The following is a 57,671-nucleotide window of genomic DNA, read 5'->3' on the forward strand; positions in this document are numbered from 1 at the left end:
AGCCTTACCCGATTCGGTTTTAAACTGGCCTTTGCCATGTAAGTTGTCGAGCAGTGCTTCAAATTCATCGTCGGAAATGTCGCCGCTTGCGCTGCTGGCCGATTTTTGTTCAGGCTCAGACGCAGGCGCTTGCTCTGCCGCCGGTGCTGGAGTAGCGGGTTTGCCACCGCCATGCAGCTGGTCGAGTAGAGCTTCGAATTCGTCGTCGGTCATTTCGTCTGACGAAGAAGCGGCTGCGGGCCCTGCAGGAGCAGTGGGTTCCGGAGCTGGAGCCGCTGGCTTTCTCGCACCTTGCAGTTCGTCGAGCAAGGCTTCAAATTCGTCTTCGGTAATGTCGTCGACACCGCCGTCACCGGAAATATGAGTAGGCGCCGAAGCTTCCGGTTCTGGCGCCTGTTCTGGTGCTGCTGACGTTGCCGCCGCACCACCCGGCATATGGTCGCCCGGTTCGCTTAAAATCGTGAGTGCTTGTAACAGTTCAGGCGAAGCAGGCTCTGGCTCTTCACGCGCCTGAACAGCAGCAAACTGAGCATTAATGGTGTCGAGCGACTGTAGAATAACGTCCATCAGTTCGGGCGAGAGTTGGCGACCACCATTGCGCATGGTGTCGAACACGTTCTCTGCACCGTGGCAGGTGTCGACCAACGCGTGCAATGACAAAAAGCCGGCACCGCCTTTCACTGTATGGAAGCCACGGAAAATTGCATTCAGTAAATCACGATTGTTCGGATCATTCTCAAGCTCTACTAACTGCTCGGAAAGCAGTTCGAGAATTTCACCCGCTTCAATCAGGAAGTCCTGAAGAATATCCTCGTCGACATCAAAACTCATCGGCAGCTACTCCTAAAATCCTAAGCTAGATAGCAAATCGTCTACGTCGTCTTGCCCTTTAACAACGTCGTCACGAGCGTCTGGATCAATAACCGGCCCTTCTGGCCCTGTTTTGTCCTGTTCTTTGCTATCGGCGTGTTTTTTGGCCGCTTTATGGTAATCGTCGCCAAACAAGGTTAATAATGAAATAAGTTGGTCTTCTACTTCTTGCACCAGATCAATAACACGACGAATAACCTGCCCCGTTAAATCTTGAAAATCTTGTGCCATCAATACTTCGGTAAGTAGCGTATGTAAGTGATTACTACGCTCCGCTGAGCGACGGATAAACCCGTCAACTTCATGGCATAAGGTTTTAAATTCAGCGAGTTCTATATCGCGGTTCATTAAGCGTTCCCACACCGGCAGAATACTACTTACCTCGGCACCCATTTCTTCTGCCATGGGTAACGAGGCTTCAACCGCGTCCATTGTACGGTTTGCTGCGTCTTCAGTGCGTTGCATTACGTACTGCAAACGATTCTGCGCGTCGGGGAGATCGTCTTCGGTTAAGCGAGACAAACGCGGATCTTGTAAGAAGTCTTGCAGCGAGTCGTGCAATTGCCGAGTGAGCTTACCAATTGAGTCGAATAACTCTTCTTGGCCGGCGTCGGCCATTTCACGCACGAGCTTGTCGGCGCTTGCTTGTTCATTTGCTTCTAACAGCCGAACGAGCTCGCGTGCTTGTTCGAGGGTTACCTTCCCCACAGGTGGCACCATGTGTGTTCTCCTGAGTGGATTAACCGAGCCGCTCGAATACTTTGTCGAGTTTCTCTTTTAGCGTTGCAGCGGTAAATGGTTTCACAATGTAGCCGTTTACACCCGCTTGTGCGGCTTCAATAATTTGTTCGCGTTTGGCTTCGGCCGTTACCATGAGTACCGGAATATGCGCTAAGCGCCCGTCGGCACGAATGGCGCGCAACAAGTCAATACCTTGCATACCCGGCATGTTCCAGTCGGTGACCACAAAATCGTATTCCCCATTTTGCAGCATCGGCAACGCGGTGTTCCCGTCATCCGCTTCAGACACGTTTTGAAAGCCTAAATCCCGCAACAAGTTTTTGATGATGCGTCTCATGGTTGAAAAGTCGTCAACCACAAGAATTTTCATGTTTTTATCCAAAGTACCCTCCACTGAGGCATGTCAGATCGAATTCCGCTTGAGTATATCACTCTGTCCAAGTGCGCATGCGAGATTTTAATCGCACCATGGCTTGGCTATGAATTTGGCTCACCCGAGATTCACTCACATCGAGGACTTGCCCAATTTCCTTAAGATTTAATTCTTCGTCATAATACAACGAAAGTACCAAAGCTTCACGCTCTGGTAAGGTTTGTATTGCATCGGCAAGCGAGCGCTGAAAAGCGTCTTGCTCAATGTCGCCATAGGGTTCGTTATAATCGGTATCTTGCATACCCGAAACCAGAACGTCATCGGATACGCCCAAGTCTTCAATTCCGATCATACGCCCCGACATAACATCATTCAAAATATGATGATATTCCGTAAGCGACATGCCTAACTTGGCTGCAACTTCTTGGTCGCGCGCGTCGCGGCCGGTTTCATTTTCAACTTGGCGCACCGCGTCGGCGATCATCCGGCTATTCTTGTGCACCGAACGTGGCGCCCAGTCGCCGCGGCGAATTTCGTCGAGCATGGCGCCGCGAATACGAATTCCGGCAAAGGTTTCAAAACTTGCGCCTTTACCCTGCTCGAAATTTTTCGACGCCTCAAGTAGCCCAATCATACCGGCTTGAATTAAATCGTCGACCTGCACGCTTGCGGGCAATCGCGCCACCATATGATGCGCAATGCGCTTCACGAGGTTGGTGTGTTGCTCAACAATATGCTGTTGTTGGCGCGCTTGCGACACATAAGCTGCAACTTTATTCATTCGCGGCATTCCTCACGGTGTCTTGTTGAGAAACCAATTGCTCAATGAAAAATTCTAAGTGGCCACCGGCTTGTGTAGGTATCGGCCAATTCCCCGCCCGCGCTCCGAGCGCTTTAAATGCCAGCGACGCTGGCGAGCGTGGCGCGGCTTCCACTAAAAGCTGCTGCTTGCGCACGGCTTTTCGTAGATTTTCGTCGAACGGTATAATCGCCGCTAATTCTAACGCAACATCGAGGAAACGATCCGTTACCTTTGTTAACTTGTTGTATAGTATCTGACCTTCGCGCATGGTGCGAACCATATTCGCGACCACTTTAAAACGAAATACGCCGTGTTCACGGCTTAAAACTTTTATCAGGGCGTAGGCGTCGGTAATAGACGTAGGTTCGTCGCACACCACCACCACCACGTCTTGCGCGGCGCGGGCAAAGCTTAATACCATATTGCCAATACCGGCCGCGGTGTCCACGATCAACACGTCGAACTCGGTACGCATAGTACTGAAGGCACGAATTAAGCCGGCGTGTTCCTGCGGCGACAATTCCACCATAGAACGCGTACCCGAAGTTGCCGGAACAATTTGAATGCCGCCTGGGCCTTTCACCAGAATGTCGTCGAGATCACATTCACCCGCCAACACGTGCGAGAGGTTTTTCTCAACCCGCAAACCGAGCACTACGTCTACGTTGGCTAAGCCTAAATCGGCGTCGAGCACCAACACGCGTTTACCTTGGTTAGCCATGGCCACAGCCATGTTCAGCGACACGTTGGTTTTACCCACGCCGCCTTTGCCTCCCGTTACCGCGATTACTTTGACTTGGTTGCGTTTCATCATTCGCCTTAAACCGCTCGCTTGATCGTTCACTCTGAAACTTCTCTTCTACTGTTACAAAAACCACTACATGTAGTCAGTTTACTTCAGTTTTACTTGCCGTGCAGCGTTCAGGCTAATAAACCTCCGCTGCGGCGTGGGTGGTGAAACGATGATCGTTACGCGCCCGAGCTTTCGCCATTTTTTCTGCGCGCGCAATGAGCTTACTTGATTCCGCCACTTTAATATCTTCCGGCACTCGCTGTCCATCGGTAAGATAACTTATTGGCAAGGAGTTTTGAATGCTCACACTCAACGATTCGCCAATACTTAGACATTCGTCAATTTTTGTTAAAATACAACCGCTCAAAGGTAACTTTTTAAAGCGCTGTACAATTTCTTCTTGTACTGCCGCCTGCGCCGTTGCCGACAACACTAAATACGGGCGAATACGTAAGCGGCTATTGCGCATTAAGGTTTGTAATTGCTCACTTAGGCGCATGTCGCGTTGGCTCATGCCGGCAGTGTCGATCAACACCAATTTACGCTGGCGAAACTGCGCCAGTACCGCATTCAATTCGTCGGCGTCTTTTGCCACTTTTACCGGGCAACCAATAATGCGACCAAAGGTTTGCAGCTGTTCTGCCGCAGCAATTCGGTATGAGTCGGTGGTGATCATGGCTACGCTGTCGGGGCCGTGACGGCGCGCAAACTGGGCCGCTAGCTTGGCCACCGTGGTGGTTTTACCCACACCCGTAGGGCCCACTAAGGCAACCACACCGCCTTTGCTCAAAATATCGTTACTGGTGGTTTGTACCTGACCTTCCATGAGCTGCAAGGTTTGTTGCCACGCTTCTTTTTCCGACAACGACTCGGGAATAAAGCACGAAATTTGGTCGGCTACTTCTGCGGTAAAACCTAAATTTTGCAGTTTACGAATTAACAGCGCGCGCATAGGCTCGCGGCGCTCGACTTCTTGCCACATTAAGCCCGACACTTGGTGTTCAAGCAATGCACGAATAGAAGCCATTTCTGCACGCATTTGTTCAATACTGGGGTCGTTCGCACTTGTTTGCGCATGGCCTTGGCTTGCGAGTCGTTGAGCAACTTGCTCTTCGTTTAGAATGTGCGATTCGGCGACCGCTTGGCCTGCAACCTGCACTACGGGTTCAATAAAGGCTTCGCGTTGCTGCTCTTCCAGTGTGGGGATAGCTTGGGCTTGGGCTTGGGGTTCGGCCATTTGCGCCGCGTCGTTCTCTGCCATCTGCGCAGCCGCGCTTTCCGCCATTTGCGCTGCAGCGCTTTGGCGCGCCAGCAAATCTTGTAACGAGCTGGCAATGGCCTGTTGTTTTTCTTCGCCGCCACGTAAATCTGCTACTGGGGTGACAGAATTCTGACGTTTTTCTGCAGGCGCACTCGGCTGTGCGAAAGCGGGCACCGTTTCGGGGTCGTAACCGGCCACCAACTCAATGCCGCCAGCCACGGTTTTATTCGACATAATCACCGCTTCTGGCCCTAATGTGCGCTTTACTTCTGCCAGCGCCGAACGCATATCTTTAGCAAAAAAACGTTTAATTTTCATAGTATCTATCTCCGCCAAGCGAGCTCAGCTGCCCCTTACTGACCGATTGAGCTAACAATTCTAATTTGTTTGTCGTCTGGTATTTCTTGGTAGCTCAACACATGTAAACCTTGCAAGCTGTTGCGCGTGAAGCGCGAAAGCGTGTTGCGTAACATACCGGACGTCAGCAGAACTGAAGGTTGGCCATTCATTTCCTGGTGTTGGTGCGCCTCGCGCAAGCTCTGTTGTAGCCGCTCTGCAAGTCCAGGTTCAATACCAGCACCTTCGTTTCCTGCCATCTGCAGCGATTGATGCAACATCTGTTCCAACTCTGGCGCCAAGGTTATGACAGGCAGTTCTTCCATACCGCCGGCAGCCTCTTGCACAATCAACCGACGCAGCGCAATACGCACAGCGGCCGTGAGTACATCGGCGTCTTGGCTCTTGCCGCCATATTCCGCAAGGGTTTGAATAATCGAGCGGAAGTCGCGCACAGGCACGCCCTCCTCCAACAAGTTTTGCAGAACCTTGGTAATAGTCGACAACGACAACACGTCGGGCACTAGGTTCTCCACTAACTTCGGTTGCGCCTTGGCTAATAAGTCGAGCAATTGCTGTGTTTCGTCGTGGCCCACCAGTTGCGCGGCGTTGTTTGTTAGAATTTGGCTCACGTGCGTGGCTACTACTGTGGCTGCGTCTACCACGGTATAGCCCAGAGTTTGTGCATGCTCGCGATCTTCCGGTTTAATCCACACGGCGTCTAAACCAAAGGCAGGGTCTTTGGTCGCTTCGCCTTTTAGCTGACCAAACACTTGGCCGGGGTTAATCGCCAGTTCCCAGTCGGGCCGAATTTCCGCTTCGCCAAAGGTTACCCCAAGCAAGGTAATACGGTATTGGTTCGGGCCAAGGTCGAGGTTGTCGCGAATATGCACCGGCGGCACCAAGAAACCCAGTTCTTGCGACAGCTTCTTCCGTACACCTTTGATGCGCGCCAGCAATTCACCGCTTTGGTTTTTATCCACCAAGGGAATCAGCCGGTAGCCCACTTCCAAGCCAATGGTGTCGACTTGGTGTACGTCGTCCCAACCAATTTCTTTGGTTTCGCGGGGCCGCCCTGTTTCTGTAAGCTCGCCACCTTTTTGCACCAACTCGCCTTCTTTCTCTTTCTTCTGTGCTTTTAAGCGCAAGTACGCTGCCCCTAAGGTGAGTAAAGACATCGACAAAAACGCAACGTGCGGCATACCGGGCACAATGCCCATGATAAACAGAATGGCACCCACAATAATGAGAACCCGCGGATTGCCGGCAAGTTGGAAGCTAATGTTCTCGCCCATGTCTTTGTCGGCGTTTTCACGGGTAATAATAATTGCGGTTGCAGTTGACAGTAAAAGCGACGGAATTTGTGCCACTAAACCGTCACCGATGGTAAGTAGCGCGTAGGTTTCAATGGCGGTTCCGAAAGTGAGATCGTGCTGCAGCGTGCCAATGAGCACACCACCCACTAAGTTAATACCCAAAATAAGCAAACCGGCGATAGCGTCGCCTTTTACGAATTTACTGGCACCGTCCATAGAGCCGTAGAAATCGGCTTCTTTGGTGACGTCTTCACGCCTTGCCCGGGCCTGCTCTTGATCAATAAGGCCGGAGTTTAAGTCGGCGTCGATAGACATTTGTTTACCCGGCATGGCGTCGAGGGTAAAGCGCGCGGTTACTTCTGAAATACGCCCCGCACCTTTGGTAATAACCATAAAGTTAATGATGATAAGGATGAGGAACACCACCAAGCCCACGGTGTAGTTACCGCCAATAACCACGGAGCCAAAGGCCTCGATAACTTGACCGGCGGCGTCTGGGCCTTCCTGCCCGTAAAGTAAAACGACCCGCGTAGAGGCAATATTTAGGGCCAACCGGAGCAAGGTAGACACCAGTAGAACCGTAGGGAATGCTGCGAATTCGAGAGGCCTGCGTGTATACATGGCCACCAACAACACCATCATCGACAAGGTAATGTTAAACGAAAAGAGAATGTCGAGCAGCAGCGGCGGCAACGGCAAAATTACCATGGCCAAAATAGCCAAAACCGCGATAGGCGTGCCGATACCAATTAAATGGCGCTTATTATTTTGGTAGAAATCTTGCGCGAGTGCGAATTGTTGCATAAACCCCTAATCCTTTGTGAACACCGTTTTCACTGCCTCTCACGGGCGCCAGAAGTTCGACACCACGCGGGTTCAGTAGGGTTTATTCAAGAATCGCGCCATATCAAGAGTCGCGCCACATTAAATTTTTTCCTCATTCGCCAGCAGGCATAGTGCACGAGGCGGGCGCATGCTCTAACCGCTCCAACTGCGGCCAAGCAGCTGCAAATTCACGCCAATTCAGTGCCTGCTGTGCAAGCTGCTGTTGCTCAGTGCTCAGTTGCCGGTCCAGCATGCGCACTTGGTTACGCACAAGATCAACTGCAACCCATGCCGACACCCCGATAACTCCCGCAAGCATGACTTCCACTAAGGTAAAGCCACGGCTATTTCGGTAGATTTGCATAGCCATACGCGCCACACCCCTCCGCTGCCCAAAAGTTTCGCGCGCCAGAAAGCGCGGTATTGGCTCGCCCCTGTAGCGCTACTGTTACCTGATAGCAGTCACCGCTGTACCCCTCGGGGCACGGTGTGAGCGTGCGTTCCACTTGGTACGACACATTCTGCGCGATGTCGGCGGGGAGTTGCCAATGCGGCGGCCAGGCTTGGGCTTCCGTGTTGTCGATGGCATGCCCTGCTTGGCGCAATAACACATCTAAACCCCAATGCAGTTCTGCCAGTGCGCTGCGCTCTTGTTGCTGCAAAAGTGCTTGCTGACGCAGCGCGCTATGGCTTACTACCGCCACGCTAACCACCGCAACAAGCCCTAAGACCACTAATAAAACGCTGCCCTGATTGCGCGGCGATGCCGCGCCTACGGCCGGTGGTGGTGTGTAGGCGAGGCACTGCCTCGCGTGGAACCCATAATTTAAAACGGAGGCCATGGCATACATTCCTTGTATAAGCGCGCAGGCCCGCTCACACTGCGCGAGGTTAAACAGAGCGCCTCGGGTGACCATTCGAGCGCGCGAAAACGAACTTGCGCGGGATCGTGCAAGGCTTGCCAACCATTGCTGTCGCATGCGGCTCCCGCGGGGCGCCACTGCAAATGGGTGTTACGAATACGAACGCCAGCCTCGCCATAAAGCAAACATTGCTGATCTGCATGGTAGCTTGGCCGTTGATCAACCAGCGCTTGCCGGTGCATGTCGCGCCAAAGCCAATGTAACCAATACTGCGTTTGCTGCTGGCGTACAAAGGCTTGGTTGCTCTGTTCAAGCTCGCTGTAATAGCGGGTAAACACCGCAACCAGTGCTGTTGCGAGCAATGCTGCCAAACTACTGGCAAGTACGAATTCCACTAAGGTAAAGCCGAGCGCGTCTTTACGCTGCGGTCTGGCTAGGAAACGCAAAGCTGTTGGCAGCAAACGCCGCGCTGTTACTAATGGGCGCAAGGTTGTTGCTCGTGCGCGTAGGGCGGACGTGAAAGTTAACGCTAACACGGGGGCACGCCATTGAGCAGTGGCTGGGTTTCGCATAGCCGAATACGACCGAGTGCGCTCATGATAAGGCGTACCTCATGCCCCGCAAACTGCCGATGCTGAATACGCAACCGGCCTGAACTGAAGCCCGACATGCCACGCCCTGCGGTAAACTTAACTTGGTTTCCGCTGGCAAACTCCGCTTGCCAATTAAGGCTCTGCGGGCGCTCATAGGCGGCACTTTCATTACAGTTGGAATGCTCGGTGGGCGCGAGCCAAAGGCACTGCGCTTGAATTCCAAGCCAGTAGTCGCGGTTGTGTTTTTGCGCCTGAGTTTTTGCCAGCTCAAAGCTCGCCAACACCTGTTGAATTTCTGCGCTAAATTGGCTGCGCCAATGCCACTGGGTAAATTGCACGCCGCCGAAGCCCAACAACAGCGCCATAAGCGCACATACCAGCATAAGCTCGAGCAACGAAAAACCTTGCGGCCGTTCTTGAAACCGTTCTTGAAACCTTCCTTGAAACATAGAAAAAAGCTCCGTTTCCAACCGAGGGGTTCGGTTTGTGAATACAGAGCTTAGTGTGTGAAGCGTTTTCGCCAAATGCCATCAAAAACAGCAATGGCTTACAACATATACAGGAGCTTAAGACACCTGCACGACGCGCAATTCCGGCGGAATCGAAAAGGTTACGTTTTCTTCTCGGCCCGAGCGTTCGTCAACCTGAACTTCCGCGCCGCCGAACTGCTTAATGAAGTTTATCACCTCTTGCACCAGCACTTCCGGTGCTGAGGCTCCAGCCGTAACCCCCACCGACTGAGCGCCTTCCAGCCAGCTTGTGTCGATACAGCTTGCGTCGTCTATAAGGTAAGCGGTGGTCCCCATTTTTTCCGCCAGCTCGCGCAATCTGTTACTGTTCGAGCTATTGCGTGCGCCGACCACTAACAACACATCTACGTCGGCGGCAAGTTCACGCACCGCGTCTTGGCGGTTTTGTGTGGCATAGCAAATGTCGTCTTTGCGCGGCCCTTGAATAGCAGGAAAACGCTCACGAAGCGCGTCGATAATGTCGGCGGTGTCGTCTACCGACAAGGTGGTTTGGCTCATATAGTGCAGCTGGGTTGGGTCTTTTACCTGCAGATTAGCTACGTCGGCAACCGACTCCACCAAATAAATACCGCCTTCTTGGCTAAAATACTGCCCCATGGTGCCTTCCACTTCGGGGTGTCCGGAATGGCCAATCAGTACACATTCTTGGTCGCGACGCGAGGCTCGGGTCACTTCCATATGTACTTTGGTGACCAGTGGGCAGGTGGCATCAAATACCTTTAATCCACGCTCTGTTGCGGCGTCGCGCACTGCACGTGAAACACCATGTGCACTAAAAATCACAATACTGTGGTCGGGCACTTGGTGTAATTCTTCCACAAATACCGCGCCACGCGCCCGCAACCCTTCCACCACGTGCTTGTTATGTACCACTTCATGGCGTACATAAATGGGTGGCTCAAACAAGGCTAACGCCTGTTCGACAATGGTAATGGCACGGTCTACACCGGCACAGAAACCGCGAGGGTTCGCGAGCACAATTTTCATGACGCCTCCACACTTAAAATTTCAACCGCAAAGGTAACCCGTTGGCCAGCAAGCGGATGGTTAAAGTCTACGGTAACCATCGGTCCTTCAATGGCACGCACAATACCCGGCAGATCACGACCGTCGGGTTGCGTAAAGGCAATAATAGCACCCACTTCTGGCGGCGTGTCTGCAGAAAAGCGAACCCGCTCTACCTGGTAAATATTTTGCGGATTCGGCTCGCCAAAAGCGTCGGCCGGCTCCAGTGCAAACTCACGCTTATCTCCGGCTTGCAAACCCAACAAACACTGCTCAAAGTTCGGCGTTAAATTGCCGTCGCCAATGGTAAGCCGAGCAGGCTTGCCATGTACACGCGTGCTGTCGGCGGCAGAGCCGTCGTCGAGCTTAATGTCGAAGTGAAACACTACTTTACTACCTGCCTGTATCGGCACGAGTTCACTCATGGTTGTTGTCCTTTACTGCAGCAGCTTTACGCTCTTCTAAATAACTCAGCACTCCGTCGAGGATCATCAACAAGGCGCCACACACGATAGCGCTGTCGGCAATGTTGAACGCAGGCCAGTGCCAGCCTTGGTAGTGGATATCGAGAAAATCGACCACCGCCCCAATACGAATGCGGTCGACGACATTGCCGATCGCACCACCAATAATAAGCGCAAAGGCAACATTTACTCGCCACAGACTTTGCGGTTGCTTACGTAGCATCACCGCGAGCACAGCCGAAATTACAATGGCCAAAAGTGCAAAAAACCAACGCTGCCAACCACTTTGGTCACTTAAAAAGCTAAATGCAGCGCCGGGGTTCAGCACATAAATAATGTCGAAAAACGGCAGTACTTCGATGCGGTCTACCATGTACACCAAGTTGTGGGTTATCCAAAACTTAGTGGCTTGGTCGAGCACCACAATAAGCGCACTTAACCAGAGCAGCTTGAGCCCACTTTGCCGCCAATGTTGGGGCTTTTCCATACTCATTAGGCGAACGCTCGCGTTTCGCCGTTGCCTGCCACGTTGGTGACACAGCGGCCACAAAGCTCTGGGTGTTCGCTATGTTGGCCCACGTCTTCACGGTGATGCCAGCAGCGTGCACACTTGGCATGGGCAATGCGCGTAACCACAACTTTCAAGCCGTCGAGCTCGGTGGCAAACGCGTGCTCCGGCGCGTCGGCCAACGGCGCGAGTTGCACGTCGGAGGTCAACAAAATAAAGCGCAGTTCGTCGCCCGCTTTACTCAGTGCGGTGTGCACAGTGTCGTTACTGTAAAGGGTAACCTTGGCTTGCAGCGAGCCGCCAATTTCGTTGTTTTTCCGCGCCATTTCTAACGCTCGGTTCACTTCGCCGCGCACTTCCAACAAGGTTTGCCACGCCGCATTACCCACGCGATCTTCAGCTTCAACCCCTTGCGGCCAGCCTTGGTACCATTCGGCGGTAAAAACATAGGGGCTGCGTTCGCCCGCTACCGGCGCTGGCATTTGCTCCCAAATTTCTTGCGCGGTAAAGCTCATAATTGGCGTCATCCAGCGCACCAACGCTTCGGCAATGTGCCAAAGCGCAGTTTGGCACGAGCGTTGTGCATCGCTGTCGCGTTTTGCCGTGTACTGACGGTCTTTGATAATGTCGAGATAAAAACTACCCAATTCAATGGAGCAAAAATGCATTAATTTTTGCACCACGGTTAAGAACAGATAGTCGTCGAAGGCTTGTTCAATTTCTTGCTGCAAAACGCGCGCACGGTTCACAATCCAGTGATCGACAGCCACCATGTCGTTTACCGCCACTTGGTGTTTTGCCGGCTCAAAACCATTGAGGTTGGCCAATAAGAACCGCGCAGTGTTGCGAATACGGCGATAGGCGTCGGCAGAGCGTTTTAAAATTTCGTCCGACACCGTCATTTCTGCCGTGTAGTCGTTCGACGCAACCCACAAGCGCAGAATATCGGCACCCATTTTGTTCCACACTTCTTGCGGCGCTACCACATTACCGAGCGACTTGGACATTTTCCGCCCTTGCCCGTCTACCGTAAAGCCGTGCGTAAGCACTTGCCGGAACGGCGCGGCGCCGCGTGTAGCGACACCCGTGAGCAACGACGACTGGAACCAACCACGATGTTGGTCAGAGCCTTCTAAATACAAATCCGCCGGCCAGCTCAAGCTTTCGTCTTGGGCGAGTACCGCATAATGGGTGACACCCGAGTCGAACCATACGTCGAGGGTATCGGTTAATTTACGGTATTGGCCGGCTTCGCTCCCGAGCAATTCTTCTGGCTCTAAATCGAACCAAGCTTGAATACCTTCGGCTTCAATACGCTTTGCCACAGCTTCCAGTAACTCGGCTGAACGCGGATGCAGCGCGTCGGTGTCGCGGTGCACAAATAAGGTGAGCGGCACGCCCCAGGTACGCTGGCGAGAAATACACCAGTCTGGCCGACCTTCCACCATGCCCGCAATACGTTGCTCGCCCCATTCTGGCACCCAACGCACTTTGCCGATTTCTTTCACTGCTTGGCTACGCAAGCCTTCTTGGTCCATGCTGACGAACCACTGCGGCGTAGCACGGAAAATAATGGGCGTTTTATGGCGCCAGCAATGCGGGTAAGAATGCAAATAGCTTTCGTGGTGCATTAAACAACCCGCATTTTTTAAGCTTTCAACAATAGCGGCGTTGGCTTTGAATACGTGTTGGCCAGCAAATTCGGGGGTATCGGGCTTATACACACCGTTGTCGCCCACTGGGTTATACACTTCAAGGCCGTATTTTTTACCGACGTTGAAATCGTCGACACCATGCCCCGGGGCCGTGTGCACACAACCGGTACCGGAGTCGGTAGTAACGTGGTCGCCCAAAATAACGGGTACTTCACGGGCTTGGAGCGGGTGTTTGAGCAGTAAATGCTCTAACGCCTCGCCCTTACAAAAACCAAGTTTGTGGTATTTCGAAATACCATAGCGTTCCATGGCTGAGGCCACTAAGTCGCTGGCGAGAATTAATCGCTCGGGCGCTTGCTCGGCATTGCCGGCTTCCACTTGCACCAAGGCATATTCAAGATCAGCCGCTAACGTAACCGCCATGTTGGCGGGAATAGTCCAAGGGGTGGTGGTCCAAATAAGTAAGCTCACCGGGCCTTGCCCGTCGTGGCCTTCTGGGTGCGCGAAACGGCCCACTGCGTCGGTTTCGTTCACTAATGGAAAGCGCACATCAATAGCTGGGGAGTTTTTGTCTTTGTACTCCACCTCGGCTTCGGCCAAGGCAGAACCACAATCGGTACACCAGTGCACCGGCTTAAAGCCTTGCTGCACGTGGCCACGGTCCATAATGGCACCCAGCGCCCGCACAATGTTCGCTTCTTGCTTGAAGTTCATTGTGAGGTAAGGCCGATCCCAGTCGCCTAATACACCTAAGCGCTTAAAGTCTTCTCGCTGGCCGTCGATTTGGCTTTGCGCGTACTCACGGCACTTTGCGCGAAACTCTGCGGCGCTGAGCTTTTGCCCCGGCTTGCCATATTTCTTTTCTACGACCAACTCAATGGGCAACCCATGGCAGTCCCAACCCGGTACGTAAGGCGCGTCGAACCCGCTTAAGGTTTTCGACTTTACCACCATGTCTTTAATGACTTTATTTACCGCGTGGCCAATATGAATAGAGCCGTTCGCGTAGGGAGGGCCGTCGTGCAAAATGAATTTGTCGCGCCCAGCGCGCGCTTCACGAATTTGCCCATACAGGTTGTCTTGGTACCAGCGCGCCAACATTTCAGGCTCGCGTTGGGCAAGGTTACCGCGCATTGGAAAGGCGGTATCGGGTAAATTCAAACTGGATTTATAATCTTTTTCACTTGCACTCATGCTGATTGTCCACCGGTACTTAAACGTGTACGAAAAGGCTCTTGAAAGAGAGGGTTATGGGTTGCAAACCAATGTTTTGCCATGGCCGTGTCTTTCGCTATTTGTTCTTGCAACGCCTGCAGCGACGCAAAAGGCTGCTCGTCGCGAATATGAAACTCTGGGTACACTTGCATGTGAGCCCCATAAATAGACGCATTAAAGTTGAAAATGTGTACTTCAATTTGCATCTGCTGGCCCGCCAAGGTTGGCCGTTTACCAATATTGGCCACCCCTTGATGCCACTCAAACTTGCCCGGCTGTGTTTGCAACACTACCGAAACCGCAAACACCCCTTTCAAGGGAGAGTGTAACCGCCTGAGCGGTAGATTTGCAGTAGGAAAACCAAGCTTTCTGCCATTTTTTTCGCCATGGCTCACCCGCCCAGTAAAATGAAAGGGGTGACCGAGCATGTGTGCCGCTTGATCAAACTGACCGCGCGCCAACGCTTCGCGCACCAAGGTAGACGACACCCGCGTTTTCGCTTGGCAAAAGCTTTGTGTGTCGGACACTTGAAATTCGAACCTTTGGCCTGCCCGCTGCAATAGGGCAAAGTCACCCTCGCGCCCTTTGCCGAAACGAAAGTCGTCGCCAATCACCAAATGCTTCACACCTAACTGCTTGACCAACACCTGTTCAATAAAGTGCTCGGCAGGTTGCTGCGAGAACTCGCCGTTAAAACGAGTGCAAATAAGGTAGTCGAGCCCGAGCGGGGTCATTAATTCAAACTTTTCTCGCCAACGGGTTAACCGCGCCGGCGCTTGCGCTGGGCGAAAGAGCTCGAGTGGTTGAGGTTCAAAGATCATCACCGCGGCCGGTAACTGCAAATGCGCCGCGCGGTCACGCACACGCGCGAGCACCGCTTGATGCCCCAAGTGAACGCCGTCGAAGTTGCCAATGGTCAACACGCAATTGCGGTGCCGCGGGCGAATATTATGTAAGCCACGAATTAGTTTCATAAGCGCGCGATTATAGCGAAAGCTGGGGTTGGATTCAGCACTTTCTCGCCCCTAGTCGTGTTCGTGTGATTTTAAGTGCCGCACGCGCCCACCGAGCACCGCGTAGGTCACTACAAAACTGAGCGCACCCGCTGCAATTAAGCCCGTTAACCACCACACCCGATCGAGCAGCGAGGCCGCAACCCAAGCGCTGGTGCTCGGGTTTTGCCACACCAGTAGCGTGGCCATAGCAAGCGCGGCGAGCACCACCCGCAACACAAACACTTGGGTAGTACGCGGCAATGCGAGCACGCCTTCGCGGTATAACACTGCGCCGAGCAAAAAAGCATTCACAGTACCGGACAACGCCGTTGCAATGGCAAGGCCCACATAGCCATAGGGAATTGCAAAAATAACGTTGAACACCATATTGGCTACCATGGCAATAATGCCGTATTTCACGGGTCGCTTGGTGTCTTGGCGAGAAAAGAACCCAGTGGCGAGCACTTTCACCAGCATAAAACTCAACAGCCCCGAGGCATAAGCCATGAGCGCAAAGGATGCCATTTCAGCATCGTTGGCACTAAACTCGCCGCGCATAAATAACACCATCAGCATGGGCTCCGACAATACAATAAGCCCTGCCATGGCAGGCACACCTAACATAACCACCATGCGAACGCCCCAGTCCAGCGTGTGGCGGAATGCCTCGGCAGATTGATCCACATGGCGCGCAGACAAGGCCGGCAAAATAACCGTGGCAATGGCAATACCGAACAAACCTAGCGGGAACTCTAATAAGCGATCGGCGTAATACAGCCAACTAATGGAGCCGGTTTTCAGAAAACTGGCAATAAGAGTGTCGAACAATAAATTGATTTGGCTTACCGACACGCCAAACAGCGCGGGAATCATAAGGGTGCGAATTTTTACCACGCCCGGGTCGCGCCACCCCCACTTGGGTAGCACCAACACACCGGCTTGGCGCAAAAACGGCAACTGAAATAAAAACTGCACCACGCCACCGATAAACACACCTAGCGCTAGCCCGATTTCCGGTTGTGCGAGTAAGGGCGCGATAAAAAGTGCCGCAATAATAATCGATACATTGAGCAGAACTGGGGTAAAGGCCGCCACGCCAAAACGCCCAAGGGTATTTAAAATGGCCCCAGCCAAGGCGGTTAAGGTAATAAAGAATAAATAGGGAAAGGTAATACGCAACAACAAACTGGCCAGTTCGAATTTTTCAGCGTGTTCCCCACCGTGCCACCAGTCGAGAAACCAACCCATACCGAACAGTGCCGCCACCACCGGCGACAACACCACTGCCGCAAGGGTAATAACCCCCACTAGGGTTCCTAAGGTTCCCGACACCCGTGCAATCAAGAGTTTGGTGTCGTCGAGCGACTTGCCGCGGTGATACTCGGTGAGCACAGGCACAAAGGCTTGCGCGAATGCGCCTTCGGCAAATAAGCGACGCAAGAAGTTGGGGATTTTATTAGCAAAGAAGAATACGTCCGCCGCCGCACCGGCGCCCATGAGCCCAGCAATAACCACGTCGCGTACTAAACCCAGAACACGGGAGAGGAACGTCATAAAGCTCACGATCATACCCGAGCGAATAAGTTTTGTCGGTTGTTTTGTGTGTTGGGGGGCGCTGTTTTGGCTCACGAGACGAGCTTCAATGTTGACTGAACGAATGGACTAAAGACTAGCACGGTAAGGCGCTTAGCTACAATCTGAACCCACGCGCAAACACTAAGCTTGATCTTACCCCCTGCAATGAGCGATAATTTGTGCAAATTAAGGGCGGTTCTCATTGACTTTTCCAAGGGAAAAAGGCATAGTCCCCGACCTTAAAATTTAGAACCGTTTTTCGAATTATTTCAGGAGTTCACCTTGGCTAACATCAAGTCTGCGAAAAAGCGCGCGCTTCAGGCGGAAAAAAACCGTCAGCATAATGCAAGCCGCCGCTCAATGATGCGCACTTACATCAAGAAAGTTAACGCAGCTATTGCTGCTGGCGATAAAGAAAGCGCTGAAAAAGCGTATGTTGAATTAACCCCAATTTTAGACCGCTACGCGGCTAAGGGCCTAATTCACAAGAACAAAGCAGCTCGCCATAAGAGCCGTTTAGCAGGCCACATTAAGGCACTTGCTGCGTAATTTGATTGCGAATTCACTGTTTGAAAAAACAGAAAAAAAAGCACCTTCGGGTGCTTTTTTTATTTTCTGTTCGTCATGCATTACGAAAAGTGCTAATACGAGTCGTCGGCGTGTTGATAAAGCTGCACCAATTCCGCCAACGTGCAGGGCAACCCTTCTGCAGAGCCGTCTCGAAACGGCGAACACCCCAGTTTTTCGTCGAGTTTGGCAATAACCATAGCCAATCCCAGTGCGTCTAATCCGGATTCATGTAGCGCCGTGTTGGGCGACATGTCGGCTAATTCCGCCCCCGTTTGGGCGGCAACTTCTTCCATACATTGCTGTAATGCTTGCTGAATTTGATGCGCTCTTGTTCCCACTACTTTCTACCTACTGCGTATAGCAAACCGCTCGCCTTGTTTATTCAGTATTCACAATAGCATGTTCAGGCCGTTCAGCAAACGCGAAAAGTCCGCGCCACCTCTGGTCGAACAGCACGATTACTGTTATAAATGAAACAGCGAATTTATAAGGGTAAAGCCATGTTTGATAATAAGAATATTTTAATTACTGGCGGTACCGGCTCGTTCGGTAAAAAGTACACTGAAACTTTACTTAAACGGTATTCACCGAAGAAAATTATTATTTATAGCCGCGACGAGCTTAAGCAATATGAAATGCAGCAGGTTTTCGACCAGTCGTGTATGCGCTACTTTATTGGCGACGTGCGCGACCGTGAACGTTTGTCACGCGCCATGTACGGGGTCGACTACGTTATTCACGCAGCGGCGCTAAAGCAGGTTCCGGCGGCGGAATACAACCCTATTGAATGTATTCGTACCAATGTTGATGGCGCGGAAAACGTGGTGCTCGCAGCTATCGACAATGGCGTAAAACGAGTTATTGCGCTGTCGACCGACAAAGCCGCCAACCCGGTGAACTTATACGGCGCCACCAAACTCTGCTCGGACAAACTTTTTGTCGCCGGCAACAATATGACCGGCGGCCGCCCTACCCGCTTTGCGGTGGTGCGCTACGGCAATGTAGTGGGCTCGCGCGGCTCAGTAGTGCCCTTCTTCAAACAGCTGATTGAGAAAGGCGCAACCCAGCTGCCCATTACCCACCAAGACATGACCCGCTTTTGGATTACCCTGCAACAAGGCGTCGACTTTGTGTTGAAGAATTTTGAACGCATGCAGGGAGGCGAGATATTTGTGCCAAAAATTCCGTCGGTACGCATTACCGATCTCGCCAAAGCCATGGCACCCGACCTGAGCCATAACATTATAGGTATTCGACCAGGGGAAAAGCTGCATGAAGTCATGTGCCCCGCCGACGATAGCTACCATACCTTTGAATTTAGCGACCACTATGTGATTGCGCCGAGTATTAAAATGTTCGACGGTAAACTTAATTACGGCCGTAATAGCTTGGGTGAAACTGGCAAGCAAGTTGCAATGAATTTTGAGTACAACTCGGAGAATAACCCCGAGTTTTTAAACCAAGAGCAAATTCGCGACTTCAATATTGTTGCTGAGTCGTAGTTGCTGTCGCCCCTTTTTGAAGCAGGTCGCTTGTTATGATTCCATACGGTCGCCAAGAAATAGACGCTGAAGACATTCAAGCTGTTGTTGAGGTTTTAAAAAGCCCCCTTATTACTCAAGGGCCAAAGGTTGAGGCGTTCGAGCAGGCATTAGCCAGCTACTGCCACGCGCAGCATGCGGTTGCGGTGTCGTCGGCTACCGCTGCCTTGCACTTGGCTTGTTTAGCGCTCGACGTTGGCGCGGGCGACCTTGTATGGACCGTACCCAATACTTTTGTGGCGTCGGCAAATGCCGCACGCTACTGTGGCGCCGCGGTTGACTTTGTCGATATTGATGCCACCACCGGCAACCTCTGTGTGCAGGCGCTTGCCGAAAAAATTGCCAACACACAAGAACAGGGAAAGCCGCTGCCTAAGGCACTTATACCCGTTCATTTTGCCGGTGCAAGCTGTAATATGAAAGCGATTCATGCGCTTTGCGCACCGCTCAATATCCGTATTATTGAAGACGCCAGCCACGCAATTGGCGGCAAATACGAGGGTGAGCCTGTCGGCTGCTGTCGCTACTCGGACATGACCGTATTCAGCTTTCATCCGGTGAAAATTATTACCACCGCCGAGGGCGGCGCGATCACCACCAATAGCGGAGTGCTGGCCGAACGCTTGGCCATGTTGCGCAGTCATGGCATTACCAAAGACAAAGCTCGGATGCAGAATAACAACGCTCCACAATGGTATTACGAACAGCATGAGCTTGGTTACAACTACCGGCTGTCGGATTTACAAGCGGTACTCGGCCTTAGCCAGCTCAGCAAAATCGACCGCTTTATTCAACAACGCAATCACTTAGCTGAGCGCTACTCACAGGCGCTTAAAGGCAGCCCTATTGGCGCGTTACAGGTTCCTGCGCACAGTTATTCCAGCTACCATTTGTTCGTGATTCAGGTGCCGGCTGAACAGCGCGAGCCGCTGTTTCATCGCTTACGCGGCGCCAACATTGGTGTATGGGTACATTATATTCCAGTGCACACGCAGCCGGACTACCAAGCTTTAGGCTTCAACCACGGCGACTTTCCTGTGTCGGAGACCTATTACCAACAGGCACTTACCCTACCGTTATTCACTACGCTTGCAGAGAGCCAACAAGACTTCATTATTGCCGAGCTTTTAAACGCGACAGAGCTAAAGGCAACAGGGTTAAAGTAAAAGGCATGTTAGGAGAGGGTATGCCGCACGATGAAAACACCGATGCAGCGCTGAGCGAGCGTTTGCAAAACTACTGTGATCAGCTCGGTTTTGCTCCGTATCGAATTGCGGTAAGTTCCACCGCCGCCGCGCTTCAGCTTGCCTGTGAAGCCGCTGGCATTGGCGCAACCGATACGGTCTGGATGTCACCCATCGGCCCTGTTTCTCATGTAAACGCTGCTCGCTCGTGTGGCGCCGCAGTGCGCTTTATTGATGTGGACCCGGCCACTGGTGCGCTTTGTTCCAGCACCCTAGCGGGCATGCTGAGCGACGCCAAACGCAACAATAACTTGCCGCGCGCTGTGATTGCCATGCACTTTGCCGGCGCCAGTTGCGACATGGCAACCCTGCGCGATCTCTGCCGGCCTCATGGTATTTTGCTAATCGAAGACGCTAGCCACGCCTTAGGCGGGCACTACAATGATCAGTCGGTGGGTAGCTGCGCCTATGCAGATATTTGTGTGCTCGGCTTCTATCGCGCCGGCAATGAGCACGAGCCCGTGGCCGCATTGCTCACCACGCCTCACGCCGAGTTCTCGGAGCACAATGTTGATGTTTCACGAGACACCTTTACGCTCATGCTGGCACAACTTGAAACATTGCCGGCCTGCGTTGAACGCTGTAATAGCCTAGCGGAAAACTATCTCGACGCTTTTGGCGACACCGCACTTATGACACTACACGTAGAGTTTAACGTTACGCCAAACTATTACCTGTTTGTGGTTCAGGTAGACCCCGATATTCGCCTCGCCATTTACAATGCGCTTCGCGCTGCCGGGGTTCCGGTACAGATGCACTATGAGCCTGTGCACTTACGGCCAGAATACCAGCAATTTGGTTTTGCTGCGGGCGACTACCCCGGAGCCGAGGCTTATTATGAAGGTACGCTCAGCCTCCCTTTGCACGAGAATATGAGTGATAAAGCACAGCAGAACGTGATCGCGCGTATGCTGCATGCCCTCGCTGAGCTTGAGGCCGACTAATGCAATTTCGTGATATGCGCCATCAACTCGAGGCCAACGAGCAACGTTTAACCAACTGGCTCGAGCAGGCGCGTGAGCGCTTTTTCCACAATTTAACCCTGTTACAACTGCAGGTGCCTGAGCTTGCACAACAACTTCGTGCGCATAAGTGGCAGGAACAAACCCTCTGTTGTGATCGCACGGGTGTAGGAAACTTACTTGAACACGAAAGCCTAAAAATGCGCTGGCCGCCCCAGCCGTTTCGCCAGCGCTATACCCTTGTTGATCAGAAACCTCAGTATGCGCTTGTGGCCGCTACCCTTGCCGACGATGGCGAGCAGTTAATAAGGGCGCTTGATGAATTACAAACCAGCGCAGTATTACTTTATGTTGAGCAGCTCGACACCTTAGTGGCCAGTTTCCATTGCTGCGACTGGACCTCGATAATGCAAAAAACACAGTTGCTTTTTCAAGTTGGAGTAAGCCAAACCCAGTTTGCTGCCGATCGCGATATTTTGCAGGAACATGGCATTCGCACCTTTCCGTTTACGGAATTAGCACACACGCCTGTCGAACACAGTAACGCCGGTGAACACGGTTGGCATTTTCAGCAAGCCATGCAGTATTGCCACGACAGCGCCCCCACGTTGCGGCCGCAAACCCATAAGTTTAAAAACCAACGCGAGTTTGTACTGCAAAACCAACTGATTGAGCACATTCGAACAGCACCGCTCACACTTGAGGGGGTTTGTAATCTGCTACTCTGTGGTGCCCACCCCGGCGTGTTACAAGCGGTTTATGAGCTCCCCAAACTGCAGCGCATTATTTGGCTCCATAGTGAGCAGCCATTTCCTGAGCGGGAGCGTTTTGCGCAGCGCGGTGTTGAGGTTGTTGAGTGTACTGCCGACAGCAACCACTTACCCGACAAGCTGTTCGCCTGCTTGCAACAACTGCCGCCGGAAACTGCTTGGCAGCTTCGCCTCTACCAAGGTGAAGACAGCGCGAATGCGCGGCAAACCCGCATGCTTGTTGAATTGGAGCTGCGCTATTGGGTACAGCCCGCCATGGGTTTAGAGCGCACCTTGCAAACCATGTTTAATGCGGTAGTAGAGCCCCAACAATTTCTCACCCGACGCACGCAATGGCCGAGCTCGGAAAACAAGCGGTTGCCCGTGCTTGTGCTGGGTAATGGGCCGTCGTTGAACAAAGCTATTCAAGCGATTAAAGCGGGGCAAGCAAAGGGCTATATAATTGCCTCTTGCGGCAGCACGCTTACCACCTTACTCAACCACGACATACAACCGCATGTGCACCTCGAGCTCGAACTCAGCGCTTGGCATATTCGCCGGCTTACGCCAGAGCAACTGCGCGACACCACGCTGTTAGCGCCTGCCGGTTTTAACCACGAAGAGCGCGCTCAGTTTGGCGCCGCGATGAGTTTTATGCTGTCGGGCCACACGGTAGACGAACTGCTGCCAGGCTTTCCCGACGACACCATTCGCATTGAGCATGCGTTTCCAACCGTACTCAACCTTGCTATACCGCTGTTCGCCGAACTTGGCGCCAAAGAAATATGGCTTAGCGGTGTCGACTTTGCCTTTGCGTCTATTACCGAACACCACGCGCAAGGCTCTTACTATGACCACCAAGACCCGAGCCATTACGCCAGAATAAGTGGCGAATTAATTCCGGTAACCGGTGTTCATGGCGACGCTCTACTCACCAAGCGTGAGTTTCAACTCGCGGCGTTACAGGCCTCCCTTGCCATAGAGCGCGTGGGAGCAAAAGTATACCAATTGAGTGAAGGGCTCGATTTTGGTGGCCAGCCGGTTACCGAGCTAACCCCGCGCAATAGCGACATTCCAGCAATACTGTTTAATCGCTGCAGCCAAGCACAGTTAGGCTGGAAGAAATTACCAGTGCAGTTAAATGTAGCGGCGGTATTTTCGCCTTGGTTGGAAAGCACGGGTTTACCAAGCACTGGATTACCAAGGAAGCAAGAACTACACACGCTATTGAACCACCCGCGTTATCAGGCTCGCGTGCAACGCAACCTGCACCAACCCATGCCACTTTGGGCCGAGCCGCTAAACCGCAACATTGCCGCCCTGCTGCTGCATTTAATCGAACAAGAACGGTTAACCGCAGACACCATGGAACAACTCAAAACCGAACTTACGGCGTTGTTGGCGGGCTTGCAGCCGTGGATTGCAAAGCTTTCACCATAATTTGGTCGAAGCTTGTGCCTTGCTCAATCCATTGGTCGCGCGCTGTTTCTATATAGCTTTGCCATATTTCAGTGCCACGACGGAAATTCTCGAGTGAGGTTTCCTCATTATCCGCAATGTAGAGCAAGCGAACCAACGCGGAACTCACAAAGTGCGCACTGGTATAAATTAAGTAAAACCACAGCGACTGCCCGCTTACAAAGAGCTCGGTAAGTAACGCTTTTTCTTGCGCGAGTCGTTCCATTGCCTCATTCCGCGAATGAACAGGAGTTTGCAACAACTGCAAGAAACGCTCGGCTTCCTCGCGAATACGCTCTGCGTTGTTGAGCGCTTGCACCCGTTCCACCATAGGCTCAATGTGCTCACGGGTGAACAATGCCGCCCGAATGTCGGCCAGTACCGCCTCGCGTTGCAAGGGTGCGGCCGTTGGAATGTCTTCGAAACGGCAGGGCGTCGTGCCCTGAATAAAGGCCCCGTCGCTGGTGTTTTTAACCTGCGCCTGCTCTTCAATGCGTAGCAGTTGGCTCATCACTCGCGACGACAAATGAAACTCGTACTTGGTCAACACCCAAGGCTGCAAGTTTCCGCGCACGGGAATACCGTCGCCAGCTGATTTTCGGTAGTTACTCCAACTTTTTTCCGTGGGCGACTTGTAATAAGCCGAGCGTTTCGAATGATGATGCTCGAAGTCTTTAAAGCCAAGATCCACCCCGGTCAGGTAAATATTGGTAAAGCCCATTTTTAACATGATCGAAAGCGCCATATTGCTCACCGTTGGGTAGCAATAGTCGAGCGTGGCGAATTGTTTGGCCACTTCCTTCGAGCGCAAGAAACACGACGTGCCCGACTCGCCCTTTTTAAACACCACCCAATGCTCGTTAAAGAGCGCGGCAGTGTCGGGATGAAAAGAGGTTAACGTGAGCGCGCGAACTTGCTTTAACCATGCCCGATCAGGCACCTGAGTGACCCAATGATAGGTGGCGCGGTTCTGTTCTACGTCGGTGTGAAAGTCGGGCGTAATGCCCGCTTCGTAAAGCGCTTTGAGCGTAGTGCCACAAGAAACAATAATAAATTCGTGCTCGCGCTCTTTTAACAGCTCAATAGTGGCGTCTAGAGACGGGCCATTGCCGACAATCATGACCGGTGTTTCGCGCAAAGCTTCGGGCACCACCGCATTTTTACGCAACGCCAACGCGCCCTTGCTGAAGTTTTCTAAGGAATGAGCCAAATAAAACCGCACATGGTCATAGTATTCGCAGAGCATTAAATAGCTTTGAAAGTCTCGTTTCAGTTGCTGAATATTCTGCTGCATAGCCGGATAATGCATGGGAATATAAAAGTATGCACTCGCGGTTAAATAGCCGCCTTCAGAGTGAAACTGCGAAAACATGTCTTCGCTTAAATAGGTGCCGTCGTCGCCAATGTTGATATACCAGTGCATGCCTTTCTCGCGCTGCTGCGGCAAAATTTCATGCCACGGCACGGTAAACAGTGACCAATAGAAAAAGTCTGGGTTCGGCTCGTAAATATAAAGTGACTTCACATCATAGTGGTTAACCAACTGTTCGAGCTGATACCCGAGCCCCATACCAAACCAAATCACACTGCTTAAAACGTCGGGAATAAATTGGCCATCGCTTTCAAGCTCGTCGAACAAAGCACCAAACTGGCGTGCATGCTGAAAATGCACATACGACCACAACTTACCGCCAGTATAGCCGGCGAACATGTCATTGCGATTCGGCTCTTCACTGAATAACTGCACGCTTTGCGCTGCCAATTGACTGGGCTGAGCATGGTAAAGCGCACCTAAACGCAGCTCATGGTACAAGTTCAGCTCACCAGAAGCGTCGACAAAGGCTTGCCACTGCCGCGGTTTATAGTCTTTAAACTGTTGGTAAATATCCGGAAATTGCTCGGCAAAAGCCGCTAGGTTTTTAGCTTTTAATTCCTTTGCTGCGTCAATTACAGTTTTCGCTTGCTCACGGCCAGCATTGCTTTGCACCCTTCCTGCTCGCGGCGGTAAGTATTGATTCACCGCCAGCTGCGGCTTCACTTCAACATTGCCTTCGAGCAGCTGCTGTAAACTAAAATCGGGACTGAGCACATAGTCGTATACCGCGTCCATCACCGGGTGGTGATAATGGCGGAGCACGAACACTTCGTCGCATTGAAACGCTTGGTGCAATTCCTTTAAATCGCTGCCAATACCGGAAGCGTCTTGGCCTATTTGCAAAAACATACGCGTTCCGCGATCTTGCGCACCGAGCAATATCGCCTGCCAATTCGCGACCCGAACACTGGCGCGGAAAAAGTCGAGGTTAGGCTCATACACCACAATATTCTCTGGGCTGCACACTTTTAGTAAGGCTTCGAGCCCATGGCCTAGCCCCAAACCAAATAGAATGACCGTATGCGGTTTCGCCGGCAAAGGCTTCATGGGGAGAGCAGGCACATAACCGCCACTTTCCGGCATTTGGAACGAACGCAACAATGGCTGTGCCTTGGTGCGATTACCGCTAAGGTGAAACACCGGCGCTTGCCGCTGAAAATCAGCAATGTCTTGTTCGCTTTCGGCTTTCGGGTTTAGGTCGTAAATAACCTGGCCACTGCCCTTACTGGCAAGGTTAAAGTGCCCAAGTTTGTTGCAAAACAGACCAAATTCGTCGACTACGTTGTCGTCGAAGGCAGCGAGCAAGTTCGGCATCATGCTGGCAAACACCGCTTTGTTGGTTTGCCAAATATGAGTTAGACGTTCGCTTTGTTGGTTTTCAATGTGTTCTTGATCGGCTTTATTTTCGGCGAGATGATACTGAATTGTTTTTATCATTATTAATATTGCTTTTTCGCTTTGCGCCCTTGCGCAAGATTCAATAAACGCCCGCGCGTTGCGTCTCGCTCTTTTTCTGCACGAGCAGTCCAGTCACTTAATCGCGCTTGCGTGATCTTTAACTCTGCGCGCAGTGCGTCGCTCGGTGGGGTGTCGCCAAGATCAGCAAAGAGGCGTTGCAGCCCCTTTTGGTGAAGAAGTACCGTGTCGTTGGTATTTTCCAACGGATCTTCGGCGTTGGTTAAGGCGGCTTCAATTTCCGCTTCTAAGCGCCTGAGTTCCGCAATTTGTTGCTGCCAAGGTTCGGCAATAGGCTCGCTCATCGGCCCACCGCTTTGCGTGCTTCTTGCATACGTAAACCTTCGTCGCGGGCTTGCGGCGGAATAGCGTCCCAACCCTCTTTAATTTGACGAATCACATACATAGCGCGTTCAACTTTTTCCACGTCGTTATCCAGGCTTACGTCGGTAAGCTGGTCCATTACAAAGGAATACAAGTCGTATAAATTATTGGTTACGTCGGCCTGCACGTCCATGTCTAACGAGCCTTGTAAAGCCGACACAATGGCCACCGACTTGGTAAGGTTCTTCGACTTGTTTTCATAGTCTTTGCGCTCAATGGCACCCTTGGCAATGGCCATTTTGTCGAGCGCCCCTTGCAACAACATTTGGATCACACGGTAAGGGTCGGCCGTGGCCGCTTGATTGGTTACACCTACCGTTTGATATGCCTTAAGTCCTTTATTGTACATGGGGCACCTCTATTACTTGCCTAATTCATGGTATGAAAGCGAATCAATGGTTCAAAAAAAGGGGATTAACCCATGCCCATTTGGGCAAACATCATATTCGCACTGCTTTGCATATTCGCAATCATTTTGTCGAGCCCGGCAAAACGACTACGTTGAATTTGTTCATACGACTCAATATAACGGTCGAACATTTCCCGCTCGTCGCGCAATCCCTGTTGCTGTATCTCTACCGCTTGCGTGCGCGCTTGCAACAAGCCACCCGCTTGCCCGTATTGCTCAACTAATTTTTCAAGCTGAGTACCGACTCCATTCGGGCCAGCGAACAACGAACTAATATCGCCGAAGTTTTCGTCTAACGCACGGTCTAAACGCTCTTTACCTGTGCCTTGGCTACCAAAACTTTCGCTACTAAATTCCAGCTTGCCGTTGCTGTCGAAGGTCAACCCCAACTGGAATAAGTTGTTCAGCTCACCATCACCTGAGCTGCCGGAAACGGCTGCTGAAAAGCTTCCCTGAATAGACCGCACCAGTGAATCGCCAATGAGCGCACCGCTTTTATTTTCGCCGTCTTCACCCGGTGGGCGATAACGTGTTTCTGTGTTAATGCGGTCAATCAGCTTGTTGTAAGCAGTTACAAAGCCTTCAATAGCGCTTTTTACGCCTGTTTTATCGAAGTCGACACTGGCCTTAATTGGCTTGTCCTCTTCGGTAAGGCGTTCTACCGTAATCGCAGTACCCGCAATTACGTTTTCAAATCGGTTGGTATCGCTGTAGGCCATAATGCCGTCGATACTAATGCGCGCGTCTTTTGCGGCATCTTCTGCACGCACCGTCATACCCGCTGGGTCTGGGCCGGTTGCCACGGTCGACACGCGATCAAGCTCTGCGTTATCGTTACTGACTTCCAATTCCTTGGCCGCGCCTGTTACCGAAGAGGTAAACACCAAACGGGTTTCAGGGTTTGCTCCACCGGTATTAATAATACTGGCCGCAACGCCAAAGTTTTCTTTGGAATTATTCACCGCAGCCGCTATGTCGGCGAGCGATGCATTTTCTTTAATGGCAAGGGTAAAACTTTCCTCGCCGTCCGCCGTAGCGAAGGTTAAATTACTGGCACTGGTGGTAATGGTTTCGTCGGCACTACTAAAAGCGCCGGATTGGGCTCGCGTACCACGAGCCAAATCCAACACTTCGATATTGTAGTTGCCGCGAGCGGCGGAGCGAGACGACTCCATGGTAAAAAATGGATTGTCTTCATCAGGGTTTTCGACTTTGGCGGCACGCCCTTGCATACGGTCTGCGTCTGACAAAGTGCGCAGTGGATCGCGCAACTCGTTCATTGCCGAACGTAAATTACCCAAGGCTGAAATTTGCACCTTGGTCGCGTCTTCACGCTTCTTCAATGCAATTTCACGTGGCGCACGTTCCGCCTGCACTAACTGCGCGACTAAGTCGTCAAGTGCCAGCCCAGAACCAATGCCTAATGATGAAATACCCATGTTCCACCCCTTTTATTTAGATTTTACTGTCGATGAGCACACCTACAGCTCCGTCTAAAGTACTTCCCGCTTCACGCATACGAGCAATCAGCTTTAATACATCTTCACTTGGAATTTGACGAATTACGTCGCCCGATTCCTGATCCAACACTGAAATGACCGTCCGATTCGTGTCTTCGTCGATTTGGAATTGCAGCTGGCGACCTCGGGCCTCCAACAGCTCATTCATATTATCGACCGCAGACTCAATTTCTTTAGGTTCAACCGTTTCGGATTCTGCCACGGCACGCACCGGTTGTGCGGCTTCAGCAAGTGTATTCGCCTTTTGCTCCGTTTGATTTCCCGCCAGCACGCTGGGCGCTCCAGAAGGCTCGGCCCGCTCGGAAGCCGCCCGTGCACTCTGAAACCCCATTTCTACTTTTGTGGTCGTTTCAATACTCATATTGACCTCCCAAACTAAGCATGTGCTGGCAGCACACTTGGCTTATTATTTGAACACATTATGTGTAGGTTTATAGCACATTTACGTGCCCGTAATAAGCCTAAGTGTAGCTGCTTCGCGTCAATTAGCCTAGTAGCGACAACGCTGCTTGAGGGCGCTGATTCGCCTGGCTCAAGATAGCCGTTGAAGCCTGCTGAATGATCTGATTACGGGTTAGGTTTGCCGTTTCTTGCGCAAAGTCTGTATCCATAATCCGCGAACGCGCGCCTGATACGTTTTCTGAGATGTTGCTCAGGTTACGAATAGTGGCTTGGAAGCGGTTCTGAATCGCACCAAGGTCTGCACGCGCACCACCAATCAGTGAAATAGCGTTGTCGATTGAGTCTAACGCAGTACCTGCTGCTTCTGAGGTAGAAACACTCAAGTCTTTAATGCTCAAGCCGTTTGAATCAAACGCCTGCTTGGTTAAGTTAATTGAAATGTTCTGATCCGCGTTCGCGCCTACCAAAAACTTCTCGTCGAATTTTTGATCGAGCAGGTTTTTACCCGCGAACTGCGTGGTTGAAGCAATACGGTTGATCTCTGTTTTGAGCGCCGATACTTCTTTTTGCAACGCCGCACGGTCGGTGCTTGAGTTAATACCGTTTTGCGACTGAACCGCGAGTTGACGAATACGCTGCAGTGCAGTGGTTACTTCTTGCAAAGCGCCTTCTGCAGTTTGCGCAACAGAAATACCGTCTTGGGCGTTACGAACCGCTTGGTTCAAACCCATAATCTGTGACGTCATACGGTTAGTGATTTGCAGACCTGCAGCATCGTCAGCAGCGCTGTTAATGCGGAAGCCCGAAGATAAACGCTCGAACGAAGTACCTAATTGGTTGCTTACGTTGCCGAGGTTACGTTGTGCATTCAAAGATGACACGTTGGTGTTTACATAAAGTGACATAAATGTCTCCTTTCGCAAGCAAAGCTTGCTGCCGTTTAAAATTAACCTAAGTTCAACCAATAAACTTAGATTTCCCCTACATCCGAAATTATCGGCAGCGGCAAAGAAGACTTGAGGAATTTTTTTGCCATTTCGGCAATTTTTTTCCGCTTTTTTACGTCAAGCTTTAAAAAACAAGGGCTGCAGCGGTGTGAAATTTATCAACAAAGTGAGCAAAACGCGCTAAACTGGCTGCTATTGAGGTTGTTGTAAAGATTTTTTATCGCGCTTAAATAGTTGGCACGAGATCTGCTTTATAGATATCAGTAGACGCAAAACACCGCGTAACGACAAATTAATGACACGTCTGTCTGCTGGCTGGCTCGGGTGCCCCCCTACAACCTCCTTTCTCGAGTCAGCCAGTTCTTTTCTCTCTTTCCATTTACATTACGGGTAGGTGCTGCACCGCAGCACGCACGAAATGTCGTATTACCGGCACACCGCAGCACATCCAAAGGCATTGTGGTAGGTGCTGCACCGCAGCACGCACGAAATGTCGTATTGCCGGCACACCGCAGCACATCCAAAGGCATTGTGGTAGGTGCTGCATTGCAGCACGCACGAAATGTCGTATTGCCGGCACACCGCAGCACGCACGAAGGCATTAAGCGCCGAGGAGGCGTAATACCAGCTGCGGTGCTTGTTGGGCTTGGGCCATAATGGCGATAGATGCTTGTTGCATAATTTGGCGGCGGGTAAGCTCAGCCGCTTCTTTGGCAAAGTCTGTGTCCATAATGCGCGAGCGCGCCCCAGACAAGTTCTCGGTAGAATTCGACAAACTACGAATGCGTGACTGAAAACGATTTTGTACAGCACCCAGATCAGCGCGCGAGCTACCGACCTGTTCAATCGCTTTGTCGAGGCGCTCAAGCGACGCCGCAGCGCCGGCCGTGCTCGAAATTGATAAGTTCTCGAGCTGCAAACCTTCCACGTCGAAGGCTTGCTTGCTCAAGTCGACCTTAATGGTTTGACCCGCGTTCGCGCCCACCAAAAAGTCGGCAGAAAACTTACCGTCGAGTAGCTTTTTGCCCGCAAATTCGGAGGTTTCCGAAATACGGTTCAACTCAGTAGTAAGTTGCGACACTTCTTTTTGTAAAGCCGTACGGTCGCTCGAGCTGTTAATGCCGTTTTGCGACTGCACCGCCAGCTGACGTATACGTTGCAATATGCTGGTGGTTTCTTGCAACGCACCTTCCGCCACTTGCGCAACGGAAATACCGTCTTGCGCATTGCGCATGCCCTGCTGTAACCCTTGAATTTGACTGCTGAGGCGCACACCAATCTGCAACCCGGCTGCGTCGTCTGCTGCCGAGTTAATGCGAAAGCCGCTCGCTAAACGCTGCATACTGGTGTCGAGCCCAAAGCTCGATAAACTCAGCATGCGCGCGCTACGTAACGCCGCTATGTTGGTATTAATATAAAGTGCCATTTGCCCCTGCCCCGCGTGAGTGCGGAAACGTGATAACAACAATGCTGTCTCATTGCGTTATCCCCTACACTTCTATTATCGACCTTCGCAGTAGGAACTTCAGCTATTTTTTAACCAAAAGCGGCAAGTTATTGCCGCATATACGAAAAAACCAGGCCCGAAGGCCTGGCGAAAGTTACTCTGACGAGAGAGTAGAGAGCTTTGAAATTTAAGTCTGCCGGCTACTCGAGGTGCCCCAAGAAGTTTCCTCCTTTCCTCAAGCAGCCGACTCAGGGAGGGAACAAGGTTCCCAATCTGGTTACCCGAAGGCCTTATTAGCCTAGGAGTGACAACGCGGCCTGTGGACGCTGGTTGGCCTGGCTCAAAATTGTTGTGCTAGCCTGCTGGATGATCTGGTTACGCGTTAACTCTGCAGTTTCTTTGGCAAAGTCTGTGTCCATAATCCGTGAACGCGCGCCTGATACGTTTTCTGAGATGTTGCTCAGGTTACGAATAGTGGCCTGGAAGCGGTTTTGAATCGCACCAAGGTCTGCACGCTGGGCACCGATAGTAGAAATCGCTTTATCCAACGAATCCAGCGCTGTACCCGCCTTTTCAGGGGTTGAAACGCTTAAGTTGTTGATATTCAACTCAGTAGTCGTAAAGCCTTGCTTGCTCAAGTTGATTGAGATGTTCTGATCGGCGTTGGCACCCACCAAGAACTTTTCGTCAAAACTTTTATCCAGCAAGTTCTTACCTGCGAACTGCGTAGTTGAAGCAATACGGTTGATCTCAGTTTTGAGTGCCGATACTTCTTTTTGCAACGCCGCACGGTCAGTGGTGCTGTTAATACCGTTTTGCGACTGTACTGCCAACTGGCGAATACGTTGCAATGCAGTGGTCACTTCCTGCATAGCGCCTTCAGCAGTTTGCGCAACAGAGATGCCGTCTTGAGCGTTACGAACCGCTTGGTTCAAACCCATAATTTGTGACGTCATACGGTTGGTAATTTGCAAGCCTGCTGCGTCGTCTGCCGCACTGTTAATGCGGAAACCTGATGACAGGCGCTCAAATGATGTACCCAAAGCATTGCTTGAGTTCATTAACTGACGTTGACCGTTCAGTGATGAGACGTTGGTGTTTACGTAAAGAGACATAAGTCCCCCTTCTATTTATCTGGTTCCCGCAAATGGGAAGTGCATTAAGTGTTTTTTCGCGCATCTCTATGATGCTCACTTTAGTTATCGGAAGGGGGTGGCAAGTCTTTAGTAAAAAACGGCAATTATTTGCCGCTTTTTTATTTTTCTTTGCCGCACTGGGGTTTTACCGATGAATTCAGGCACAAAAAAACCGCGAAAGTCGCGGTTTTTGGTGTTTGCCTGCCGTATTTTCTCGTATGGCTTGCTAGTGCGCGGGAGCTGCGTTATTCAATGCTTCTTCGTAATACAACAGCGTACTTTGATCTTGGTCGTTAATTAAACGCTGATAAACGATGCCGGCAAAGGCAAAAGTATACTCACCTAAGGCAAGGAAAACGCTCGGCGCGTCGGGGTCTGTGTCGTCGTATACCCATTGGCCGCCATGGTGTGTGCGAAATACTTCGCCAATGTAGGCGCCAAGCATGTTGCACACGGTAAAAATGAGCTTACTGTCGTGTAAGTTTTCACGGTAACGCTCGCGGATAGACAAAATAAGTTGGTCAATAAGAATTACACTGTCTTCCGAGCGGTCCAGAGTGAGTTCGAACTCGTCTTGGGCAAATTTTACTGCGTCGCTCGCAGTGTCTTCCATGAGTTGAAGAAGTTCAGGGCCAGAAATAGACATATCGCCTTCCTTATTGGTCGTAAGTGTGTTCAGTCTAAGGGCTAACCAGAAGCTTGGCAACAGAATCAAAAATGCCGGGCCCGAGGGCCCGGCAATCTTGCCGTGACAAGAGAGCATTTGAAATAGTGCGCTACTTGTCGGATTAACCCAACAGCGACAGGGCTGCCTGTGGACGCTGGTTGGCCTGACCTAAAATAGTGGTGCTGGCCTGCTGGATAATCTGGTTGCGCGTAAGTTCTGCAGTTTCCGCTGCAAAGTCAGTGTCCATAATCCGTGAACGGGCCGCAGCTACGTTTTCAGAAATGTTGCTCAAGTTGCGAATCGTCGACTGAAAACGGTTCTGTATTGCACCTAAGTCTGCGCGCGATGAGCCGATAGTAGAAATCGCCTTATCGATGGCTGCCAGAGCTGCCGACGCTGTTCCAGGTTCGCCCACCGAGAGATTCTCTAACTCTAAGCCGTTCAGTGTGAAGTCTTGGCTCAAGTTAATTGAGATATTTTGGTTTGCGTTCGCACCCACCAAAAACTTCTCGTCAAACTCACCGTTCAGTAAGCTCTTTCCAGCAAATTGCGTGGTCGAAGCAATCCGGTTGATTTCAGTTTTCAATGCTGACACTTCTTTTTGCAGCGCTGCACGGTCATTGCTAGAGTTAATACCGTTCTGCGACTGAATGGCCAGTTGGCGCATGCGCTGTAACGCATTGGTTACTTCCTGTAACGCACCTTCAGCGGTTTGAGCCACTGAAATACCGTCTTGGGCATTGCGCACTGCTTGGTTCAAACCCATGATCTGTGAGGTCATGCGGTTAGTGATTTGCAAGCCAGCAGCGTCGTCTGCTGCGCTGTTAATTCTAAAGCCTGAAGACAACCGTTGGAACGAGGTGTCAAGGGCTCCGCTTGAGTTGATTAATTGGCGCTGAGCGTTCAGCGACGATACGTTTGTATTTACATATAAAGACATAATTGCTCTCTCCTGATTTCGTCAGATGAAGGCTCTTGGTGGCCTTTTAATCATTCTGTTTATCGTTCAATTTATGTATCGGAACGTTGTTTGTTTTCTTGAGTATTTTTTTAGCAAAAACCGTAAAAAAAGAGCCTTTCATTGCCTTTTCCCGGCGAGCTGCCAAAAAGCACCCAAACACGGTGTTTTTATCGGATAAAGTCAAATAAACTTAACCGTGTTAAGCGCGTAAAACTTGCCTGAGCGGCTTGCAATGACACATCTTGCTTGGTGAGCTCAGTCATGGCTTCGGAATAATCCACGTCAGAAATTTTAGAGCGAATTTCCCGGTTCGAAATTTCCAAATCCATATTGTTGTTAAAGGCCGCGTCGAGCGTATTCAAACGCCCACCCGTTTGGGCTCGGCTGGCAGAAAGTGCTTGTTGCGCGCGATCCATATTTTCGAGTGCATTGGTGAGCTCCGCTTGGAAGTACTCAGGCTCAATGTTGTCGTTGCGCAAGGCGTCTATAAATTGGTCAATGGTGGTGAGTACGTTTTGCGTGGGCTCGCCAAGTCGCAAGTCCACCGTATCGCCGGCAGCCAGGTCCGCATTAAACTGCACTTCAATACCTTCAAAGGTGAAAGGCTCGCCCGGCGTATAAGGGATGGGCCCGGCAACTACCGGTGTGCCGGTTACGTTCAATCGGTTCACCGTAATGTTGGTGCCGTCGAACGACAGCTGCAAGGTATTGTTTTCTGGCGCTTGGGTTTTCATAAACTGGCTATTGTGAAAGCTGTCGAACTGGCTGCGATCTACAACCCGCGACTGCACGCCACTCACGCTATTGTTCGAGTCTTGGAACTTGAGTGTAAGGTTCGCTTTCACATTCTGAAAAGTTTCGCTACCCGGTTCGACACTGGTCACTTTTAACGAGGGCGAAAGTTGCGCCTGGTTACGACCATCGTCGCCATTGTATTCGAATGCGCGAGTTACCGGGTTACGGGTAAAAGGCTCCACTTGTTTTTGAAATCCGGCAAAAAGATAATCGCCATTTTCGTCTTGGGAGTTCATTTGCCCTAAAATTTCGTCGCGAATACCAATAAACTCTTCCGACAGTGCGCGGCGATCTTGGCTGTCATAAACACCATTGCCCGCCTGAACCATAAGCATACGCGCGCGGTCGAGCGTGGTGGTTATATTCGAATAAATAGAGTCCGAACGCTGCAAACGGTTCTTCAACAACGTTGCGTTGCGCTGAAACTGCTCGTTCTGGGCAATGCGGTCGTCGAGCCCAATCACCTGCGCTTTACCAACCGGATCGTCGGCAGGCGTGAGTATTTTAGTTTCACGTGCCAACTGGTTTTGTACGTTCATCAGCTTTTTCTGGCTGGCGAGTACCGCACTTAAACCTTGATTATAAATTTGATTCGTTGGAATTCTCATTGGCTATTACCTCGCCGCATTCAGTAAGGTATCAAAAATCTGTTGCGCGACACTGATCACCCGAGCGGCCGCATTGTAGGCCTGCTCATATTGAATGAGGTTTGCCGCTTCTTCGTCTAAACTTACGCCAGAAACCGAGTCATAAAACTGCTGCGACTGTTCTAAAATTGCACTAGACACTTGATCTGCAGTACGCGCTTGCGACACCTTGGTTCCTACTTCAGCCACGGTTCGACCATAGGCTTCATTCAAAGTCATGGTGTTGGCTTGCGACACGCTCTCTGGGTTCCTACGAATTAACTGTTCGCGCTGCAACCCTGCAATTTCGAGGCCATTTGAGTTGTCGTTAATAGCGTTGGTGTTGTAGCTAATGCTAAACACGTCGCCGTCGGCCGGGCGTCCGCGCAGCGACACCTCATAGTCTGCTGGGTCTAAGGCCGGTATTTGACCAAACAAGTTACTCATGTCGGTGGTGCTGTGGGTGAGAACCGTACCGTCGTTCAACTCTATTTCAAGATCATGCTGGCCACCGTTAAAACCAAGATAGCGAATTTCTGTAGGCGCATTGGCGCTCAGCGAATTGGCGGTAAAATAATTTGATGTTCCGCTTAAGCCTTCAAGCTCTAAATTGCCTTGCCCTTGGTTATAGCCGTTGTCTTCAACCCGCACTGGCGAAGAAAGCGCAATGTCTTCTGGCCGGGTAATGGCCATTTGAATATTTTCAGCAGCATTCTTGGTTGGCTTTACAATAAAGCGATCACCGGCAACAAAACTGCCGCTCACAAAATCAATGTTGAGGCCCAGCTCTTCGCCACCACCACTCGGCGGCGTTACGGTGTGAATAGGGTAGTCGGCAACATTACCCACGACTTGCCCCGCAGCGGTAAGCGGAAGTACTCGGTAGGTATTGGCGCTCAACATTTCAATTTCGAGGTTGTTCGCTACCATCGAGCTCATATTGCCCGGTTGCGGCCGCACTTCAATACGCTGGTTGACGCCTTGGTTAGTGCTTGCCGGCGAGCCTTGCACCATGGTGCCATTGAAGGAAAACATGGGTTCGCCCAACTCGTTGTCAAGGTCCATACCCAGTTGTTGTTGATTATTTACCGCGTCGGCGAAACCCAAAGCCAACTGGCCAATTTGCATTTGCGCCGGCTCCAGCACTTCTGCACGATAGGCCAACATGCCCCCTAATTTGCCGCCGACTTTGAGTTCGTCAATGCCCTGCATTACGTCATTACCGGCGGCTTGTACTACGGCCATCAAGTTCGGACGATCTGGGTCAGGGTCGCCTTTTAGGGTCATAACATTGTAATTACCATTTTCCAGCACCAATGCTTGGCCGGTGGAAAGGTTCACGCGCAAGCGACCATTTGGGTCTTCGAGTGTGGAAATTTGCATGTATTCCGACAGCTCACGAATTTTCTCATCGCGTTGGTTCAATAAGGTATTGCGATCGCCACTCGCTTTGTTCGACGGTAAGAGGTCAAGCTGTTCATTAATTTCGCCCACACTCACAATCAGTCGGTTTACTTCCGACACCGTCAACTCAAGCTGTTCATTAAATTGGCGCTCTTGGCGTTGCAAGTAATTGCCCATGTCGGCCATTTGCGACACCACGGTTTGGCCTTGGCCAATGAGTAACTGGCGCATAGAAATAGACGCTGGATCGTCGTTCAAGTCTTGCATCATGTCGAAAAACTTGCTGATCGCCGCACTCGGGTTCGCGTCGGCATTACCAAACATGGTGTCGATTTTTGCCGCATTGTCTAAAAAGGATTCGGTGTAACCCTTACGCGAGGTGTCGACCCAATACTGGCGCTGAGTAAATTTGTCGAGCATGCGCTCGAGCTCTACCCGGCTCACGCCACCGCCTACCGGCGCTTCTTGGTAATTGGTGCGCTCGCGCACATAGCCTGGCGTGTGCACATTGGCAATATTATTACCCGTCACGATTAATGACTTTTGGTGGGCTTGGGCGGCGCTGTTACCCACTCGAATTAAATCAAATGACATTGTTTAACGCCCCCTTATAAACCGAGCTGCGAACGAATCGCCTGCATGGCGTCGCTGTTCATAATCCGTTTCAGCTTATTGGCATACTCCGGATCCGTGGCATAACCCGCGTCTTGCAGCGACTCGGCAAAACGCACAGCGTCACGCCCCACTGCCAGCGCTTGCTGGTAGCGCGGATTATCTTGTAAGAAGTTCACATAGTCGGCAAAGCTTTCTTCCACCGAACCATAGGCGCGAAAACGTGCTTGCTCCGTGCGTGCTACCGTGCCGTCGTATTCCACGGTACGGGTGCTCGCGGCGTCACCCTGCCAACGCCGATCGGCCTTAATATTAAAAACATTGTTACTCGACTGACCGTCGGGTTTGGCAATAACGTGCTGGCCCCAACCGGTTTCCAAGGCAGCTTGCGCCAGCATCGTTAAGGGCGACACATTGGCGCGCTCTGCAGCCTGTTGAGCATAAGGAGCTAAACGCTCAAGGAAAGCTTCAGGGCTTTCAGGTTTCCAGTTCGGATCGTCCGCAATAGCCAGCGCAGGTATACGTGCTGCCAGCGTTTCTGCTGTTGGCGCCGGCGTGCGCGCTTGGCGCTGGGCAAGTGTGGTGGCCAACGAGTCGGCCGGCAACAAGTTTGCTGGCGTATAGTTTTCTGTTCCTTGCGGGCTCAGTTGCTGCACAATCAGGTCGGCTAGTCCTAAGCTGCCGTTCTTCGACAGCTCCATAGACATTTGCTGGTCATGCATGTCTTGATAAAACTTGGTGTATTGGCTGTTGAGCGGATTGTCGGCTTCAAAAACCGCATTCGCTTTGCGCATGCTGGCGAGCAGTTGATTCATGAAAATGGACTCAAAATGCTTGGCCGCTTCACGCAAAGCCGACTGGTCATCTTTATTTTCCAGTCCTTGGCGACGTAATGAATCGAGGCTGGCGGTGTCGTGAACAAAGTTCGACCGCGCCTGATCCATCATTTGTTGTCCAAAATTCATGTCCATGTTTCGCCCTGCCCTTAAATAATCACCAGTTCGCCGTCAATAGCACCGGCTTGCTTCAAGGCTTCGAGCACGGCAATAATGTCGCCGGGCGCCGCACCAATTTGGTTAATCGCATTGATCAAGTCGTTCATAGACACACCCGGGTCAAACCGGAACATGCGCGCGTCTTCTTGCGTTACGGTAATGTTCGAGTCGGGAGTGACCACGGTTTGGCCCTGCCCAAACGGATTCGGTTGGCTTACATTCAAGTTTTCTGAAATGGTAACTTGCAAGTTGCCATGGGCCACAGCCGCTGGGTGCAAGCGTACATTTTGCCCAACCACAATAGTGCCGGTGCGGCTGTTTACAATAATGCGTGCTGGCGCTTGGCCTTGTTCAATTTGAATATTTTCTAAAGTTGATAAATAGCTTACCCGTTGCCCCGGATCACGCGGAGCAATTACGCGAACCGACGCGGCATCAACGGGCATGGCGCTGTCGGGGCCAATCAAACCGTTAATTGCCTCGGCCATAAACCGTGCCGTAGTGAAGTCGGGGCGGTTGAGTAAAAAGGTAATGTATTCGCTGTGCGCAAAGCCGGTTTCCACTTCACGCTCAACCATAGCGCCGTTAGGAATGCGGCCAACCGTTGGCGTGTTGATCACAATACTTGAGCCGTCGAGGCCCTGAGCACCTAAGCCACCTACGACCAAATTGCCTTGCGCTACCGCGTAAATTTCACCGTCGGCGCCGCGCAAAAAGGTTTGCATTAAGGTTCCGCCCACTAAACTGTCGGCGTCGCCCACAGAAGACACGGTAATGTCGATGGTTTGCCCAGGTTTCGCAAACGCCGGCAGCTCAGCATGCACCGCTACTGCCGCCACGTTATTAATTTGTGGCCGCTGGTTCTCCGGCAAGTTAATGCCGAAGTTACGCAACATGGTCCGAAAAGTTTGGTCAGTAAAAGGCGTACGTTCGCCAGTGCCCGGCAAGCCCACCACCAAACCATAACCCACTAATTGGTTGGATCGAATACCCGCCACGGTTGCCACATCTTTAATGCGCTGCGCTGCCGCTATCGGTGTGAGTATGCCACTCACGAGCATCAATGCAGACAGCATGATGACTTGTATTTTTCTTTGCAACGTCTTGTTTTTCATTGCGTTCACTCCGAAAGCGAGATTACAGCGGCCACAAAGGACCATTAAAGAAGCGTGTCAGCCAGCCTTGGCGTTGGGTGTCGGCTAAACTGCCGGTTCCCGAATATTCAATACGCGCATTGGCAACGCGATTCGACCAAATGGTATTGTCGGAGCGCACGTCTTGCGGACGAATAATGCCGGTTAAACGTACATACTCTTGGCCATTGTTTAAGGTCAGCCACTTTTCGCCCCGCACAATCAAATTGCCGTTGGGCAGCACCCGAATAACGGTTACCGTAATTTCACCACTCAAGCTATTGCTTTGGTCTGCTTGCGCGTCGCCAGAGAAGCTGGTGTCACCTTGCAGGTTGGCCGATAACGAATAGTCACGAAAGGTTAAGTCACGCCCTAATACATTGGGTGTTGGTAAATTCACATTCGAGTTACGCGAAAGCCCCGTTGAAGCGCTTTTCGACGCCTGCGTGCTTTCTTGCAGCTGCACGGTAATAATGTCGCCCAAATTACGCGCGCGAATGTCGGAATACAAACCGTTCACTTGCGTACTACTGCGGCTGTTAAATAACGAGCCGTTGGGCGTTGCAGGCGGTTCCATTTCATCGGGCATGGCCGGCGCATAATAGGGGTCGTCCGGCATGGGCCGCGGCTCAGGTTGCGACGCACAAGCACTTAACAGCAGTGCCAGCGCGCTCACCCGTAACATAAATTTGAACTGCGTCATCGTTTTACCCCTTCTCAACCGAATGGCGTTATAGCTGCTGAATAGCGAAGCCAAGCATTTGGTCAACCGACGAAATTACTTTCGAGTTCATTTCGTACACGCGCTGTGCTTCGATTAAGTTTACCAACTCTTCAGTTACGTTTACGTTCGACGTTTCCAACGATCCCTGCTGAATACTTCCCATACCGTCTACACCAGGAATTCCCTGCAGTGGAGCACCACTTGAGGCGGTTTCTTTAAACAGGTTTTCACCAATCGGCTCGAGTCCAGCTGGGTTAATAAACGACGCCATATTGATTTGGCCGATAACCTGATTACCGGCCTGCCCAGGCAGCACCACCGACACTTCACCGTCGCGGCTTACTGTTAGCGAAAGCGCTTCGTCGGGCACATTAATATTCGGCTGCAACGGATAACCCGCACCCGGCGTTACAATTTGACCTTCTGCGTCGAGGGTAAACTGGCCATTTCGGGTGTACGAAATTGAACCGTCCGGCATGAGAATTTCAAAGAACCCCTTGCCGCTGATCATCATGTCTAGCGAGTTCTCAGTGGTGATCATGTTGCCTTGCGAAAAGTTCTTCTGCGTTGCGACAACACGCGAGCCTGCGCCCATCATTAAGCCTGAAGGCAGCTCGGTGTCTTGGGTCGACTGGCCACCCGGCTGATTAATGTTTTGGTACAGTAAGTCTTCAAAGATTGCGCGGCTCTTTTTAAAGCCAATGGTGCTCGCATTCGCAAGGTTGTTCGACGTTACTGATATGTCGCGCTGCTGCGCGTCTAGCCCGGTTTTACTAATCCATAAGGCGGGATGCATAAGTCACCTCTTTCCGCTTAAGCTGACGTTTCGTGATTGAAGTGGTCAGCATTAGATAATTCTCATTAATTGTTCAGCGCGCTGGTCATTCTCTTGCGCAGTTTTCATCATTTTCACGTTCAGCTCATAACCCCGTTGCATGGCGATCATGTGCGTCATTTCTTCAATCGGGTTCACGTTACTGCCTTCTAGTGCTCCCTGCTGAACTCGCACCAGCCCGTCTATAGGTGCCAGTTCACCATTTTTCATTTGGAACAAGCCGTCTTCTCGCCGCTCCATGTCTCGATTTACCGGATTCACCAGTTTGATACGGTCGACAATTTCAATTACATTTTCCGGCGCACCTTCAGGGCGTACTGAAATGGAGCCGTCGGCCCCGATATACATGGAGGCAATTGGTGTGGGCACAAAAATAGGCCCGTTGTCGCCTAATACAGGTTGGCCACTGCTGGTTTGCAGCATGCCATTGGGGTCCATTTGTAAATTACCGTTACGGGTATAGGCTTCATTTCCGTCGGCGTCGGCCACAGCTATCCAGCCGGCCCCTTGAATGGCAATGTCGAGGTCACGATCGGTTGTTCTGAGTGCTCCATCGGCATAGTTTTGCCCCGGGCTTTCGGTCATCGCAAAAACCCGTGACGGCAAACCTTCACCGTACGCTTGCATAGAACGCGCGTGCTGTAAGTCGGCTTTAAAACCGGTGGTATTGGCATTGGCCAGGTTATTCGCACGTAGCGCGATACCGTTTAAGGTTTCTTTGGCGCCACTCATGGCGATATACAAGAAACTGTCCATTGCGTACTCCTCGACAAAAATTTGTCAGTTAAAACTTCACGCAATTAACAATGCACAATATGTGCCAGAATATTAGAAAGTGGGCGAGCGAGGAATAAAAAAACGCGCGACCAAAGCCGCGCGTTGCCAATGCTTCCGTTCAAGAAGCGATTGCAAAAGCGATTAACGAACCTGCAGAATAGTGGTTTGCAGCTGCGAGTTCACTTCAAGCGCCCGTGAGTTTGCTTGGAAGTTCTTCTGCGCAATAATCATGTCCACTAACTCTTGGGTGAGGTTCACGTTCGAGTTTTCTAGCGCCGACGACTCAATAGTGCCATAAACGCCACTATTGGCTTCACCGGCGATAGCGTCACCCGAGTCGAGGGTTTCTTTCCATTTGGTACTCCCGTTTTGCTGTAAACCTTGCTCATTAGCGAAGTTTACGAGTGCTACACGGCCCAAATACTGGGTATCACCATTCGAATATGAAGCGGCCACCAAACCAGAAGCGTCTACTTCAACGCGGGTGAGTCGACCTACGGTAGTTCCGTCTTGGGCCAAGCTGGTCACTTCAAAGTTTGAAGCATACTGAGTTGGCACTGCAGTACCCGCTTCGTTTTGGAAGTGCACTTGGATATTTTGGTTGGTGTCGGCACCATTACCCAATAAGCCTGCACTTAAATCAAAGTCTACCGGTGGGAAACTTACATTAGGTGGGGTTACATCCGGATTCCCCGACGCGTCAAAGGTTACCCGCGTACCGGTAAATCCGGCGGCACTTGTTGCACTTGGATCTGCAGTGTTGAGGTTTACTTCTTGGCCGTCAAAGGTCGCGTACACGTCCCACTCATTCGCTTCGCGCTTCACAAAATACAAATTCACTACATGCGATTCACCTAGCGAGTCATACACCGTGGTTGAAGTAGAAGAATGATAGGTTGACGCTTGGCTAGGGTCAAAGTTCGAGACACCCGGCGCTGTTTCTTGTATTTCGGTTAAGCGCGCGTCGACGTTAAATGCGGTGTAAACATTCGACGTTTGCGAAGGCGCACCTGCCACATCTGGTATGCGTACCGCTTCCATAGTGCTCAAGGCTACCGACGAAGTCGAGCCTGAACGACGGTCAACAGGGAAGGTTTGTAAGTAGTTACCTTCGTTGTCCACAATAAAGTTGTCGCGGTTTAGTTTAAAATTACCTGCCCGTGTGTACGACAAGTCCTGCGACGCTAAGGTAGGTGCCGTGGCAAAAAAGCCATTGCCTTTAATGGCCATATCGAGCGCATTCTCGGTAAATTCTAAGGTACCTTGCGAGAACTGTTGCGCTACCATCGAGGTTAAAGCGCCGTCACCCACTTTGGTACGGTTATTCGAGAAAATAGACGCTGCGTACACGTCTGCAAATTCCGCGCGCGACTGCTTGAAGCCCGTTGTTTTTACGTTCGCGATATTGTTTGCCGTTACATCCAAGTCTTTCTGCGACGCCGACAATCCACTCAGTGCAATATTAAATGACATAAATCACCTCTGTTTTTTTGATGGCTGGGCTTAAGCGCCGCCACTTGTAATTTGAATCACGTCTTTCAGGTCTACTCGCCCAATCGACTCAAGATTAAGAATAACGCCGCGTTCGCCGCCCATGCTCACGCTCTCAACGTAGCCATAAGTAAGTGCGGGTAACGCTTCACTCGTGCCGCCTATGCGGCCACTGGCTTCCACAATGTAGTCGCCATTCGGCACGCGTGTGCCGTCGGGCAATACGCCGTCCCAACTAAAGGTGTGTTGACCTTGCGGTAAATTACCGAGATCAATGGTGTGCACCACCGCACCGGCTTCGTCTTTGATCCGCAGCGTTACGTCTTCACCTGTTTGCGGTAAAGAAATAACACCATCAATCGGCCGCTTCTCACTCAAATACGACACATCCGACGGAATCAGCACTTTTTGTCCAACCAGTGAAGACGCCTGCAAAGCCTGATTAGAGGTCATGCTTGCGGCAAATTGACGAAACTCTTCCGACATTTGGGTAATGCCTTCCGCCATGGTGAAGTTGGTCATTTGCGCAATCATCTGATCATTTTCCACCGGCTTGGTGGGATCTTGCATATTCAGCTGTTGCGTAAGCAGCCGGAAGAAGTCGGCCTGCGACAGACGATCGTCTGCAGGGTCCGCTGCTTGTGCCACTTCGCGCTCTTGCCAATACAAGTTGTCAATTGCGCTGTTCGTTGATGTGTTAATCATCGGGGGTTACTCCGCCTTTACGTTAACTCTGTTGGCCCATGCGCAAGGTTCGGCTCAATAACTGCTTGGTTGTGTCTGCGAGCTGAACATTGGTTTGGTAAGAGCGCGACGCCGACATCATGTTCGCCATCTCTTCCATTGCATTTACATTAGGCTTATAGATATAGCCATTCTCGTCGGCCATTGGGTGATTCGGTGCATACTCCATCACCAACGGCTTGTCACTTTCCACAATACCAAGCACTTGCACGCCCACTGCACTACTTTGCCGCATGCTGCTTTGCCCCGGCCCACCTTGTAAGGCTTGCTGTAACTGGGGGGCAAAAACCGGGTGCCGTGCTTTATAAGTTTCACCGGCTGAGCTAGCCACTGAGTTCGCATTCGCCAAATTACTGGCGGTAGTGTTCAGGCGCACATTTTGCGCACTCATGGCACTGCCTGCGATGTCCATTACTGAATACAAACTCATAATTAACGCCCTGTAAGTGCTTTGTTCATGCCGGAAATTCGACTATTTAAAAAAGCCAAGCTTGCTTGGTATTCCATTGCGTTTCTCAGATACAAGTTTCGTTCCACTTGCACATCTACTGTATTGCCATCACCTGTATCTGGTTGATTAGGAACACGAAATTTTTCATCTCCTTGGCCACGCAAGGTCACCGAGTAATGCTGCGAATGACTGCGTTCAAGGGTGAAGTCTTGCCGGTTTTGGGCATTTTGGAGGGCCGCGCGGAAATCAAGATCCCGTGCTTTGTAGCCGGGCGTGTCGGCATTCGCGATGTTACTTGCCAATATTTCAGCACGTCTTTCCCGCGCCAACAGGGCGTGGGGGTGAATACCTAAGCCTTTCTCAATACTGATCGACATAATTTTGTCTCCTGTGTAACCACGATTACAGGCGAGCAAATTTTGTGCCAACTATTTAAGGGTACGTTAGAAATGATTTAGAGAGGAACGGCAAAGGCGGCAAGTGTTGCCGCCTTGGGTATTGCTAGGTTTTGCGCTGATAGAGAATGCCAGGATTACAGCGAATCATCTCAAAGTCTTCGCTAAGCCCAGAAATAGACTCCGAGGCACCTAGCATTAAATAACCATGAGGCTGCAGTGAGCCGCGAATTTGCGTGAGTATTTTTTGCTTGTTGTCCGCCGAGAAGTAAATCAATACGTTGCGGCAAAAAATAATGTCGAATTTACCCAGTAAAGTATAACTGTCGAGTAAATTAAGATGGCGAAACGAAACAAAGTCCCGCACCTCTTTTTTTACCCGCATGCGATTCCCCTCTGCAGGTTCAAAAAAACGCTTTTGCCGCTCGGGGCTTAAACCACGTGCGAGCGCTAAACCGTCAAACTCTGCAACTTTTGCTTGCTCCAGAACTTTATTCGAAATGTCGGTGCCGACAATATCGAGCCCACGTGGCAGCCCACCGGGGTTTTTGCTGCGCCACTCTAGAAACGCCATGGCGATGGAGAAGGGCTCCTGCCCGCTCGACGACGCTGCACACCAAATACGCAAGGGCCGCTGTAAAGACTTAAATTCCGGAAAAAGCCGATTTTTAAGCAACTCGAAGGGGTAAATGTCGCGAAACCACAGGGTTTCATTAGTGGTCATGGCGTCGAGCACTGCACTGCGTAGCGCCCGCTCACTAAATTGCATAGAGCGACGCACCAATTCCGACAGCGAATCAATACCAAATTGATTCATGAGCGGGGCCAGCCTGCTCTTTACTAAATACAGCTTATTTTCGCCAAGTACGATGCCACACTGATGCTCGAGAAACTCTCGAAACTGATCGTACTCTGCGTTCCCTAATTCACGATTCGACACAAACGACTGACCAACCTTATATTTTTTTACCAATGGCTTAAAGAAAATAGCTTACTGAGAGGCGTTCTCTGCACTTACATCAACGCCGAGCCACTTGCGAACCGCGCCAGCCAATTCATCCGGATGAAATTTAGCAATAAAGTCGTCGGCGCCTACTTTTTTAATCATGGCTTGGTTAAACACTCCACTCAGCGAAGTATGCAAAATAATATGCATGTTCTTCAAGGCTGGATCCGCTTTTACTTCCGCAGTGAGGGTATATCCGTCCATTTCTGGCATTTCAATGTCGGAAATCATGAGTGGCACTACGCGGCTAATGTCGCCTCCGAGCTCTTTCGACTTCTCTTTTAACCAGTTTAGCGCGTCCCGTCCATCCTTTTGAGTCACCATAGGAATGCCTAACGGTTCTAGTGCGCGTTTAATTTGATTACGTGCCACCGCAGAGTCGTCGGCAATCAGCAATATGGTTTCCGACCAGTCTCTACCTTCGGGCGCCGAGCGCAGTTCTTCACTAATTTCGGTACTTGCGGGTGAAATCTCTTCGAGAATTTTCTCAACGTCGATAATTTCCACCAGCTCGTTCTCAATTTCGGTCACTGCTGTTAAATAACTGGTGCGTCCCGCGCCTTTTGGCGGTGGCATTACGTCTTCCCATTTTATATTGACAATGCGCTCGACACCTTCCACCAGAAACCCCTGCACCGAGCGGTTGTATTCGGCGATGACAATAAAACGGTTTTCCAAATTTTCAATGCGTTTGCCTTTGGTTGCTAAACTTAAATCGATAACCGAAATGGCTTGCCCACGAATATGCGCAACGCCGCGAATATAGGGGTTGCTATGCGGCATTGAAGTGAGCTTTGGACACTGCAGCACTTCGCGCACTTTAAACACGTTTATGCCAAAACGCTGGCGACCATGTAACCGGAATAGCAACAATTCGAGCCGGTTCTGCCCTACCAGTTGCGTACGTTGGTTCACTGTATCCATAATTCCGGCCATAACGCGCTCCGTTAAATTCTAGTCGTTACTTTAAATTCAGTGGTTCGCGACATGAAGCCGCCAATCACCCTGTCATTTTTTTGTCGGCACGAGCTTTGCATAGCTCTTTAAAAGATTCGCTCTTTACCTTCATGTTGCAACACTGTGTTGTGCACGCATGAGATGAAGCTCTACCAAGCTTTACTATACGTCGACGAAAAAAGCGAAAACTTGATGTATGTCGTTATTTATAACGTTTTTTTCGCCGATCAGATAGCCAATAAGCTTTAAATTGAACCACTTAATACACTGAGGTTTTCACATGAAACGCATTATAGCTCACCTCTTCTTATATAGCGCGCTCATTTTGTCGCCAGTTCCCGCAGTGTTTGCTAGTGAAATATCGCATACCACTATTACCGCTGGCGTAAGCGACTACGTGCACAGTATTCTCGCTGAAACAGACGGCTCCACGCGTGTGCAAGTCACCTCGCTTGACGAGCGCATGCCCGCGCGCTTTTGTACTCAAGCGCTAAATTTCACTCTAGCAGGCAACCAAATTCCAGACCGCCATGCAACCGTGCAAGTGGAGTGTGCCGACCCGCAAGATCCTTGGCGCCTTTATGTGTCGGTGCGTATACAACAAATGCAGGAGATTGTAGTAACCCAGCGAAATCTTGCCGTCGGCCAAATTATTGGCGAGAACGACCTAATGCTGAGCGAAGTCGATATTCACCAAGTACGCGACTCTGTATTTTCTAATCCTGAAGCGCTCATTGGCGCCCGGGTAAAACGCCGCATTGGTGCCAATCAGGCCATCCAGGCTCGCCATACCTGCTTTGTCTGCAGAGGCGAAGATGTTACGATCATCTCTCAGGCAGGCAATTTACAAATTACGGCAACGGGTGTAGCGCGCAGCGACGGCCTGCTGGGTGAGCGCATAACCATACGCAACCCGAGTAGCAACAAAGACATTCAGGGCGTCGTCACTGCAACGGGCCAGGTTACCATTGGCAGATAGCACAATTGGCAGATAAAAGTGACCGACAAATCGCTATTTAATCGGTGCAAAGAAAAAACTGTTTAAGCTGTTAAATAAATGTGCAAAAAAACATCAAAAAGCATTAAAGTAGTACCTCTTGCTGCCGATACACTGGCTGTAGAGGATCATTTGTAGGGGCAAATCATGGCAATCGATAAGTTAAATTCTAGTGTTAATCAAGCACTTAACAACGCAAGAGCCGAGCAACAAACGCGCTCTGCGCAGCCGAATGTGCAAAATACCACAGCTGCACCGCGGCAAGACGCAGTGTCGTTAACCAAGCAAGCACAGCAACTTACGCAGTTACAGCGCCGTGCAGAAGCTAATTCTGGTGTCGATCAAGAAAAAATTGATCGCATCAAAAAAGCAATTTCTGACGGTAGCTACTCCGTGAATGCAGAGCGCTTGGCAGCAAAAATAGCGAACTTTGAAAGCGACATGTTTGGCGATGTTCGCACCGCCCGTCGTTCATAGTTCACAGTTTACGCTTTATTATGACTGAGTCGCTCGTTGCCTTGCTCACTCAACAACATGAGCAATTAACAGCGTTGCAAGAAATACAGGCCCTTGAGTTGCAAGCTCTCGAACAGCGCGATGCCCCTGCGCTCGAGCAGCACAGCCAACGCAAGGGCGTTTTGCTTGCTACTATTGAAGCCACCGATAAAAGCATTGCCCAACACCCAGACCGCGAGCAGCTGAATGCGAACCCTGAAATTGCCGAGCTTCGCTCCGCTATTGAAAGCCTGCTCGCTGTTGTGCGGCAACAAAACGAAGTGAATGGCCAAGTTATTCGCCTCACACTCGGCCGCATTCAGACCTTACGCAGTGAACTGCAAACCCTTCACGGCACCGCCGCCGGCACCTACAACGAAAAAGGCCGCACATCCAGCGGCCTTGGTGAAAAAAGCATAAAAGCTTAATAGTAAATTATATTTTTTACCCGCTGTGGGCGCGCCGTGCTAATAAACAAATGGTGTAAACGCTCAAAGTCCATTTTCAGTTCCGTTGCATAGTAGTCGCCTACGGGGTAACTGCGCACCACTTCCGCTCCGCGAATAAGCCCGCTCACTTGAGTACGAAATTGGTCGCTTTGCACCATCATATCGGAAACTTGCGTGCTCCCCGTAAGGTATACGCCCTGAACTTGCTCGGCGAGTTCTCGATAGGCTTCGAGCCGCGACGCACGCATCGCCAGTAAAATCCGCTCTTGCTCTGTTTCCGCCTGCTGCTTCGCTACCGGCGCATAGCCCGTTGCGGTAAGTACCGGATAGTGTTCAGGCTGGATCGTTTCATATTCAACATGGCGCTCTAAGTGAGCGCTGCAACCGCTCAACACAATGGCGAATGCACCCGCCGCAGTTGCGGCATGAATGCTGCGTTTACTGGTCATAATTCACCGCCTTTATTTATTCTCTCTGCGCTCTGTATCGGCACAGAATCTGCATAGTTAAGCCGTGAATTCAACTTTTGCTGAAAAAGGTGTCAAAAATGTGGCGAATTTTTACTGCGCTTGCCGTGCTTGCAGTCGCGCTATGCCCTCCGGCCCATGCCGCAGATTGGTACGAAACCAAAGGCTGGGCACCTATTATTAATAATGATGTAGACGCGGCACGAGCACGTGCCATGGAAAGCGCACTGCGGCAAAGCCTCGACTTGGCGGGTGGCAGTGTAACCAGTGTCGAAGACGTGGTAAACGGCGTGATTACTGGCCAGCACATTCAGTGGCAAAGCCAAGGCGCAATTGAACACGTTGAACTTGTTCGTGAACGAATTAACGGCCAACGTATAGAAATTACCGTACGCGCATTAGTTCGCCCGAACGTACAGTCTTGCAGCGCAAACGACTACAAATCAGGCTTAGTTATTGCGCCATTTGAAGTGAAACACCGCGACCACTTACAGCACGGGCAAATACACGACATGCCGGCAGCTAGCTCCTTTCGCTTCACCCGTTTACTCGGCCAGCATAGCCAACGCTTGTTTATTCAGCACCAATTGCAAGGCCCACAGGGGTTTCTTGCCAAATATGAGCGCAACGACACCCCCGCTCTCGGCGAATACGCGCGCAGAGTGGCACGTGAGCACAACAGCCAGTATGTGGTCGCCGGGGTTTTTAATGACCTCAGCGCGGCGCCACAAAATGGCGTCAATTTAGCATTTTGGCGCCACCCCAATTACGACCGCAGCTATGAACTCACCCTATTTTTATTCGACGGAATTTCCGGCGAACTGAAAACACGCGCAAGCGTAGCGGGCAAAAGCCCATGGAATTTTCATTACACAGAGCAAGTGAACGTAAGCAGTGAGCAGTTTTGGCAAAGCGATTTTGGTACGCGGCTTGAAACCAGCATGCGCGATTTAGTGCGTGGCCTCGACGAAACACTGGGCTGCGAACCCTTACGCGGCCAAGTTGTTGCTGCACAAGGCGAGCAGGTCACCATTAACCTCGGCAGTAAACACCAACTCCAAGTGGGCGCTGAATTGCAGGTAATGCACCGTGGCGGCTTCTACGACGAGCTTGGTCGGTATCGCGAACAATGGCAACTGAACCCAGCAGCCTTTGTGGTGACCGAAGTTTTTGCCAACTCGAGCCGGCTGCAAGCCCGCGACAGTACACCCATTGCGGGCGTGCAAGCCCGAGATCTTGTGGTGATAAGCTCCAACGCACAGACCGAGCCTAACGACCGCGCGCCAATACCGCGTTGAGGGTGAGCGGCTTACGCCCCTGTGCCACGTAGGTTTGCGCAAGAAACAACTCCGCGCATGCAATAGCGTCGCTACGCGCATGGTGACCATGAAACGGCAATAACCCATAACGGCTACGACACCGCGCGAGGGTTAAGCTGTCTTGCTTTAAAGCCACACTGCTGCGCTCCAGCACGCGTTGTTCCGCGCGCAGTGTGTCGTACCAGCCCTGTGGTTGCCAGTCTATGTTGCACAGCTGCATTGCACGCTGCAGCACCGTTCGGTCAAATTGCGCGTGATGTGCTATCAAAATAGCGCCGTCCGTTGCTTCCTTTAATTGCCGTAACGCCTCAGGCAGTGCCAGCCCCCCGGCTAATTGATGTTGCGACAACTGGTGCACCACCGCACTCTGGTTTAAGGGTTGTTGGTGTTGAATCAGTGCATAACCACTTTTAGCCAAAGGTATAAAAGGCGGCTCTATCGGCACCCAAGCAACACTCAGCAAAGCGTCTTGTTGAGCATTCAGCCCGTTCGTTTCACAGTCGATAGCAACCCAGCGCGCATCTCGCCAACTCCCTTTTCCTTGCCAAATATGCTGCAACCATTTCATTTAGAGATTACGCCCAAACTTCAGCGACACACCTTGTTGCGCCTCTTTAATAACCCGAAACGCAGCTTTTAATTGGCGCCGCTGCAAGGTACTCAAACGCTCGGGATCAATCGCGTTGGCCGGCAGCTTCTCCGAGGTTCGGTAAAGCTGTGCGTTCAGTCGTAAATGTGTTAAAAACTGCCACGCTTCCAAAAGATTTTGATTGTCTCGCGCCGCTAAGAGCTTGCTATTTTTTAACTGCGCTAACCGTTCAGGAATTGCCGCAACGGTAAGGCCATGCGCCAAACTATACAGCCGAACAATGTCGTTCAAAACAGCAATCGCTTGCTTTTTCACATCAATATAATCGCCTTGGTCGTCGGCCGTAGTACGTAACCGATTAAACAACCCCAAGGGCACATTTAAGGTACCAATGTGGCGTGCAATATTGCCAAGGAACATATCATTTTTAGCCAGCTCCGCCACCTGCTCGCGGTGCTGCCGATACAGCCCGTGGTGACCCGAAATTAGCCGACTATCGAAAAAGATCATACTGTGCAAAATGGCTTCTGGTGTAGGTGAACGCACCCACTTTTGAAACTGTTCACGCCATTCCAAGCGAGTTTTATTCCATTTCGGGTTCATCGCCATTACGTCGCCAGGGCAAAGCCTTACCCCGCATTCCCCTAAGCCTTCACACACATAAGTTGCCATATGCATAAACCACTCGCGCGCAGCTTCACTCGCATCGTCGGCCAGCAATAAGCCGTTGTCTTGATCCGAGCCTGGCGTTTGGTCTTGCCGCGCCTGAGAGCCAAATGCAAGCCACACGTAGGCACAAGGCGCGCGGCCATGGTCTTGCTCATAAAGGCTAATCAATTTCCGCGTTAGGCCGTCGGTTAAAGACGCCAGCAGCCGACCAAGAGTACCAATATCGCGAACTCGCCCCGCAAAGGTACGCAGATAATCGGGAATTTGCTTTGCCTCTTGAATTAGCGCTTCTCGGGTAGGTGCTTTAAACAACGCATTAATGAGCACCACCGGCTCACTGCGTTGTTGGCGCATTAAGTCCGTTACCGTAATCACCCCCACCGGCGCCTCGTTGCTGTCTACCACCGGCAAATGATGAATATTGCTTTGCCCCATAATGGTTAAGGCGTCGAATAGGCTCTGATGGGCATACACCACAGCCGGCATAGGCGTCATAATAGCGGCCACCGAAACCGAGGTGTCTAAACCGGCGGCCACCACCCGGTTGCGTAAATCTCGATCCGTGATAATACCGCGCAATGCATGCCCTTCGGTAATCAACAGGCTGGAAACGCGCTGTTCCGACATCAGTCTTGCCGCCTCACGAATCGTGGTGTCGGCGCTCACCTTTACCGGCTCTCGGGTAACCACGTCGGCCAACGCTTTTACCGTCCAGTCATTTGCTTGATCAGGCCTGTGCTCCGACAGTAAACGGCGACTATGCGCGTCGAGAAAATAGCGCTCAAAGGCTTGCGAGCGTTGGCGTAAGGCATGAAAAGTCTGTTCCGGCCAGGTCCATACAATACCGTCTACCACCACATCAATGCGATTCGTTACCTTGCGCCCGCTTAACAGCGACGGGAAACCAAATAAGTCGCCTTGCTCCAAACGCTCAAGGCGGCGGTCGTCCTGCGTCACTAGGTCGTAGGTACCCGAGCGCACTAAATACAACAGCGAGCGACCCGACTGAATAATTTCTTCGCGGCTTTCCTTGCTTAAATACATGGCTTGCATGTTTTCAAGCGCAAATTTAAAGTCCATTTCAGATAAAACGTCGAAGGGCGGCGTATTTTTTAAAACTTGATATTCTTCACGTTCTTCAGCCATTCCAATACTCCTTTGCTCCTCTCTATTAAACACCAAGTTGCGCGCGCCCGCTTGTAAATTCTATAGCCATTTCAAGGTCGCCTGTGGGCGTTTCGGGACGGGTAGAAAAAAGCCCCGCGGTGCGGGGCTTTTTAATCAATACCACGGTTTAATGGTCAACTGCAGCGCCAGCGCCTTTCGGATAGCGAATCGACTCCACCATTTCCTGAATGTCGGCAGGTGCGTCTTTGCTGAACTTCAAAGTAACAAAAGCAACAACGAAGTTGAACATCATACCCAAGGTACCAATACCTTCAGGCGAAATACCAAACCACCAATGTTCAGGGTTGTCTGCCGCAGGGTTGATAAAGCGGAAATAAATAATGTAGCTCAGCGTAAACACCACGCCAACCACCATACCCGCAATAGCACCCGTGCTATTCATACGCTTGTGGAAGATCCCCAAAATAATAGCAGGGAAGAACGAAGCGGCGGCTAAACCGAACGCAAAGGCGACCACCTGCGCCACAAAGCCGGGCGGATTTATCCCGAAATAAGCCCCAATTAACACCGCGAAGCCGGCCGCTATACGCGCTGCTAACAGCTCTTGCCGGTCGGTAATTTGCGGCATTAAGGTTCGCTTCATTAAGTCGTGCGAAACGGAACTCGAAATCACCAGCAATAAACCTGCCGAAGTAGACAGTGCCGCGGCAACACCACCGGCGGCTACCAAAGCTACAACCCAATTCGGTAAGCTGGCAATTTCCGGGCTCGCTAATACGATAATGTCGGCGTCAACACGCACATTGCTGCGCTCGTCGTTCGAGAAGAACATGGGCTCATCACCCGCCTTCGCTGCTTCGCCAACACCAATCAAGCCGGTTTTTTCCCAGTTGGTAATCCAGGTTGGCGCGTCTTCATACATTACGCCCTGTTGGTCGGGGCCATTAATGGTATTCAGAATATTAGTTTTAGTAATCGCAGCAATAGCCGGCGCTGTGGTATACACCACTGCAATAAACACTAACGCCCAACCACCCGATTTACGCGCATCACTCACTTTCGGTACCGTGAAGAAGCGAATAATTACGTGCGGTAAACCAGCCGTACCCACCATTAACGCCATGGTAATGGCAAATACATCAATGGGCGACTTCGAGCCGTCTGTGTAGGCGGCAAAGCCAAGCTCGGTCGACAAACCGTCGAGCCGTTGCAGCAAGTATTGCCCAGAGCCGTCGGCCAAGGTAGCACCGAAACCCGTTTGTGGTAAGAAGTGACCGGTCATTTGTAAGGTTACGAACACCGCGGGAACTGTGTAGGCGAACGCCAACACACAATATTGTGCAACTTGCGTGTAGGTAATGCCCTTCATACCACCCAGTAAGGTGTAGAAATAGACCAATGCCATGCCAATCAATACGCCCGTGGTAATGTCTACTTCCAGGAAGCGGCTGAACACCACCCCCACACCGCGCATTTGCCCAGCAATATAAGTGAACGATACCAAGATGGCACAAATAACGGCAACGGTACGCGCGGTTTGTGAATAATAACGGTCACCAATAAAGTCCGGCACGGTAAATTTGCCGAATTTTCGCAAGTAAGGCGCTAAACACAGTGCCAGCAGAACATAACCGCCGGTCCAGCCCATCAAATACACACTGCCGTCGTAGCCTAGAATTGAAATAAGGCCCGCCATTGAAATAAACGAGGCGGCCGACATCCAATCTGCGGCTGTCGCCATACCATTGGCGACCGGTGGAACACCGCCACCTGCTACGTAGAAGTCTGTGGTGGAACCGGCCCGCGCCCAAATAGCAATACCAATGTAGAGCGCAAAGGTGAGGCCAACCACGATAAATGTAAGCGTTTTAATGTCCATCGTGATTACTCCTCATCCACTTTGTATTTTTTATCGAGCTTGTTCATCTTCGACATGTAGATGAAGATCAAGATGATGAAAGTATAAATGGCGCCCTGCTGTGCAAACCAGAACCCCAGCTTAAAGCCGAAGAACGTGATTTGGTTGAGAACATCCACCAGAATAATGCCAAAACCAAAGGAAACGATGAACCAAACCGCTAGCAATTTCAGCATGAGCGATAAGTTCTCTTTCCAATAGTCTTTGGCATGTTGGTCTGATTCAAATGCCATAAATAACCCCTCCAGGTTGTTCTTGTTTTATTTGTGCCTTTTTCGACCGTTACAGCATTGCCGAGGAATGGGCAAAGGGAAATTCAACTTTGGTCGAATAAGAAGGTATGAAGCGAGTGAAAAAGTAAGTGGCTATGCTATGGTAAGCGCGAACGTTCACTGGGATTTTTCGCATGATACTCACCCTTATTGTTAGTGCTCTTTTTTATATTGCCCTGTTGTTTATTATTGCGCTCTGGGGGGAGCAACGTGCCTCACGGGGTTACAAATTAAGCCTCCACCCCTGGGTGTATGCCCTGTCGCTCGCCATTTACTGTACCTCGTGGACTTACTATGGAGCGGTTGGCAATGCGGTGAATGGCGGCTGGAGTTTCTTACCTATACTGCTCGGCCCTGCGCTGCTCTATATTTTTGCACTGCCATTAATGGAAAAAATGGTACGGGTAAGTAAGCAGCAAAATATTACCTCGCTGGCCGACTTTATTGCCTCGCGCTATGGCAAAAGCCACCGTATGGCGTTAGTGATTACGCTCATTTCGGCAGCAGCAATTATTCCTTATATTGCGCTGCAGCTGAAAGCCGTAGGCATGAGTTTTAATGTTTTATCGAACCTTAACCCAGGCGCCACCGGCGGCACTTATAAGGAGCTGGTGGTTGCATTATTGATGGCGCTTTTTGCCATCGCTTTTGGTACCCGACGTATCGACATTACCCAGTATCGTAGTGGTATGATGCTGTCGATTGCTTTCGAGTCGACCGTGAAGCTCATCGCACTTTGTGCCGGCGCAGTGTTTGTTTGGGTGGTATGGCGCAATGCCCAGGCAGAAGGCGTAGCGTTGCTGCCCGAAGTGGCACGAAGCATAGGTTGGGCGCCGCTGAGTGCACTCACCCCAGAGTTTATTATTCAATTAATGATGGCCGCGGGCGCCATTATTTGTTTGCCTCGCCAGTTCCACGTAAGTGTGGTGGACAACGTAAATGTAAACCACCTTAAAACCGCCCGTTGGCTTTTCCCAGTTTATTTATTACTAACCGCAGGTGCTATTGCCGTAACGGCTTGGGCGGGCCAAGGCCTGTTTCCAACCGCAGTGAGCGGCGACGTGTATGCCCTACTCCTGCCCATAGAACAAGGCATTACTGCGTTCTCTATTTTGGTTTATATCGGTGGTATTTCCGCTGCCACGGCCATGGTCATTATTGCCACGTTAACGCTCAGCACCATGATCAGTAACGACGTAATTATGCCGGTTTGGCTGGCCCGTAGCGGACAGAAAATTCCGCAGGCGCATCGTTTTTACCGGCGCTTGCTCACCGTGCGCCGCACTGCAATTGTGTTGGTATTAATTCTAGGGTGGCTGTGTTACCACCTGTGGATGGCCGAACTGAATTTGGTTAGTATCGGGTTGTTGGCCTTTTCTGTGGTACTACAGGTTATTCCCGCCGTGCTTGGCGGTCTGTACTGGCGTAAAGGCCACGCCCGTGGCGTTTACATGGGCTTAGCCGTGGGCTCCCTCACCTGGCTAGTACTCCTGTTACTGCCGCTTATTAATTCAGACACCTCGCAGAACGAAAGCATTATTACCTTTGGTACCCTTTATAGTGTGCTCGCCAATGCAATCACGTACTATCTCTTTAGCTTGCTCGCTGAGCCGTCGCTGCTCGATAAAATTCAAGCAACAGCCTTTGTAAAGCCTCGCTCGCAGGTACGTCGCCATACGCCGCAAGCCGGCTCACACGCGTTAGTGAGCGACCTGATGTTGCTGCTCGAAACTTTCCTTGGCGGGCCGCGCTCGCAGCAACTCTTGGAGCAATACCAAAAGCACTCGCCCTTACAGCCGCAAGACACGGTTACCCCAGAGTTTACCGACTTTACTGAACGGGCCATTGCCGGTGTTCTGGGCGCCGCCAGCGCCCGTTCATTGGTGTCCGCTGCGTTGGTCAACCGCCAACTGAAACTTGAGGAAGTGGTGCACTTTTTCGACGACACCACGCAGGCGCTGCAAACCCAACAGTCGATTATGTACAGCTCACTGGAGAACCTCGCCCAGGGCATTTCTGTAGTCGACAAAGACTTACGGTTAGTGGTCTGGAATAAGCGTTACCTTGAACTTTTTGAGTACCCCGACGGCATGGTGCAGCCCGGGCGGCCCATTGCCGATCTTATTCGTTATAACGCCGAGCGGGGCGAATGTGGTGTCGGCGAAGTAGACGAACTGGTGAGTAAGCGCTTACGCTACATGCAGGAAGGTTCGCCTCATCGTTTCATTCGTCGTCGCTCCGACGGTCGAGTTATTGAAATGGTTGGCAACCCGTTACCCGACGGCGGATTTGTAACTTCATTTACCGACGTAACCAGCCATATTGAAACGCAGCAAGCGTTAGAAGACGCCAATATAAACTTGGAAGCCCGCATTGAAACGCGCACCCAAGAAGTACGTGAAATCAACCGCGAACTCACCGAAGAAATTGAACGCCGCCGGGTTATTGAAAAGCAACTACAAGCCGCTAAGGCGGA

The 57,671-nt window shown here is 51.2% G+C and carries 56 protein-coding genes (2 of these 56 running past the window's edge); 10 read left to right on the top strand and 46 right to left on the bottom strand.

All coding sequences use genetic code 11. The features are described 5' to 3' along the window. The 17 genes from DQW12_RS12630 to murJ form a co-directional block, all read right to left on the bottom strand. Positions 1-831: the 5' portion of a chemotaxis protein CheA gene (locus DQW12_RS12630; protein ID WP_113908233.1), read on the bottom strand. It extends 1,329 nt beyond the left edge of the window; the window shows 831 of its 2,160 coding nt (coding positions 1-831); its start codon is at positions 829-831; its stop codon lies off the left edge, out of view. Between the two features lie 12 nt (positions 832-843). Beyond that, positions 844-1,590, bottom strand: coding sequence for a protein phosphatase CheZ (locus DQW12_RS12635; RefSeq protein WP_113908234.1), 747 nt, complete (start codon positions 1,588-1,590; stop codon positions 844-846). 19 nt (positions 1,591-1,609) lie between these two features. Continuing rightward, positions 1,610-1,993 carry a chemotaxis response regulator CheY gene (gene cheY / locus DQW12_RS12640; RefSeq protein WP_113908235.1) on the bottom strand — a complete coding sequence of 128 codons (384 nt, stop codon included), beginning with the start codon at positions 1,991-1,993 and terminating at the stop codon, positions 1,610-1,612. Between the two features lie 46 nt (positions 1,994-2,039). Then, positions 2,040-2,765, bottom strand: a complete 726-nt coding sequence (locus DQW12_RS12645; protein ID WP_113908236.1) for an RNA polymerase sigma factor FliA — start codon at positions 2,763-2,765, stop codon at positions 2,040-2,042. Then, positions 2,758-3,600, bottom strand: a complete 843-nt coding sequence (locus DQW12_RS12650) for a MinD/ParA family protein (RefSeq protein WP_113908237.1) — start codon at positions 3,598-3,600, stop codon at positions 2,758-2,760. Before DQW12_RS12650 ends, DQW12_RS12645 begins: the two co-directional genes overlap by 8 nt. Before the next feature lie 112 nt (positions 3,601-3,712). After that, positions 3,713-5,158, bottom strand: a complete 1,446-nt coding sequence (gene flhF / locus DQW12_RS12655; protein WP_113908238.1) for a flagellar biosynthesis GTPase FlhF — start codon at positions 5,156-5,158, stop codon at positions 3,713-3,715. A gap of 35 nt (positions 5,159-5,193) precedes the next feature. Beyond that, entirely contained in the window at positions 5,194-7,296 is a 2,103-nt protein-coding gene (flhA, locus tag DQW12_RS12660; protein ID WP_113908239.1) for a flagellar biosynthesis protein FlhA, read from the bottom strand. A 133-nt stretch (positions 7,297-7,429) separates the two neighbouring features. After that, positions 7,430-7,687 (bottom strand): prepilin-type N-terminal cleavage/methylation domain-containing protein, encoded by a 258-nt coding sequence (locus DQW12_RS12665; protein WP_113908240.1) that lies wholly within the window; start codon positions 7,685-7,687, stop codon positions 7,430-7,432. Continuing rightward, on the bottom strand, positions 7,662-8,159 hold the full coding sequence (locus DQW12_RS12670) for a hypothetical protein (protein ID WP_113908241.1): 498 nt from the start codon (positions 8,157-8,159) through the stop codon (positions 7,662-7,664). The genes DQW12_RS12665 and DQW12_RS12670 overlap by 26 nt, the downstream gene beginning before the upstream one ends. Beyond that, positions 8,144-8,716 carry a hypothetical protein gene (locus DQW12_RS12675; RefSeq protein ID WP_113908242.1) on the bottom strand — a complete coding sequence of 191 codons (573 nt, stop codon included), beginning with the start codon at positions 8,714-8,716 and terminating at the stop codon, positions 8,144-8,146. Before DQW12_RS12675 ends, DQW12_RS12670 begins: the two co-directional genes overlap by 16 nt. After that, complete coding sequence (locus tag DQW12_RS12680; RefSeq protein WP_113908243.1) at positions 8,710-9,222, bottom strand: GspH/FimT family pseudopilin; 513 nt, start codon at positions 9,220-9,222, stop codon at positions 8,710-8,712. Before DQW12_RS12680 ends, DQW12_RS12675 begins: the two co-directional genes overlap by 7 nt. Positions 9,223-9,339: 117 nt before the next feature. Next, positions 9,340-10,290, bottom strand: coding sequence for a 4-hydroxy-3-methylbut-2-enyl diphosphate reductase (gene ispH / locus DQW12_RS12685; protein WP_113908244.1), 951 nt, complete (start codon positions 10,288-10,290; stop codon positions 9,340-9,342). Next, the gene (fkpB, locus tag DQW12_RS12690) at positions 10,287-10,733 is read right to left on the bottom strand and encodes an FKBP-type peptidyl-prolyl cis-trans isomerase (RefSeq protein WP_113908245.1); all 447 of its coding nucleotides are present in this window, start codon (positions 10,731-10,733) and stop codon (positions 10,287-10,289) included. The genes ispH and fkpB overlap by 4 nt, the downstream gene beginning before the upstream one ends. Continuing rightward, the gene (lspA, locus tag DQW12_RS12695; RefSeq protein WP_113908246.1) at positions 10,726-11,265 is read right to left on the bottom strand and encodes a signal peptidase II; all 540 of its coding nucleotides are present in this window, start codon (positions 11,263-11,265) and stop codon (positions 10,726-10,728) included. The genes fkpB and lspA overlap by 8 nt, the downstream gene beginning before the upstream one ends. Next, positions 11,265-14,129, bottom strand: coding sequence for an isoleucine--tRNA ligase (gene ileS / locus DQW12_RS12700; protein WP_113908247.1), 2,865 nt, complete (start codon positions 14,127-14,129; stop codon positions 11,265-11,267). Before ileS ends, lspA begins: the two co-directional genes overlap by 1 nt. Next, positions 14,126-15,124 (bottom strand): bifunctional riboflavin kinase/FAD synthetase, encoded by a 999-nt coding sequence (ribF, locus tag DQW12_RS12705; protein WP_113908248.1) that lies wholly within the window; start codon positions 15,122-15,124, stop codon positions 14,126-14,128. The genes ileS and ribF overlap by 4 nt, the downstream gene beginning before the upstream one ends. Before the next feature lie 51 nt (positions 15,125-15,175). Further along, positions 15,176-16,774 (bottom strand): murein biosynthesis integral membrane protein MurJ, encoded by a 1,599-nt coding sequence (gene murJ, locus DQW12_RS12710; RefSeq protein WP_269800937.1) that lies wholly within the window; start codon positions 16,772-16,774, stop codon positions 15,176-15,178. Positions 16,775-17,002: 228 nt separating this feature from the next. Between murJ and rpsT the strand changes: the two genes are divergently transcribed. Then, positions 17,003-17,269, top strand: a complete 267-nt coding sequence (rpsT, locus tag DQW12_RS12715) for a 30S ribosomal protein S20 (protein ID WP_113908249.1) — start codon at positions 17,003-17,005, stop codon at positions 17,267-17,269. 92 nt (positions 17,270-17,361) lie between these two features. Here rpsT and DQW12_RS12720 read toward each other — a convergent pair whose 3' ends face one another. Continuing rightward, positions 17,362-17,628: a phosphopantetheine-binding protein gene (locus DQW12_RS12720; RefSeq protein ID WP_113908250.1), complete on the bottom strand. Its 267-nt coding sequence runs from the start codon at positions 17,626-17,628 to the stop codon at positions 17,362-17,364. A 162-nt stretch (positions 17,629-17,790) separates the two neighbouring features. On the opposite strand from DQW12_RS12720, the gene pseB reads away from it, so the two are divergent. From pseB to DQW12_RS12740, 4 genes are read left to right on the top strand one after another with little or no spacing between them, the layout of a single operon-like run. Continuing rightward, entirely contained in the window at positions 17,791-18,792 is a 1,002-nt protein-coding gene (gene pseB, locus DQW12_RS12725) for a UDP-N-acetylglucosamine 4,6-dehydratase (inverting) (protein ID WP_113908295.1), read from the top strand. A 35-nt stretch (positions 18,793-18,827) separates the two neighbouring features. Then, a complete protein-coding gene (gene pseC, locus DQW12_RS12730) occupies positions 18,828-19,997 on the top strand; it encodes a UDP-4-amino-4,6-dideoxy-N-acetyl-beta-L-altrosamine transaminase (RefSeq protein ID WP_113908251.1) in 1,170 nt (389 codons plus the stop codon). A gap of 20 nt (positions 19,998-20,017) precedes the next feature. After that, positions 20,018-21,019, top strand: coding sequence for a DegT/DnrJ/EryC1/StrS family aminotransferase (locus tag DQW12_RS12735; RefSeq protein WP_198683963.1), 1,002 nt, complete (start codon positions 20,018-20,020; stop codon positions 21,017-21,019). Then, entirely contained in the window at positions 21,019-23,226 is a 2,208-nt protein-coding gene (locus DQW12_RS12740; protein WP_113908253.1) for a 6-hydroxymethylpterin diphosphokinase MptE-like protein, read from the top strand. Before DQW12_RS12735 ends, DQW12_RS12740 begins: the two co-directional genes overlap by 1 nt. Here DQW12_RS12740 and DQW12_RS12745 read toward each other — a convergent pair. The 23 genes from DQW12_RS12745 to DQW12_RS12855 all read right to left on the bottom strand — a co-directional run bounded on the left by DQW12_RS12745 (position 23,174) and on the right by DQW12_RS12855 (position 46,871). Further along, the gene (locus DQW12_RS12745) at positions 23,174-26,056 is read right to left on the bottom strand and encodes a 6-hydroxymethylpterin diphosphokinase MptE-like protein (RefSeq protein WP_113908254.1); all 2,883 of its coding nucleotides are present in this window, start codon (positions 26,054-26,056) and stop codon (positions 23,174-23,176) included. The two genes, DQW12_RS12740 and DQW12_RS12745, sit on opposite strands and share 53 nt — an antisense overlap. 2 nt (positions 26,057-26,058) lie before the next feature. Then, positions 26,059-26,379, bottom strand: coding sequence for a hypothetical protein (locus DQW12_RS12750; protein ID WP_113908255.1), 321 nt, complete (start codon positions 26,377-26,379; stop codon positions 26,059-26,061). Continuing rightward, complete coding sequence (gene fliS, locus DQW12_RS12755) at positions 26,376-26,807, bottom strand: flagellar export chaperone FliS (RefSeq protein WP_113908256.1); 432 nt, start codon at positions 26,805-26,807, stop codon at positions 26,376-26,378. The genes DQW12_RS12750 and fliS overlap by 4 nt, the downstream gene beginning before the upstream one ends. A 65-nt stretch (positions 26,808-26,872) precedes the next feature. Next, complete coding sequence (fliD, locus tag DQW12_RS12760) at positions 26,873-28,306, bottom strand: flagellar filament capping protein FliD (protein WP_113908257.1); 1,434 nt, start codon at positions 28,304-28,306, stop codon at positions 26,873-26,875. A 16-nt stretch (positions 28,307-28,322) separates the two neighbouring features. After that, positions 28,323-28,748, bottom strand: a complete 426-nt coding sequence (locus DQW12_RS12765; protein WP_113908258.1) for a flagellar protein FlaG — start codon at positions 28,746-28,748, stop codon at positions 28,323-28,325. Positions 28,749-28,872: 124 nt separating this feature from the next. Next, the gene (locus DQW12_RS12770) at positions 28,873-29,694 is read right to left on the bottom strand and encodes a flagellin N-terminal helical domain-containing protein (protein ID WP_113908259.1); all 822 of its coding nucleotides are present in this window, start codon (positions 29,692-29,694) and stop codon (positions 28,873-28,875) included. Positions 29,695-30,337: 643 nt separating this feature from the next. Beyond that, positions 30,338-31,162: a flagellin N-terminal helical domain-containing protein gene (locus DQW12_RS12775; RefSeq protein WP_113908260.1), complete on the bottom strand. Its 825-nt coding sequence runs from the start codon at positions 31,160-31,162 to the stop codon at positions 30,338-30,340. Positions 31,163-31,476: 314 nt separating this feature from the next. Then, complete coding sequence (locus tag DQW12_RS12780) at positions 31,477-32,298, bottom strand: flagellin N-terminal helical domain-containing protein (RefSeq protein ID WP_113908261.1); 822 nt, start codon at positions 32,296-32,298, stop codon at positions 31,477-31,479. Positions 32,299-32,545: 247 nt separating this feature from the next. Beyond that, a complete protein-coding gene (locus DQW12_RS12785) occupies positions 32,546-32,965 on the bottom strand; it encodes a hypothetical protein (protein ID WP_113908262.1) in 420 nt (139 codons plus the stop codon). A 142-nt stretch (positions 32,966-33,107) separates the two neighbouring features. Further along, the gene (locus DQW12_RS12790) at positions 33,108-33,926 is read right to left on the bottom strand and encodes a flagellin N-terminal helical domain-containing protein (protein ID WP_113908263.1); all 819 of its coding nucleotides are present in this window, start codon (positions 33,924-33,926) and stop codon (positions 33,108-33,110) included. Between the two features lie 188 nt (positions 33,927-34,114). Further along, positions 34,115-35,350, bottom strand: a complete 1,236-nt coding sequence (flgL, locus tag DQW12_RS12795) for a flagellar hook-associated protein FlgL (protein ID WP_113908264.1) — start codon at positions 35,348-35,350, stop codon at positions 34,115-34,117. 6 nt (positions 35,351-35,356) lie between these two features. After that, a complete protein-coding gene (gene flgK / locus DQW12_RS12800; protein WP_113908265.1) occupies positions 35,357-37,366 on the bottom strand; it encodes a flagellar hook-associated protein FlgK in 2,010 nt (669 codons plus the stop codon). A gap of 14 nt (positions 37,367-37,380) precedes the next feature. Continuing rightward, positions 37,381-38,355, bottom strand: coding sequence for a flagellar assembly peptidoglycan hydrolase FlgJ (flgJ, locus tag DQW12_RS12805; protein ID WP_306418749.1), 975 nt, complete (start codon positions 38,353-38,355; stop codon positions 37,381-37,383). A 14-nt stretch (positions 38,356-38,369) separates the two neighbouring features. Then, a complete protein-coding gene (locus DQW12_RS12810; protein ID WP_113908266.1) occupies positions 38,370-39,455 on the bottom strand; it encodes a flagellar basal body P-ring protein FlgI in 1,086 nt (361 codons plus the stop codon). Positions 39,456-39,516: 61 nt separating this feature from the next. Beyond that, positions 39,517-40,215, bottom strand: a complete 699-nt coding sequence (gene flgH, locus DQW12_RS12815; protein ID WP_232819993.1) for a flagellar basal body L-ring protein FlgH — start codon at positions 40,213-40,215, stop codon at positions 39,517-39,519. A 28-nt stretch (positions 40,216-40,243) separates the two neighbouring features. After that, the gene (flgG, locus tag DQW12_RS12820; protein WP_113908267.1) at positions 40,244-41,032 is read right to left on the bottom strand and encodes a flagellar basal-body rod protein FlgG; all 789 of its coding nucleotides are present in this window, start codon (positions 41,030-41,032) and stop codon (positions 40,244-40,246) included. 51 nt (positions 41,033-41,083) lie between these two features. After that, complete coding sequence (gene flgF / locus DQW12_RS12825) at positions 41,084-41,827, bottom strand: flagellar basal-body rod protein FlgF (protein WP_113908268.1); 744 nt, start codon at positions 41,825-41,827, stop codon at positions 41,084-41,086. A 162-nt stretch (positions 41,828-41,989) separates the two neighbouring features. Then, positions 41,990-43,321, bottom strand: coding sequence for a flagellar hook protein FlgE (gene flgE, locus DQW12_RS12830; protein WP_113908269.1), 1,332 nt, complete (start codon positions 43,319-43,321; stop codon positions 41,990-41,992). Between the two features lie 30 nt (positions 43,322-43,351). Further along, a complete protein-coding gene (locus DQW12_RS12835; RefSeq protein WP_113908270.1) occupies positions 43,352-44,044 on the bottom strand; it encodes a flagellar hook assembly protein FlgD in 693 nt (230 codons plus the stop codon). A 22-nt stretch (positions 44,045-44,066) separates the two neighbouring features. Then, complete coding sequence (flgC, locus tag DQW12_RS12840; RefSeq protein WP_113908271.1) at positions 44,067-44,513, bottom strand: flagellar basal body rod protein FlgC; 447 nt, start codon at positions 44,511-44,513, stop codon at positions 44,067-44,069. Between the two features lie 2 nt (positions 44,514-44,515). Next, on the bottom strand, positions 44,516-44,911 hold the full coding sequence (gene flgB, locus DQW12_RS12845) for a flagellar basal body rod protein FlgB (RefSeq protein ID WP_113908272.1): 396 nt from the start codon (positions 44,909-44,911) through the stop codon (positions 44,516-44,518). 124 nt (positions 44,912-45,035) lie between these two features. Further along, on the bottom strand, positions 45,036-45,869 hold the full coding sequence (locus DQW12_RS12850; RefSeq protein WP_113908298.1) for a CheR family methyltransferase: 834 nt from the start codon (positions 45,867-45,869) through the stop codon (positions 45,036-45,038). A 51-nt stretch (positions 45,870-45,920) separates the two neighbouring features. Then, positions 45,921-46,871: a chemotaxis protein CheV gene (locus DQW12_RS12855; protein WP_113908273.1), complete on the bottom strand. Its 951-nt coding sequence runs from the start codon at positions 46,869-46,871 to the stop codon at positions 45,921-45,923. Between the two features lie 301 nt (positions 46,872-47,172). Between DQW12_RS12855 and flgA the strand changes: the two genes are divergently transcribed. From flgA to flgN, 3 genes are all read left to right on the top strand, one after another. Further along, positions 47,173-47,871, top strand: coding sequence for a flagellar basal body P-ring formation chaperone FlgA (gene flgA / locus DQW12_RS12860; protein WP_113908274.1), 699 nt, complete (start codon positions 47,173-47,175; stop codon positions 47,869-47,871). 165 nt (positions 47,872-48,036) lie between these two features. Beyond that, on the top strand, positions 48,037-48,366 hold the full coding sequence (flgM, locus tag DQW12_RS12865; RefSeq protein WP_113908275.1) for a flagellar biosynthesis anti-sigma factor FlgM: 330 nt from the start codon (positions 48,037-48,039) through the stop codon (positions 48,364-48,366). A 20-nt stretch (positions 48,367-48,386) separates the two neighbouring features. Beyond that, positions 48,387-48,812: a flagellar export chaperone FlgN gene (gene flgN / locus DQW12_RS12870; RefSeq protein ID WP_113908276.1), complete on the top strand. Its 426-nt coding sequence runs from the start codon at positions 48,387-48,389 to the stop codon at positions 48,810-48,812. Here the strand turns inward: flgN and DQW12_RS12875 are convergent. After that, positions 48,809-49,282, bottom strand: a complete 474-nt coding sequence (locus DQW12_RS12875) for an LPP20 family lipoprotein (protein ID WP_113908277.1) — start codon at positions 49,280-49,282, stop codon at positions 48,809-48,811. The genes flgN and DQW12_RS12875 overlap by 4 nt on opposite strands. A gap of 98 nt (positions 49,283-49,380) precedes the next feature. Between DQW12_RS12875 and DQW12_RS12880 the strand changes: the two genes are divergently transcribed. After that, positions 49,381-50,598: a flagellar assembly protein T N-terminal domain-containing protein gene (locus DQW12_RS12880; RefSeq protein ID WP_113908278.1), complete on the top strand. Its 1,218-nt coding sequence runs from the start codon at positions 49,381-49,383 to the stop codon at positions 50,596-50,598. On the opposite strand, the gene DQW12_RS12885 is transcribed toward DQW12_RS12880, so the two are convergent. The 4 genes from DQW12_RS12885 to DQW12_RS12900 all read right to left on the bottom strand — a co-directional run bounded on the left by DQW12_RS12885 (position 50,570) and on the right by DQW12_RS12900 (position 55,156). After that, the gene (locus tag DQW12_RS12885; protein WP_113908279.1) at positions 50,570-51,187 is read right to left on the bottom strand and encodes a 3'-5' exonuclease; all 618 of its coding nucleotides are present in this window, start codon (positions 51,185-51,187) and stop codon (positions 50,570-50,572) included. The two genes, DQW12_RS12880 and DQW12_RS12885, sit on opposite strands and share 29 nt — an antisense overlap. Continuing rightward, positions 51,188-53,023, bottom strand: coding sequence for a DUF294 nucleotidyltransferase-like domain-containing protein (locus DQW12_RS12890; RefSeq protein WP_113908280.1), 1,836 nt, complete (start codon positions 53,021-53,023; stop codon positions 51,188-51,190). 148 nt (positions 53,024-53,171) lie between these two features. Beyond that, on the bottom strand, positions 53,172-54,884 hold the full coding sequence (locus DQW12_RS12895) for a sodium:solute symporter family protein (RefSeq protein WP_113908281.1): 1,713 nt from the start codon (positions 54,882-54,884) through the stop codon (positions 53,172-53,174). Positions 54,885-54,889: 5 nt separating this feature from the next. Further along, a complete protein-coding gene (locus DQW12_RS12900) occupies positions 54,890-55,156 on the bottom strand; it encodes a DUF4212 domain-containing protein (RefSeq protein WP_113908282.1) in 267 nt (88 codons plus the stop codon). A gap of 173 nt (positions 55,157-55,329) precedes the next feature. On the opposite strand from DQW12_RS12900, the gene DQW12_RS12905 reads away from it, so the two are divergent. After that, positions 55,330-57,671: the 5' portion of a PAS domain-containing hybrid sensor histidine kinase/response regulator gene (locus DQW12_RS12905; RefSeq protein ID WP_113908283.1), read on the top strand. The gene runs 1,123 nt beyond the window's last position; the window shows 2,342 of its 3,465 coding nt (coding positions 1-2,342); the start codon lies at positions 55,330-55,332; the stop codon falls past the right edge of the window.

Origin of the sequence: Aliidiomarina celeris, assembly GCF_003316875.1 — a bacterium.
GTDB lineage: Bacteria > Pseudomonadota > Gammaproteobacteria > Enterobacterales > Alteromonadaceae > Aliidiomarina > Aliidiomarina celeris.

Coding starts and splice junctions, on each gene's coding strand:
- DQW12_RS12635 (WP_113908234.1), bottom strand. CDS start 1,590: ATGGTGCCACCTGTGGGGAAGGTAACCCTCGAACAAGCACGCGAGCTC.
- DQW12_RS12645 (WP_113908236.1), bottom strand. CDS start 2,765: ATGAATAAAGTTGCAGCTTATGTGTCGCAAGCGCGCCAACAACAGCAT.
- DQW12_RS12650 (WP_113908237.1), bottom strand. CDS start 3,600: ATGATGAAACGCAACCAAGTCAAAGTAATCGCGGTAACGGGAGGCAAA.
- flhF (WP_113908238.1), bottom strand. CDS start 5,158: ATGAAAATTAAACGTTTTTTTGCTAAAGATATGCGTTCGGCGCTGGCA.
- flhA (WP_113908239.1), bottom strand. CDS start 7,296: ATGCAACAATTCGCACTCGCGCAAGATTTCTACCAAAATAATAAGCGC.
- DQW12_RS12665 (WP_113908240.1), bottom strand. CDS start 7,687: ATGGCTATGCAAATCTACCGAAATAGCCGTGGCTTTACCTTAGTGGAA.
- DQW12_RS12670 (WP_113908241.1), bottom strand. CDS start 8,159: ATGGCCTCCGTTTTAAATTATGGGTTCCACGCGAGGCAGTGCCTCGCC.
- DQW12_RS12680 (WP_113908243.1), bottom strand. CDS start 9,222: ATGTTTCAAGGAAGGTTTCAAGAACGGTTTCAAGAACGGCCGCAAGGT.
- ispH (WP_113908244.1), bottom strand. CDS start 10,290: ATGAAAATTGTGCTCGCGAACCCTCGCGGTTTCTGTGCCGGTGTAGAC.
- fkpB (WP_113908245.1), bottom strand. CDS start 10,733: ATGAGTGAACTCGTGCCGATACAGGCAGGTAGTAAAGTAGTGTTTCAC.
- lspA (WP_113908246.1), bottom strand. CDS start 11,265: ATGAGTATGGAAAAGCCCCAACATTGGCGGCAAAGTGGGCTCAAGCTG.
- ileS (WP_113908247.1), bottom strand. CDS start 14,129: ATGAGTGCAAGTGAAAAAGATTATAAATCCAGTTTGAATTTACCCGAT.
- ribF (WP_113908248.1), bottom strand. CDS start 15,124: ATGAAACTAATTCGTGGCTTACATAATATTCGCCCGCGGCACCGCAAT.
- pseB (WP_113908295.1), top strand. CDS start 17,791: ATGTTTGATAATAAGAATATTTTAATTACTGGCGGTACCGGCTCGTTC.
- pseC (WP_113908251.1), top strand. CDS start 18,828: ATGATTCCATACGGTCGCCAAGAAATAGACGCTGAAGACATTCAAGCT.
- DQW12_RS12735 (WP_198683963.1), top strand. CDS start 20,018: ATGCCGCACGATGAAAACACCGATGCAGCGCTGAGCGAGCGTTTGCAA.
- DQW12_RS12740 (WP_113908253.1), top strand. CDS start 21,019: ATGCAATTTCGTGATATGCGCCATCAACTCGAGGCCAACGAGCAACGT.
- DQW12_RS12745 (WP_113908254.1), bottom strand. CDS start 26,056: ATGATAAAAACAATTCAGTATCATCTCGCCGAAAATAAAGCCGATCAA.
- DQW12_RS12750 (WP_113908255.1), bottom strand. CDS start 26,379: ATGAGCGAGCCTATTGCCGAACCTTGGCAGCAACAAATTGCGGAACTC.
- fliS (WP_113908256.1), bottom strand. CDS start 26,807: ATGTACAATAAAGGACTTAAGGCATATCAAACGGTAGGTGTAACCAAT.
- fliD (WP_113908257.1), bottom strand. CDS start 28,306: ATGGGTATTTCATCATTAGGCATTGGTTCTGGGCTGGCACTTGACGAC.
- DQW12_RS12765 (WP_113908258.1), bottom strand. CDS start 28,748: ATGAGTATTGAAACGACCACAAAAGTAGAAATGGGGTTTCAGAGTGCA.
- DQW12_RS12770 (WP_113908259.1), bottom strand. CDS start 29,694: ATGTCACTTTATGTAAACACCAACGTGTCATCTTTGAATGCACAACGT.
- DQW12_RS12775 (WP_113908260.1), bottom strand. CDS start 31,162: ATGGCACTTTATATTAATACCAACATAGCGGCGTTACGTAGCGCGCGC.
- DQW12_RS12780 (WP_113908261.1), bottom strand. CDS start 32,298: ATGTCTCTTTACGTAAACACCAACGTCTCATCACTGAACGGTCAACGT.
- DQW12_RS12785 (WP_113908262.1), bottom strand. CDS start 32,965: ATGTCTATTTCTGGCCCTGAACTTCTTCAACTCATGGAAGACACTGCG.
- DQW12_RS12790 (WP_113908263.1), bottom strand. CDS start 33,926: ATGTCTTTATATGTAAATACAAACGTATCGTCGCTGAACGCTCAGCGC.
- flgL (WP_113908264.1), bottom strand. CDS start 35,350: ATGAGAATTCCAACGAATCAAATTTATAATCAAGGTTTAAGTGCGGTA.
- flgK (WP_113908265.1), bottom strand. CDS start 37,366: ATGTCATTTGATTTAATTCGAGTGGGTAACAGCGCCGCCCAAGCCCAC.
- flgJ (WP_306418749.1), bottom strand. CDS start 38,355: ATGGACATGAATTTTGGACAACAAATGATGGATCAGGCGCGGTCGAAC.
- DQW12_RS12810 (WP_113908266.1), bottom strand. CDS start 39,455: ATGCTGTCTGCATTGATGCTCGTGAGTGGCATACTCACACCGATAGCG.
- flgH (WP_232819993.1), bottom strand. CDS start 40,215: ATGACGCAGTTCAAATTTATGTTACGGGTGAGCGCGCTGGCACTGCTG.
- flgG (WP_113908267.1), bottom strand. CDS start 41,032: ATGCATCCCGCCTTATGGATTAGTAAAACCGGGCTAGACGCGCAGCAG.
- flgF (WP_113908268.1), bottom strand. CDS start 41,827: ATGGACAGTTTCTTGTATATCGCCATGAGTGGCGCCAAAGAAACCTTA.
- flgE (WP_113908269.1), bottom strand. CDS start 43,321: ATGTCATTTAATATTGCACTGAGTGGATTGTCGGCGTCGCAGAAAGAC.
- DQW12_RS12835 (WP_113908270.1), bottom strand. CDS start 44,044: ATGATTAACACATCAACGAACAGCGCAATTGACAACTTGTATTGGCAA.
- flgC (WP_113908271.1), bottom strand. CDS start 44,513: ATGAGTTTGTATTCAGTAATGGACATCGCAGGCAGTGCCATGAGTGCG.
- flgB (WP_113908272.1), bottom strand. CDS start 44,911: ATGTCGATCAGTATTGAGAAAGGCTTAGGTATTCACCCCCACGCCCTG.
- DQW12_RS12855 (WP_113908273.1), bottom strand. CDS start 46,871: ATGGCCGGAATTATGGATACAGTGAACCAACGTACGCAACTGGTAGGG.
- flgA (WP_113908274.1), top strand. CDS start 47,173: ATGAAACGCATTATAGCTCACCTCTTCTTATATAGCGCGCTCATTTTG.
- flgM (WP_113908275.1), top strand. CDS start 48,037: ATGGCAATCGATAAGTTAAATTCTAGTGTTAATCAAGCACTTAACAAC.
- flgN (WP_113908276.1), top strand. CDS start 48,387: ATGACTGAGTCGCTCGTTGCCTTGCTCACTCAACAACATGAGCAATTA.
- DQW12_RS12875 (WP_113908277.1), bottom strand. CDS start 49,282: ATGACCAGTAAACGCAGCATTCATGCCGCAACTGCGGCGGGTGCATTC.
- DQW12_RS12880 (WP_113908278.1), top strand. CDS start 49,381: ATGTGGCGAATTTTTACTGCGCTTGCCGTGCTTGCAGTCGCGCTATGC.
- DQW12_RS12885 (WP_113908279.1), bottom strand. CDS start 51,187: ATGAAATGGTTGCAGCATATTTGGCAAGGAAAAGGGAGTTGGCGAGAT.
- DQW12_RS12890 (WP_113908280.1), bottom strand. CDS start 53,023: ATGGCTGAAGAACGTGAAGAATATCAAGTTTTAAAAAATACGCCGCCC.
- DQW12_RS12895 (WP_113908281.1), bottom strand. CDS start 54,884: ATGGACATTAAAACGCTTACATTTATCGTGGTTGGCCTCACCTTTGCG.
- DQW12_RS12900 (WP_113908282.1), bottom strand. CDS start 55,156: ATGGCATTTGAATCAGACCAACATGCCAAAGACTATTGGAAAGAGAAC.